The organism is Actinoplanes sp. NPDC023936, from assembly GCF_040639325.1.
GTDB lineage: Bacteria > Actinomycetota > Actinomycetes > Mycobacteriales > Micromonosporaceae > Actinoplanes.
Genome location: NZ_JBEZZR010000008.1, coordinates 1 through 57,671 on the forward strand (window position 1 = coordinate 1; position 57,671 = coordinate 57,671).

The 57,671-nt window shown below is 70.1% G+C and carries 49 protein-coding genes and 2 pseudogenes; 24 read left to right on the forward strand and 27 right to left on the reverse strand.

What is annotated here, in order from left to right:
- Positions 1-229 precede the first annotated feature (229 nt).
- Positions 230-697: a hypothetical protein gene (locus AB0F72_RS13390; protein ID WP_360429946.1), complete on the reverse strand. Its 468-nt coding sequence runs from the start codon at positions 695-697 to the stop codon at positions 230-232.
- Between the two features lie 119 nt (positions 698-816).
- Positions 817-1,083 (reverse strand): hypothetical protein, encoded by a 267-nt coding sequence (locus AB0F72_RS13395; RefSeq protein ID WP_360429948.1) that lies wholly within the window; start codon positions 1,081-1,083, stop codon positions 817-819.
- A gap of 33 nt (positions 1,084-1,116) precedes the next feature.
- Here AB0F72_RS13395 and AB0F72_RS13400 point away from each other — a divergent pair, with 33 nt between their 5' ends.
- Positions 1,117-1,353, forward strand: coding sequence for a hypothetical protein (locus AB0F72_RS13400; protein WP_360429950.1), 237 nt, complete (start codon positions 1,117-1,119; stop codon positions 1,351-1,353).
- Between the two features lie 91 nt (positions 1,354-1,444).
- On the opposite strand, the gene AB0F72_RS13405 is transcribed toward AB0F72_RS13400, so the two are convergent.
- Positions 1,445-4,024 (reverse strand): right-handed parallel beta-helix repeat-containing protein, encoded by a 2,580-nt coding sequence (locus AB0F72_RS13405; RefSeq protein ID WP_360429952.1) that lies wholly within the window; start codon positions 4,022-4,024, stop codon positions 1,445-1,447.
- A 532-nt stretch (positions 4,025-4,556) separates the two neighbouring features.
- Positions 4,557-5,234: a TetR family transcriptional regulator gene (locus tag AB0F72_RS13410; protein ID WP_360429954.1), complete on the reverse strand. Its 678-nt coding sequence runs from the start codon at positions 5,232-5,234 to the stop codon at positions 4,557-4,559.
- Positions 5,235-5,295: 61 nt separating this feature from the next.
- Here AB0F72_RS13410 and AB0F72_RS13415 point away from each other — a divergent pair, with 61 nt between their 5' ends.
- Complete coding sequence (locus tag AB0F72_RS13415; protein ID WP_360429956.1) at positions 5,296-6,252, forward strand: hypothetical protein; 957 nt, start codon at positions 5,296-5,298, stop codon at positions 6,250-6,252.
- A 358-nt stretch (positions 6,253-6,610) separates the two neighbouring features.
- Here the strand turns inward: AB0F72_RS13415 and AB0F72_RS13420 are convergent, their stop codons facing one another.
- On the reverse strand, positions 6,611-7,072 hold the full coding sequence (locus AB0F72_RS13420; RefSeq protein WP_360429958.1) for a hypothetical protein: 462 nt from the start codon (positions 7,070-7,072) through the stop codon (positions 6,611-6,613).
- Between the two features lie 900 nt (positions 7,073-7,972).
- Between AB0F72_RS13420 and AB0F72_RS13425 the strand changes: the two genes are divergently transcribed.
- From AB0F72_RS13425 to AB0F72_RS13435, 3 genes are all read left to right on the forward strand, one after another.
- The gene (locus AB0F72_RS13425) at positions 7,973-8,464 is read left to right on the forward strand and encodes an SRPBCC family protein (protein ID WP_360430339.1); all 492 of its coding nucleotides are present in this window, start codon (positions 7,973-7,975) and stop codon (positions 8,462-8,464) included.
- Between the two features lie 71 nt (positions 8,465-8,535).
- The gene (locus AB0F72_RS13430; RefSeq protein WP_360430341.1) at positions 8,536-9,060 is read left to right on the forward strand and encodes a DUF1877 family protein; all 525 of its coding nucleotides are present in this window, start codon (positions 8,536-8,538) and stop codon (positions 9,058-9,060) included.
- A gap of 249 nt (positions 9,061-9,309) precedes the next feature.
- The gene (locus AB0F72_RS13435; RefSeq protein WP_360429960.1) at positions 9,310-9,591 is read left to right on the forward strand and encodes a hypothetical protein; all 282 of its coding nucleotides are present in this window, start codon (positions 9,310-9,312) and stop codon (positions 9,589-9,591) included.
- 61 nt (positions 9,592-9,652) lie between these two features.
- Here AB0F72_RS13435 and AB0F72_RS13440 read toward each other — a convergent pair whose 3' ends face one another.
- Positions 9,653-10,309 carry a helix-turn-helix domain-containing protein gene (locus AB0F72_RS13440; RefSeq protein WP_360429962.1) on the reverse strand — a complete coding sequence of 219 codons (657 nt, stop codon included), beginning with the start codon at positions 10,307-10,309 and terminating at the stop codon, positions 9,653-9,655.
- A 244-nt stretch (positions 10,310-10,553) separates the two neighbouring features.
- On the opposite strand from AB0F72_RS13440, the gene AB0F72_RS13445 reads away from it, so the two are divergent.
- From AB0F72_RS13445 to AB0F72_RS13465, 5 genes are all read left to right on the forward strand, one after another.
- The gene (locus AB0F72_RS13445; protein WP_360429964.1) at positions 10,554-11,696 is read left to right on the forward strand and encodes an NAD(P)/FAD-dependent oxidoreductase; all 1,143 of its coding nucleotides are present in this window, start codon (positions 10,554-10,556) and stop codon (positions 11,694-11,696) included.
- Positions 11,697-12,285: 589 nt separating this feature from the next.
- On the forward strand, positions 12,286-15,021 hold the full coding sequence (locus AB0F72_RS13450) for a family 78 glycoside hydrolase catalytic domain (RefSeq protein ID WP_360429966.1): 2,736 nt from the start codon (positions 12,286-12,288) through the stop codon (positions 15,019-15,021).
- 272 nt (positions 15,022-15,293) lie between these two features.
- A complete protein-coding gene (locus AB0F72_RS13455) occupies positions 15,294-16,478 on the forward strand; it encodes an MFS transporter (RefSeq protein ID WP_360429968.1) in 1,185 nt (394 codons plus the stop codon).
- 97 nt (positions 16,479-16,575) lie between these two features.
- Positions 16,576-19,131, forward strand: coding sequence for an alpha/beta hydrolase (locus AB0F72_RS13460; protein WP_360429970.1), 2,556 nt, complete (start codon positions 16,576-16,578; stop codon positions 19,129-19,131).
- A 29-nt stretch (positions 19,132-19,160) separates the two neighbouring features.
- Positions 19,161-19,742 (forward strand): TetR/AcrR family transcriptional regulator, encoded by a 582-nt coding sequence (locus tag AB0F72_RS13465; protein ID WP_360429972.1) that lies wholly within the window; start codon positions 19,161-19,163, stop codon positions 19,740-19,742.
- A gap of 173 nt (positions 19,743-19,915) precedes the next feature.
- Here AB0F72_RS13465 and AB0F72_RS13470 read toward each other — a convergent pair whose 3' ends face one another.
- The gene (locus AB0F72_RS13470) at positions 19,916-20,872 is read right to left on the reverse strand and encodes a C45 family peptidase (protein WP_360429974.1); all 957 of its coding nucleotides are present in this window, start codon (positions 20,870-20,872) and stop codon (positions 19,916-19,918) included.
- Between the two features lie 274 nt (positions 20,873-21,146).
- A pseudogene (locus AB0F72_RS13475) lies at positions 21,147-21,385 on the reverse strand (transposase); the annotation flags it as partial.
- Between the two features lie 929 nt (positions 21,386-22,314).
- On the opposite strand from AB0F72_RS13475, the gene AB0F72_RS13480 reads away from it, so the two are divergent.
- Positions 22,315-22,569 (forward strand): hypothetical protein, encoded by a 255-nt coding sequence (locus AB0F72_RS13480; protein ID WP_360430355.1) that lies wholly within the window; start codon positions 22,315-22,317, stop codon positions 22,567-22,569.
- 171 nt (positions 22,570-22,740) lie between these two features.
- Here AB0F72_RS13480 and AB0F72_RS13485 read toward each other — a convergent pair.
- The 4 genes and pseudogenes from AB0F72_RS13485 to AB0F72_RS13500 all read right to left on the reverse strand — a co-directional run.
- Positions 22,741-22,936: pseudogene (locus AB0F72_RS13485) on the reverse strand (transposase); the annotation flags it as partial.
- 175 nt (positions 22,937-23,111) lie between these two features.
- Entirely contained in the window at positions 23,112-23,405 is a 294-nt protein-coding gene (locus tag AB0F72_RS13490) for a hypothetical protein (RefSeq protein ID WP_360429976.1), read from the reverse strand.
- Positions 23,406-23,544: 139 nt separating this feature from the next.
- Positions 23,545-23,739, reverse strand: coding sequence for an SDR family oxidoreductase (locus AB0F72_RS13495; protein WP_360429978.1), 195 nt, complete (start codon positions 23,737-23,739; stop codon positions 23,545-23,547).
- Between the two features lie 113 nt (positions 23,740-23,852).
- Positions 23,853-25,454 carry an FG-GAP-like repeat-containing protein gene (locus AB0F72_RS13500; RefSeq protein WP_360429980.1) on the reverse strand — a complete coding sequence of 534 codons (1,602 nt, stop codon included), beginning with the start codon at positions 25,452-25,454 and terminating at the stop codon, positions 23,853-23,855.
- A gap of 148 nt (positions 25,455-25,602) precedes the next feature.
- Here AB0F72_RS13500 and AB0F72_RS13505 point away from each other — a divergent pair, with 148 nt between their 5' ends.
- The 4 genes from AB0F72_RS13505 to AB0F72_RS13520 all read left to right on the forward strand — a co-directional run bounded on the left by AB0F72_RS13505 (position 25,603) and on the right by AB0F72_RS13520 (position 28,622).
- Positions 25,603-26,703, forward strand: coding sequence for an endonuclease/exonuclease/phosphatase family protein (locus AB0F72_RS13505; RefSeq protein ID WP_360429982.1), 1,101 nt, complete (start codon positions 25,603-25,605; stop codon positions 26,701-26,703).
- A 70-nt stretch (positions 26,704-26,773) separates the two neighbouring features.
- Complete coding sequence (locus AB0F72_RS13510) at positions 26,774-27,496, forward strand: methyltransferase domain-containing protein (protein WP_360429984.1); 723 nt, start codon at positions 26,774-26,776, stop codon at positions 27,494-27,496.
- The gene (locus AB0F72_RS13515) at positions 27,493-27,819 is read left to right on the forward strand and encodes a hypothetical protein (RefSeq protein ID WP_360429986.1); all 327 of its coding nucleotides are present in this window, start codon (positions 27,493-27,495) and stop codon (positions 27,817-27,819) included. Before AB0F72_RS13510 ends, AB0F72_RS13515 begins: the two co-directional genes overlap by 4 nt.
- Complete coding sequence (locus AB0F72_RS13520) at positions 27,819-28,622, forward strand: nitroreductase family protein (protein WP_360429988.1); 804 nt, start codon at positions 27,819-27,821, stop codon at positions 28,620-28,622. Before AB0F72_RS13515 ends, AB0F72_RS13520 begins: the two co-directional genes overlap by 1 nt.
- Positions 28,623-28,626: 4 nt before the next feature.
- Here the strand turns inward: AB0F72_RS13520 and AB0F72_RS13525 are convergent, their stop codons facing one another.
- From AB0F72_RS13525 to AB0F72_RS13540, 4 genes are all read right to left on the reverse strand, one after another.
- On the reverse strand, positions 28,627-29,601 hold the full coding sequence (locus AB0F72_RS13525; RefSeq protein ID WP_360429990.1) for a PrsW family glutamic-type intramembrane protease: 975 nt from the start codon (positions 29,599-29,601) through the stop codon (positions 28,627-28,629).
- 83 nt (positions 29,602-29,684) lie between these two features.
- The gene (locus AB0F72_RS13530) at positions 29,685-30,455 is read right to left on the reverse strand and encodes a hypothetical protein (protein ID WP_360429992.1); all 771 of its coding nucleotides are present in this window, start codon (positions 30,453-30,455) and stop codon (positions 29,685-29,687) included.
- Entirely contained in the window at positions 30,455-30,778 is a 324-nt protein-coding gene (locus AB0F72_RS13535; protein ID WP_360429994.1) for a PadR family transcriptional regulator, read from the reverse strand. Before AB0F72_RS13535 ends, AB0F72_RS13530 begins: the two co-directional genes overlap by 1 nt.
- A gap of 74 nt (positions 30,779-30,852) precedes the next feature.
- Positions 30,853-31,488, reverse strand: a complete 636-nt coding sequence (locus tag AB0F72_RS13540; RefSeq protein WP_360429996.1) for a TetR family transcriptional regulator — start codon at positions 31,486-31,488, stop codon at positions 30,853-30,855.
- A gap of 63 nt (positions 31,489-31,551) precedes the next feature.
- On the opposite strand from AB0F72_RS13540, the gene AB0F72_RS13545 reads away from it, so the two are divergent.
- Positions 31,552-31,845 (forward strand): hypothetical protein, encoded by a 294-nt coding sequence (locus tag AB0F72_RS13545; protein ID WP_360429998.1) that lies wholly within the window; start codon positions 31,552-31,554, stop codon positions 31,843-31,845.
- A complete protein-coding gene (locus AB0F72_RS13550; RefSeq protein WP_360430000.1) occupies positions 31,845-32,747 on the forward strand; it encodes a methyltransferase domain-containing protein in 903 nt (300 codons plus the stop codon). Before AB0F72_RS13545 ends, AB0F72_RS13550 begins: the two co-directional genes overlap by 1 nt.
- Positions 32,748-32,766: 19 nt before the next feature.
- Here the strand turns inward: AB0F72_RS13550 and AB0F72_RS13555 are convergent, their stop codons facing one another.
- Entirely contained in the window at positions 32,767-34,149 is a 1,383-nt protein-coding gene (locus AB0F72_RS13555) for a family 43 glycosylhydrolase (protein ID WP_360430002.1), read from the reverse strand.
- Between the two features lie 101 nt (positions 34,150-34,250).
- Positions 34,251-35,870 carry a methyl-accepting chemotaxis protein gene (locus tag AB0F72_RS13560; protein ID WP_360430004.1) on the reverse strand — a complete coding sequence of 540 codons (1,620 nt, stop codon included), beginning with the start codon at positions 35,868-35,870 and terminating at the stop codon, positions 34,251-34,253.
- 245 nt (positions 35,871-36,115) lie between these two features.
- On the opposite strand from AB0F72_RS13560, the gene AB0F72_RS13565 reads away from it, so the two are divergent.
- Complete coding sequence (locus AB0F72_RS13565) at positions 36,116-36,526, forward strand: TIGR03668 family PPOX class F420-dependent oxidoreductase (RefSeq protein WP_360430006.1); 411 nt, start codon at positions 36,116-36,118, stop codon at positions 36,524-36,526.
- A 115-nt stretch (positions 36,527-36,641) separates the two neighbouring features.
- Positions 36,642-38,159, forward strand: coding sequence for an FAD-dependent oxidoreductase (locus AB0F72_RS13570; RefSeq protein WP_360430008.1), 1,518 nt, complete (start codon positions 36,642-36,644; stop codon positions 38,157-38,159).
- A 145-nt stretch (positions 38,160-38,304) separates the two neighbouring features.
- Here AB0F72_RS13570 and AB0F72_RS13575 read toward each other — a convergent pair whose 3' ends face one another.
- Both AB0F72_RS13575 and AB0F72_RS13580 read right to left on the reverse strand, forming a co-directional pair.
- On the reverse strand, positions 38,305-38,529 hold the full coding sequence (locus AB0F72_RS13575; protein ID WP_360430010.1) for a hypothetical protein: 225 nt from the start codon (positions 38,527-38,529) through the stop codon (positions 38,305-38,307).
- Positions 38,530-38,536: 7 nt separating this feature from the next.
- Positions 38,537-39,280: an NAD(P)-binding oxidoreductase gene (locus AB0F72_RS13580; protein WP_360430012.1), complete on the reverse strand. Its 744-nt coding sequence runs from the start codon at positions 39,278-39,280 to the stop codon at positions 38,537-38,539.
- 306 nt (positions 39,281-39,586) lie between these two features.
- Here AB0F72_RS13580 and AB0F72_RS13585 point away from each other — a divergent pair, with 306 nt between their 5' ends.
- The 4 genes from AB0F72_RS13585 to AB0F72_RS13600 all read left to right on the forward strand — a co-directional run bounded on the left by AB0F72_RS13585 (position 39,587) and on the right by AB0F72_RS13600 (position 46,547).
- Positions 39,587-42,775 carry a BTAD domain-containing putative transcriptional regulator gene (locus AB0F72_RS13585; protein ID WP_360430014.1) on the forward strand — a complete coding sequence of 1,063 codons (3,189 nt, stop codon included), beginning with the start codon at positions 39,587-39,589 and terminating at the stop codon, positions 42,773-42,775.
- A 35-nt stretch (positions 42,776-42,810) separates the two neighbouring features.
- Positions 42,811-44,253, forward strand: a complete 1,443-nt coding sequence (locus AB0F72_RS13590) for an FAD-binding oxidoreductase (RefSeq protein ID WP_360430016.1) — start codon at positions 42,811-42,813, stop codon at positions 44,251-44,253.
- A 26-nt stretch (positions 44,254-44,279) separates the two neighbouring features.
- On the forward strand, positions 44,280-44,792 hold the full coding sequence (locus AB0F72_RS13595; protein WP_360430018.1) for a hypothetical protein: 513 nt from the start codon (positions 44,280-44,282) through the stop codon (positions 44,790-44,792).
- A 915-nt stretch (positions 44,793-45,707) separates the two neighbouring features.
- The gene (locus AB0F72_RS13600) at positions 45,708-46,547 is read left to right on the forward strand and encodes an NAD(P)H-binding protein (RefSeq protein WP_360430020.1); all 840 of its coding nucleotides are present in this window, start codon (positions 45,708-45,710) and stop codon (positions 46,545-46,547) included.
- Positions 46,548-46,730: 183 nt separating this feature from the next.
- Here the strand turns inward: AB0F72_RS13600 and AB0F72_RS13605 are convergent, their stop codons facing one another.
- From AB0F72_RS13605 to AB0F72_RS13615, 3 genes are all read right to left on the reverse strand, one after another.
- Complete coding sequence (locus tag AB0F72_RS13605) at positions 46,731-48,779, reverse strand: hypothetical protein (protein WP_360430022.1); 2,049 nt, start codon at positions 48,777-48,779, stop codon at positions 46,731-46,733.
- Positions 48,776-49,288 (reverse strand): hypothetical protein, encoded by a 513-nt coding sequence (locus AB0F72_RS13610; RefSeq protein WP_360430024.1) that lies wholly within the window; start codon positions 49,286-49,288, stop codon positions 48,776-48,778. Before AB0F72_RS13610 ends, AB0F72_RS13605 begins: the two co-directional genes overlap by 4 nt.
- A gap of 162 nt (positions 49,289-49,450) precedes the next feature.
- Complete coding sequence (locus AB0F72_RS13615; RefSeq protein ID WP_360430026.1) at positions 49,451-50,380, reverse strand: SDR family NAD(P)-dependent oxidoreductase; 930 nt, start codon at positions 50,378-50,380, stop codon at positions 49,451-49,453.
- A 110-nt stretch (positions 50,381-50,490) separates the two neighbouring features.
- On the opposite strand from AB0F72_RS13615, the gene AB0F72_RS13620 reads away from it, so the two are divergent.
- A complete protein-coding gene (locus AB0F72_RS13620) occupies positions 50,491-51,156 on the forward strand; it encodes a TetR family transcriptional regulator (RefSeq protein WP_360430028.1) in 666 nt (221 codons plus the stop codon).
- 13 nt (positions 51,157-51,169) lie between these two features.
- Here AB0F72_RS13620 and AB0F72_RS13625 read toward each other — a convergent pair whose 3' ends face one another.
- Genes AB0F72_RS13625 through AB0F72_RS13640 form a run of 4 tightly spaced genes read right to left on the reverse strand, consistent with a single transcriptional unit; the run spans position 51,170 to position 57,465 of the window.
- Positions 51,170-52,174: a hypothetical protein gene (locus tag AB0F72_RS13625; protein ID WP_360430030.1), complete on the reverse strand. Its 1,005-nt coding sequence runs from the start codon at positions 52,172-52,174 to the stop codon at positions 51,170-51,172.
- A complete protein-coding gene (locus AB0F72_RS13630; RefSeq protein ID WP_360430032.1) occupies positions 52,171-52,776 on the reverse strand; it encodes a hypothetical protein in 606 nt (201 codons plus the stop codon). Before AB0F72_RS13630 ends, AB0F72_RS13625 begins: the two co-directional genes overlap by 4 nt.
- Positions 52,777-52,816: 40 nt before the next feature.
- Complete coding sequence (locus AB0F72_RS13635) at positions 52,817-55,093, reverse strand: family 43 glycosylhydrolase (protein WP_360430034.1); 2,277 nt, start codon at positions 55,091-55,093, stop codon at positions 52,817-52,819.
- Between the two features lie 38 nt (positions 55,094-55,131).
- The gene (locus tag AB0F72_RS13640) at positions 55,132-57,465 is read right to left on the reverse strand and encodes a family 43 glycosylhydrolase (RefSeq protein ID WP_360430036.1); all 2,334 of its coding nucleotides are present in this window, start codon (positions 57,463-57,465) and stop codon (positions 55,132-55,134) included.
- Positions 57,466-57,671 lie beyond the last annotated feature (206 nt).

Sequence of the window (57,671 nt, forward strand, 5' to 3'; positions counted from 1 at the left end):
GCCCTACGGGCCGCCCCAGCGGCAGCCCACCACCCACCCGAACCGAATCACCAGCCACTGCCCACGAGCAGCCAACCCCAAAAACCAACAGGCTCCAGGGCAGCGACGTCGGCACCCGGACAGCTTGCGTGCTCCCTGACCCGCCCCGCGCCAGCAGTACGTGTGCTGTCGCCCGCGCTGTCCGCCCGTGCGTGTGCCGTCACCCGCCCCGCGCCGGCAGTTCGTGTGCTCACGCCCCCGGAACCCAGCCGTTGCGAGGCAGGCCCGCCCTGGCCGCCGTCGTGGCCAGGGCCACCAGCACGACAGCGAAGATCACGACGTATCCCCACGATTGGCCGGTGCCCACGCAGAGAGCGATGAGGCCCCCGAAGAACGGCACGCCGACGCCCAGGCCGATCACCGCGCCGCGCCGGGCGTACTTCCGACGTGCCGCCGCGGTGGGCAGCGAAGGACCACCGGATCCGGTACGTCTGCGGCGAGCCCACCCGAGAGCCAGCCACAGCAGCGCCCAGACGACACCCCGCCCTCCGCTGTCGACGACGATCATGGTCAACCCGTCGTCCCGGTCGAGCAGCAGGCCGACCAGGAACCAGATCACGGCCATCACCACGCACACCACGGCGTACGGACCGGGTGGCCCACCGAATCGGTCCAGCTCCCCGTCGACCCGAAGCCGACCCCCGCGCTCGTCCGCCATCACTGCGGGTTTCCCCCGCGAGCCACACGTATTCATCTCGGTCGGTGGCTTCGCGGGGAACGGGTGTCAGCCGCCGACGTGCAGGGTGGCGCCGTTGGCGTCGTACGCGGTGAGGTCGGTCAAGGTGGCCGGCGGCCGTGGCTTGACGGGCCGCCGGCCGGGTCCGACGGGCCGGCCGCCGGGAGGGAGCCGATCGGGCCGCCCGCGTTGACCAGCTGACTGCCGCCGATCAGCAGAGCCGCCACCGTCAGCGCGGACACGCCGCCGACGGCGAGTCTGCGGCGCCGGCGCATCCGGCCCCCGGCGGTCATCACCTGCTGCATGTCCAAGAGGGCGGGCTGGAAATCGGGTGGCGAGTGCATGGTCTCCGTCGCGTACTCCCGCATCGGGCGGCGCCACTGGTGCGCTACCGTTCCGATGTGGACGTCATGGGGATGATCAGCGATGAGCGCCGCCGGATGGCCGATCTGGTCGAGGCCACGGACATGGATTGGTCCTGGGGCAGTGGCCCGCTGATTCGGGGAACCGCCGAAGCGGTGATGCTCGCGTTGACCGGTCGTCGTGCCGCGCTGGCGGATCTGTCCGGAGATGGGGTCGCGGAACTGCGAAGCCGGACAGAAGCCTCAGCCGACAGGGGCCGGACACGGGCGGAATGACCCGCGACTCGCCAGATCAGGCGTTACCCCGGCCGGCGTCCCTGGACAGAAGGCGCCGGGACCGCCTGGTGGCGGTCCCGGCAGCTGTCGGTCAGGGGTTGATCCGGCCGGCGCCCGCGCCGGCGGTGACGAGGGACTTCACGTCGGCCGCGTTGTCCGGCTGGTAGGCGTACGGGATGGGGGCGACGTCCCCGGCGCTCTCCGGGGCGCCGGAGTTGACGAAGACGTTGTTGCGCTGGACCAGGTCGCCCGGGTCCGACTCGGCGTAGCCGACAGCGGTCGGCCGGGTGACGTTCTCGAAGTAGTTGCCCTCGACCAGCACGCCGGCTCCCATCGTGGAGGCGACGCCGTAGTCACTGCCGTTGTAGTAGTTGTTGTAGACGTGCACCGGGTCACCGAACCGGACCCGCGGGTGGCGTTCGCCGGTGTTGTCGAACCAGTTGTGGTGGTACGTCACGCGCAGGTGCCCGACGTCCTGGCTCGCGTTGCCGTCGTCGTGGCCCAGCAGCATGGTCTTGACGTGGTTGCTGGCCCGGTTCCAGGAAACCGTCACGAAGTCCGATCCACGCTTGATGTCCAGGGCGCCGTCGTAGCCGGGCCCGTCGAACGTGTTGTGGTCGAGCCAGACGTTGCGGGACTGCTGCACGTTGATCGCGTCGTCGTCCCAGCCGCGGAAGGTGAGGTTGCGGATGATGACGTTCGTCGCGCTGCTCACGTTGAGGCCGTTGTCGAGCACGGCCGTCGAGCCGACCCCGAGGACGGTCTTGTTGGACCGGACGTCGTTCATCTTGTCCGGCATGGTGACCGAGCCCTGCACCCGGATGATCAGCGGGCTCGACGACTCCAGGGCGTCGGCGAGCGCCTGCCCGTCGGTCACGGTGACGGTCTGACCGCCGGCGCCGCCGGTGGTGCCGCCGTTCTGGGTGGCCCAGCCGACCAGGCCGGGGTCGCCGACCGGCGGCGTGGTGCTGGTGGACGGGGTCGGGCTGGCGCTGCTCGGGCTCGGGCTGACCGAGGTGCTCGGTGACGGGTTGCCGGTGGGACCGCCGGGCAGACCGACCTTCCCGGTTCCGGCGGCCGCGGTGACCGCGGCCTTCACCTGGGCGCACGGCAGCAAGGTGTACGCGTACGGCACGGCCGGGACGCTCCCGCCGGCCTGACCCGCGCCGGAGTTGACGAAGCAGTTGTCCCGGGCCACGAGCCGGCCCGGCCCCGACGAGGCTTCGCCGAGATGGTACGGGTCGTCGACGTTCTCGAAGCTGTTGCCCTCGACGATCACACCGGCGTCCTCGGCGGAGGCGATGCCGTAGTCGCCGGTGTCGTTGTAGTAGTTGTTGTAGACGTGCACCTGGTCGCCGAAGCGGACTCGCGGGTTGCGCTGGCGGGTGGCGTCGAACCAGTTGTGGTGGTAGCTCACCTTGAGCCGGCCGACGTCCTGGGCGGCGTTGTTGTCGTCGTGGCCGAGCAGCATGTTCTTGTCGGTGCCGTCAGCGTGGTTGTAGGAGACGGTGACGTAGGACGAGCCGCGCTTGATGTCGACACCGCCGTCGGACCCGGTGGTCCAGGTGTTGTGGTCGATCCAGATGTGGTGCGAGAACATCTGCACGTTGATCGCGTCGTCGGCCCAGTTCCGGAAGTTCAGATTCCGTACGATGACGTTGTTGACCGCGTTGGCGGGCGGCGCGGTGATCGCGTTGTCGATCGGCAGGCCGATGTTGAGGCCGCCACCGGTGAACCCGGAGCCGGCACCGATCCCGACGATGGTCTTGTCGGAGGTGACGTCGTGCATCGGCCCTGGCAGCGCGATCAGGCCCTGCACTCCGATGATGCGCGGTCCGGCGGCCGCGGCCTCGGCGATGAACTCGGCAGCCGTGTCGACCGTGACGGTGGGTCCCCCCGCGCCGCCGGTGGTGCCGTTCTGACCCCAGGCGTTGACGCCGGCCCAGCCGTCGGCGACGTTCGAGCCCGGGTCGGTGGGCTCACTGCTGCTGGGCGAGGGTGACGCCGATGACGGGGTCGGTGACGACGGGTTGCCGCCGCCGATCGTGTCGGCCCGGACGTCGTCGAAGTCGGCGCTGGCGTTGAAGGTGGCCACGCCGATGCGGCCGGAGCTGAACTGGCTGTCGGTCGCGTCGACCAGGGCGGCGCCGTTGACGTACCCGCGCAGTGAGGTTCCGCTCACGTCGAGCCGCAGCGTGTACGCCGTGCCCACGCTGACGCCGACGGAGGCGGTGTCGAGGGTGGTCGACGAGCCGCCGACCAGCTTCTTGAGCTCGACCGTGTTGTTGCTGCGCAGCGCCAGGTAGTAGTAGCTGGTGTTGTTCTGCGCCCGGGCCAGCAGCGCCACGAACCGGTTGGTGCCGTTGAACGCGGTCGGTTTGACGACGGCCTGGGCGGAGTAGTTCGTCCAGGCGGCGTTGCCGGCCAGAGACCGGGCGTCGGAGCTGGTGCCGGACTGGCGGTAGACGCGGTCGCCGTCGGTGGCGATCGCCCAGCTGCCGCCGGAAGCGGTCCAGCCGGTGGCGTTGCCGTCCTCGAAGTCGTCGGTGAACAGGGTGTCGGCGTAGGCGATCGAGCCCATCCCGAGGATGAGCACGACGACGCCGAGGACGGCGCCGAGAGCGGCGAGCAGGCCCCGGCGGGGGACGCGCCGAGTGGTTGTGGGATGCACTGATCCTCCTGATCAGTAGGGGCGGGTGCGCGCGGATCGGTTCCCGGCCGCAGGCGCCCGGTGACGGCGCGGCGGACGGGAATGCAGGCGCAGATCATTTCCGGGCACGCCGGATCGCTGGCTCTATGTCCAGGTGCGTGCGGAAATTTTTGGCGTGCGTGCGGCAATCTTTGGCGCGCGTGCGGATATCACAAGAACGCGCGAGGAATCGGGCCGAAAACGGTCGGCCGAAGTGATCCGGTGGAGCAACTTACGAGGTCAGAGGTGCGTGGCCGCCGTGGGCCGGCGGTGGCGCGCGGGCCGGGTTTCCGGTTTGCATACGCGCTCCTCAATCAACCGAGATCCAATTCAGCAAACGTTTGCATCAAACTGAATCTAGATAGGGATCATGAAAAGCGTCAATGCTTTTGGTTTGCAGGTAAGTTGCAGGAATAATTCCGTGAACAGATGATCCGGGTGTCCGGCCGGGGGCTCGCGTACGCCACGTCGGGTCGCGTCATCAGCGTCGCCCGCGAGTGCAGCGCCCAGCGAGCTACCCGTCGGCTGCCTTCGGGCGCGGGTCCGGCCCACCTTCGCCGCCCTCTACGGTTTCGAAGTATGTGTCCATTCCGGCGCGCACCGCCGCGAAAGCGCGTTCAGCCGCGCTGATGATCGCGGTGCGTACGGTGTCCGGGTGTTCGCCGAGTGATATGCGGCGCCGGATCTCCGAATGCAGCGCCCGGTCCACCCCCGCGATCACCGCGGCAGTGGCATGCGGAACCAATGAGCCCGTGGCAGTCCTGCTCATCTCACAGAGCTTCTCGGCCAGCGCGGCCTCGGTCAGCTCGGCGAGCAGGCGCGCCCTTGCCTGGAGCGCCGGGCTCTCGTCGACAACTCGCCAGAAAGCGACCACGTCACTGTCGATCCCCAAGGTGGGGTCATTCCGGCTCACCGCGTCCAGGAAGGCGCGATGCACCGCTTCCACAACCGATTCGCCGGGAGCGCAGCCGGCGGCTGCCCGTGCGAGTCGTTGCACCACGTCGGCCTGGCGGTCGAAGAAGAGGTCTTCCTTCGTGGGGAAGTAGTTGAAGACAGTGTTGACCGAGACCCGTGCGGCTCTCGCAACGTCGGACACCGTGACCCGGTCGAAGCCGCTGCTGAGGAAGAGCGACAAGGCGGTGTCCGCGATCGCGGTTCGTGTCGCCTGCTTCTTCTCGTCCCGTAGTCCCACACCGAGATCCTAGCGTCACTCCAAACTTGGTGTCACACCAAGTTTATCGTACGGTGTGGTCATGGCGCTTCTTTTTGGCATCTACCCCGGCGGCCTCAGCGGCGCGGCAGACGGATCAGTCACCGATGGCCCCGCCGAGCGGCCTGGGCGCATCAACGCTGCTCTCGACGCTCTGCACGGTGAGCACCCGTTTCTCGTCCGCGGCTATCTGCACTACAGCGATGCGGCTCCGGGCGTTGTGCAGGCCCCGCCGAACCCCGCCCAGTACGCAACCGGCAGTCGGCGCCTCGACCTGGTGCTCTGCTTCCGGGAACCCGGGAACGACCTCAGCGGCTGGCTGGAATTCATCAGCGCACAGATGCGCCAGCACGCGGCATGCCTCGCCACACTGCAGATCACCGAGGAAGCCAACCACTCCGGCCCCGGTGGGGACGGTGGCTTCCCGTCCGCGAGACGAGCGCTCGTCGAAGGCGTCATCGCCGCGAAACGCGAAGCGATCCGGCTCGGACTGGACGTTCGGATCGGCTGCAACTCCACGGCTGTCTTCGACCCGGCCCAAGAGTTCTGGACCGACCTCGGCCGTCGAGGCGGTGACGAATTCCGGTCCGCCCTCGACTACGCAGGTCTCGACTTCTTCCCCGATGTCTTCCAGCCGATCCCCGCCGAACGTCTTCCCGAGATGGTTCAAGGGGTCATCGAACTCTTCCGCCACCAGAGCCTCGCCGCGGCGGGCATCGGAAGATCAGTGCCGATCCACATCACCGAGCACGGCTGGGGCACCGGCACCGGGCGGCCGTATTCCCGTCAGGCCGAAGTACTCGAAACCGTCGTACGCACCATTGCCGAACACAGCGAAGAACTCAACATCACCACGTACGAGCACTTCGCACTACGAGACGCGAACACCAGCCACGACCATGCCCTTTTCCAACTCGGCATCCTCGACTCCGACTACCAACCGAAACCGGCGGCCAGCACCTACCGAGATCTGATCAGCGAACTGAGCGTCAGGATGTGAGACGTCAATTCGGCACTTCAGCACGTCGGCCGGCACAGAGTGACGGGCTGCTGCTGGTTTCGGTTTTTGCGTTCCGTCCGCCGACACCTCACTACCGGGCGAGCGGGCCGCCGGCGGCTTGTCCATGCCGTCGGGTGCGGACGTGGCCGCATCACGCTGCCGAACGGCTTCCACGCCGTTCAGCTGAGATTCAGCCGGATGTCTTGCGACCGATGAAAGCGGACCATTGCTGATCGCCGTCAGGCTGAACCGTGATGGCCCCGCATGTGGCATTTCACGGTATGCAGGCACCGGCGCCTCCTGCGATTCCTGACACGCGGACCGTGGCAGATCAGTGCGCCTCTGAAACGGCGTCGCCTCAGGTGTCGTAGCAGCCGTCCCAGGGCGGGTCGAAGCCCAAGTCGTCAGGTACGAACTCCGCGTGATCTTGTCCGTCATAGTCCTCGGACTGGTCAACCAGGCCAAAGGTGTGACCGTCGAACTCGACGTGGAACAGCCTGATGGCGATGTCGCTGAAGACACGCCCAGGCAGGGCGTCCAGCCAGTCGGCGAGACGCGCCCGGGCGCGACCGATCGAGGCGCCCTCGTCTTCGCTGGTGTCGGCGCACCAGATCTGCGAACCGGTATGGGCACCGTCCCGGTCGAACCGGTGCAGCACGGCGTACCACCGCTTGTAGCGAGGCCAGGAGTCGGTTGCCCCGGTGCCGTCTTCGAGGGTGGCCGTGACGGAGCCGAAGAACTGTCCACCCTCATACGTGCCAATTGAGCTGGTGCGGTAGTCCGGCTCGTACGCGATGGGAACGTGTTCAGGGATTGCCATGACCGGATGTTAGAGCGGGGGTATGACAAAGACGATCATGGCTCGTCTCCTCCGGCGGTAGGCCCCGGTTATGGGAATCGCTGGGCCGTCAGCATCTCCAGGCGTCGGCTGACCGGCAGTGCTACCACCGATAATGACGGCTCACTGAGAGCTGGCGCGCCCTCAGCAGCAGAAGAGGACGTTCAGTGGAGGGCCCCGGATGCACTCCGTGAGACCAGATGGGAAGGTCGGGTCCATGAAAGGCAGGACTACGGGCTGGGCGTGGACCAAGGTGAGCCCTGTCCATGCCGATGACGTCTGCGACGGCGCTGTCCGCTCTTACACGTACCGTCACTACGGGCCGTCCGATCGCTTCTATGAACGTTGCATCGGGTTGGCCTGGTGTTCGAATTGCCGTGAGCATACGTTCGGAGAAGGTCACTGACTCTTGTCGTACGCCTGCTGGTTGAGTTCCAGGTACCGCTTCATCCCGATCCCGTCGAGACCCCGCACCAGTCGTCCCCCTCGGTGTCGATGTCCTTCGTGCCGGTGATGAAGGCCAGCTGTCCCTGACTGACGTAATTGTCCAGGTTGGCCTTGAGCGTGGACAGCTCGGAGACGGTGGCGGGGTCCGCCCAGACCTTGAAGCCTCGGGGAACACCTGTGCCTTGGCCACGTGCGGCTCGTACTGCTTCGTCGCCTCGAACAGACGCCGCTCGAGGCCGGCCTCGGAGTAGATGTCATCCGGCACCGCCTCGGCGTTGCGCAGGGCGAGGGTGAAGTTGTGTTGGCCGAGCGACGACCACGCGGAGAACCCCACCCCCGGTGGCCGCTCGGCGACACGACCCGCGGCTCGGCTGGACTACCATGGGTGGCACCGCGAAATGCGCTCGTTCCCGTGAGAATCCGGAGCGCACCACCATGAAGTACACCGTCTCGATCGAGATCGCCCTCCCGAGGGAGAGGGTCGCCCAGCTGCTGGCCGACCCGGCGCATCTGCCGAACTGGTTGCGAGGCCTGGTGGTGCACGAGCCGATCAGTGGCACCCACGGGCAGGTCGGCACGACGTCGCGGGTCGTACTGCGGACGGGCAAGCAGGAGATGGAGTGCACCGAGACCATCACCCGCAGGGACCCGGTGGACCTGCACAAGATCCCGAGGGAAGCCGTCGTTCATTTCGAACGCGAGATCGTCGCCGAGGGCATGTGGAGCGCCGCACGCGAGCGGCTGACCGAGACCGGCCCAGACAGGACGCTCTGGGAGAGCGAAAACGAATACCGGTTCAGCGGCGTGCTGATGCGGCTGGTGGGGCTGGTGATGCCGGGCGCTTTCCGCAAGCAGTCGCTACAGCACATGCGGGACTTCAAGGCATTCGCCGAGCAGGGCCATGACGTCCGCGACGCGGCGGGCTGATCCGCGATCGTTCCCCTTCCCCCTGGTAGTGCGGAACTGTCGTAGCCGGCATTTAGGCTGCGCCCGTGAGCATGAACGGCAACTGGCTGCGCGTGTCCCCGGACGAGCTGGAACACGCCAGGACCGACCTCAAATGGGCCCACGAGTTCGCCATCGCGGCAAAGCGCGGCAACTCCGATCGCTGGACCAGCACGGACAAGGCGTGGAACGGTCTCGATTTCCTACTCGACCGGCTCGGCTTCACCGATTCGCTGGTCCTCGGCGCGGAGGACTTCGTCGAACTGCCGGACGCCGAGCCGGACAGCGATGAGATGTTCTACTTCCTGGAGAGCCTCGAAGACGACTGGGGCTACGGGCCACCCACCTACCTGACGCCGATCCAGGTGGCGGTCGCGGCTTCGCAACTGGCTCCGCTCACCGAAGAGGACCTGATTCGTGGCGTCGACCAGTCCGAGCTGAGCCGGGCCGGGATCTACCCCGACACATGGGACAGTCCCGGCAAGCTGCAGTGGGTTGCCCACTATCTGCCGGACGTCAAAAGCTTTTTCGCGGCAGCCGCCGACGATGGCGACGCGGTGATCTGCTGGCTTGACTGAGCAACAGCTCAACGCGCTTGAGCAGCCGCGGATGTGTACGGCGCCTCACGAGCCGGCAGGAGAGCGGAAACGACACCGAGTTCACCTCGCGTGGCCGGTGTCGAGATCATCGGTGCTCGCGAGCTTCTCAACGCGGCTGTTCCGGCGGCGGCCCATAAAGCTGAGTGCGCGGCCACGCGGTCATTCCGCTCCAGCCGAGAAACTCGCCGTTGGATGATAGGTAGAGCGCCTCCCGGGTAAGTTCCCAGAATGAGTGACACACAGGGCCGCTATCGGCAGAACGATCCCGACCGTGCCCAGGGCTTGATAAGTGACGCGCAGGGCGAATTCGTCCAGCAGCATCCCGGGGGCGCATTCGACCCCCACGCTTTCCATTCCGGCCGCCCCGCCGCGCCGCCAGCGGAAGCCGGCGAAGACCATCCGGCGGGCGAGCCGCCGATGACCGGAGAGCGCATGACCGCGCCAGACGGAGAGCTCGCCAAAACCGAGCAGCCCCCGACCCGATACAATCCCCACACCAGGGTGTCGTAGAGCTTCCATCCGAGCCCGACGGCCCTGCCGTAGTCACACACCTGACCCGACCGCTGAAACCTCAGTCCTCCTTGGGAACCCTGTTCGCGGATGCCGATCTGGCCGGCGCCGGTTCGCTTGCCTCCTTACCGCGTGGGGAGGCTTCCAACGTCTTCCACCCGTAGGTGATCAGATCGAAGATTCGCTCGGTCGCGGCGCGGCGATCCGATCGACCGCGGGCGAGAGCAGGGATCTGAAGAATGAACCGGGCCAGTGCGACACACGCGACGTCATCACGCTCGAAGCCGAGTTCGTCAGCGATGGCAGTGCCGAGGCTGTTGGTGTGCCGCGTCCACATTCGCTCCGCGTAGTCGCGCAGTGCCGGAGTGGACTCCACCAGACTGTTGAACTCCAGTGCTCGCGGATGGAGCGCGATCGGCAGGTGGGCGCGCAGAGCATGCTCTCGCAGGGCGTCCAGGACGGACTGCCCCTCGGCTCGCTGCTGTACCGCGGCGATCAGCTGCGTTTCGTTTTCCTGATCTTGGTCGAAGACCAAGGCCTCTTTGCCCGTGAAGTGCTTGAACAGCGTCGTGGTCGACACGTCGGCGGCATCGGCGATGTCGCGAATGCTGACCTGATCGTAGCCCCGCTCCAGGAAAAGACGCAGGGCCGCGTCGGCGATCGCCTGGCGGGTGGCCGCCTTCTTGCGTTCGCGACGGCCGACGGGAATCTGGGTCATGACCTGAGTGTAACCGATAGTGGCATGAGGCAATAAGTTGACTCATTGCACTTTTCAAGTCAGTCTGGTTTCCTGGGTGGGCAAGGCCATCGAGCATCCGAGACACGGGCGTTTCGTGTGGCCGGCCTCGCACGACCACACGACTGTCGCCTCGGCTAGGCCGAGGCGACCGGCCGGGGAAGTACGCAGCCCGGCCCCCGTCTCGCACCAACCAGCGACGTCGCGTACCCGCGAAAGGACCGTCATGACCTCACCCGCACCCAAGCACGCCAGGATCAGCATCATCGGCGCCGGACCCGGTGGGCTTACCTGCGCCCGCATCCTCCAACGGCATGGCATCACCGTGACCGTCCATGAACGAGACGCTGACCGCGACACCCGCAACCAAGGCGGCACCCTCGACCTGCACGCCGACAACGGCCAGATCGCCCTTCGCGAGGCGGGTCTGCTCAACGAATTCTTTCGGCTATCCCGCCCCGAAGGCCAAGAAACCCGCATCCTGAGCACCGACGGCGAGATGCGGGCACACCTGATGCCCGACGAGGGCGAACTCTTCAAACCCGAGATCGATCGGGGCCAATTACGTGATCTGCTGCTCGATTCTCTCGAACCCGGCACCGTACGGTGGGGCCACGGTCTTACCCGACTGGCCGGGCCGGCCACCGGCCCGCGCATGCTGCACTTCACCGACGGTTCGAACATCGAGACTGACCTGGTCATCGGTTCCGACGGCGCGTTTTCCCGAGTTCGCCCCGCTGTCTCCCCTGCCATTCCCGAGTACACCGGTGTCACGTTCACCGAGGCGTGGTTCCATGACGTGCAGAACCGGCACCCGGAGATCTCGACACTGACCGGCGAGGGCAGCGCGACGGGTGCCGACGGCGAGCGTGCCCTCTGGGCCCAGCGCAACAGCGGCAACCACATCCGCGTCTACATCATGCGGAAGGCTCCGGTCGACTGGATCGCCCGAGCGGGACTGCGACGCGACGACACCGCCGGCATCCGCGCTCACCTACTCACCGAATTCGCCGCCTGGGGTCAGCGGATGAAGCAGTTGATCACCGCCAACGACGGCGCCTTCATCGACCGGCCGATCTTCGCTCTTCCAGCCCCACACACGTGGGAACACACCCCCACCGTGACCCTGCTCGGCGACGCCGCCCACCTCATGCCACCGCTCGGCGTCGGCGTCAACCTCGCCATGCTCGACGCCAGCGAACTGGCGCTCGCACTGGCCACCGCCCCCACCGTCGCCGAGGCCATCCACGCCTACGAAGCCACCATGCTCCCCCGCTCCACCGAGACCGCCAAAATGCTCGAAGGCCGCGCCGAGGACCTGCTTTCCGGCGACCTTCCCCCGGAGTTCGCGGACGATGGCCAGCCCTGACCCAGACCCGAACAGTTCCTCTGTAGCTGTCCTCGGGCGTGGCTCACATGGTTGGCGATGCAGCTGATCCCTGCGCCGACCGATGCAAGCAGAACGGCGGACCTCCGCCCTGGCCGGAATTCCTCGCGTCCACATCATCGGACACCGGCGGCGTGCGCAATCGCCAGCCTCGGCGCCACATCGTACGACGCAATCCGCCTCTGATCCCTGCACAACGTACTCGCTGCACGCCCTCATCTGGGACTGTAAGAGCCGTTTTCTTGACAGACCCCGAAACACCGGCCGAAACGGCCTGCAGTTGAGATCGGGCCGACCGGGGTCGCTGCGCCCGTGAGCAACGCTGCCACCCGGCCTCCCGAGTGCAGTATCGGTACATCGCCGGGAAGCTCCTCGTGCCCGGCATCCATGCTCGCCGGACCTGGTCGAGCCGCTGCCGCACAAGTAACGCGCTGATCACGACGAGCAGCATGACGCAATACAACCGTCATCAACTTCGGGTCCATTCCGGGAGTTGCGTGGTATCGTCCGTCACACCTACCAACTGGTAGGTAGGTGCTTCATCTCGTTCCGGTGCTGAGAGGTTATTGCCGTGATCCCCACCCTTCTGCGCTCCTCCGGACTGAGCCGGCCACTCGCTCTCGACAGTCCGCCTGTCTTCTCCTGGCAGGTGAAGACGGATGAGACCGACGTGGTACTGATCGCGGCCGAGGTCCGCGTTCTCGATGCCCGGGGCGCCGAGGTGTGGCGGTCGGGATGGGTCGGTACGCCCTCGATCCCCTCAATCGCGTATGCCGGGCCCGCCCTCACGGCTCGCGCGGCCTACACCTGGTCGGTTCGGGTCCGTGACGGCCGCGCGGTCGAGTCGGACTGGTCGGCCCCTGCATGGTTCGAGACCGGGGTCCTCGGGGAGGGGTTCGAAGGCGCGGCGTGGATCCGGCTCGACGAGCAGACACCGCACGGTGAGGCCGCCCCGGTGCAGTACCTGCGTCACGAGTTCGATGTCACCGAGCCGGTGATCCGGGCACGTGTGTACTCCACCGCGCTGGGCTGGTACCGGCTGCACATCAACGACGTGGACGTGACCGGTCCCGGGCTCTTCCCCGGTTTCACGGCGTTCGACACCCGCGTCGAGTACCAGGTCCACGACGTCGCGGAGGTCCTCGTGGAGGGCCGCAACGCGATCGGCATCGTGCTGTCCGACGGACGCTTCCGGGGCCGGATCGGCGCCATGGGCAGCCCCGCCATGTACGGCGACCGCACGACCGCGATCGCCTTCCTCGAACTGGAGCACGCCGACGGCAGCCGCTCGGTCATCCGGACCGACGGAAGCTGGGTCGGCGGGCACGGCGAGATCGTCGCCGCCGACAACCGGGGCGGCGAGACCATCGATGCGCGCCTGCGCTCGGCGTGGAGCATCGTCGGCGGGACACTGCCGGAACATGTCCCGGTGACCGAGGTCGACGAGAGCCGCACCCTCGTCGGGGCGAGTGCCGAGCCCACCACCCACGCCACAGCGCTGCCGGCCACGGGAACGCACCGCGCCCCCTCCGGGAAGCTGGTTGTCGACTTCGGGCAGAACCTGCACGGCGTGGCGAGAATCGTCGCCCGCGGGCCGCGCGGGGCGGAGATCGTCGTCTCCCACAGCGAGGTGCTGGGAAAGGACGGTGAGGTCGACTGGAAGTACCTCATCGCCGGCATCCAGGCCGACATCGGGATCGGCCCCGACCGATTCATCCTCTCCGGCGAGGAGGACGTGTTCGTGCCGACGTTCGCCACCCAGGGCTTCCGATACATCTCCGTCGAGGCGCCGGACGACGTCGAGTTCCTCGACTTCTCCAGCATCCCGGTACATGCCGAACTCGACTACCACGGCACCTTCGACTGCTCGAACGAGCTCGTCACCCGTTTCCACGACAACGTGGTCTGGAGCATGCGCGGCAACTTCCTCGACGTGCCGACCGACTGCCCGACACGCGAACGCAGCGGCTGGACGGGAGACGCGCAAGTGTTCGCGCCGACCGCGCTGCTGCTCGCGCAGACCGGCCGCTACTTCACGAACTGGCTCGTCGACATGCGCGCTCAGCAGCACGCTGACGGCACCATCACCGACATCGTCCCGCTCGATTCCCCGAACTGGAGGGAAGGAGCGGAACCCACCGAGAAGGAGAAGGAGTTCGGTTTCACGATGCCGCCGAGCGGCTCGGCCGGCTGGGGCGACGCGATCGTGCTCATCCCCTGGGAGGTCTACCAGGCGACGGGGACGAGGGACGTGCTCGTCGACAACTACCCGACCATGGTCCGCTGGATCGAGCGGTACGCGCTCATGGCCGAGAGCACCGGGGACAGCGGGCTGCCCCACGGCCGCTACCTCGTCGACTCCGGCTACCACTGGGGCGAATGGCTCGAGCCGGAAGGAGAGGGCGACGGCGTCAAACCGATGATGGAACTGATGGCCGACCTCTTCGCCCGGCCGCGCTCCTGGGTGGCGACCGCCTACTTCGAGCACTCGAGCCGCATCCTGTCGCAGATCGCCGCACTCCTCGGCGAAAACGACGACTCCCGTCGATTCTCCCAGTACGCGGAGGGCGCGCGAGCCGCGTGGCAGGAGGCATACATGACCAACCCGGCGTTGCTTGAGCCCGACGCTCAGGCGACGTACGTGCGCGCCCTCGAGTTCGGACTCGTGCCCGAGGAACGACGTCAGGCGACCGTCGACCGGCTCGTCGAGCGCATCCGCGACCGTGACACGCACCTCGGCACCGGATTCCTCAGCACCGCCTTCTTGCTGCGACAGCTCTCCCGCAACGGCAGAACCGATGTCGCGCTCGACCTGCTGCTGCAGCAGACCCCGCCGTCATGGCTCGGACAGGTGGTACGCGGAGCGACGACCACGTGGGAGACGTGGACCGGTCACGATGCCGACGGCAACCCGCTGATGTCGCACAACCATTACTCGCTGGGTGGTTCCGTACGCTGGCTCTACGAGGATCTCGCCGGCTTGCGCCCGGCCGCGCCGGGATGGCGCCGGATCCTTGTCGATCCGCTGCTCACCCCACGGATCCCGGCAGTCGCGGCCAGCACCGGCACACCCTTCGGCGACGCAGCCGTGAAGTGGACGCTCGACAGCGACCAGGCCGTCGTCGTCGTCACGGTGCCTGCCGGCACCGAGGCGACGGTAGTGCTACGTGGCGCGGACGCGGCGACGACCGCCATAGGCGACGCCACCGTCGCCGAGAGCGGCCGCGCCCATCGCCACGAATCCGGTGCGTTGCTCGTCGAGGTGGGATCCGGTCGGCACCAGTTCACCTGGAGCACTGCCGCCTGACCGCCGAACGCCGCTGCTGCGCCGGGCCCACCACAGCCGGCCCGGCGCAGGCGGCCTGGCGCAGCAACGAAACCTCAGCAGCATGCCTGACGAGCGACGGCATGGCCGCTCGCAACCGAAAAAGCTGACGTAGTGCTTCTCCGTGCAATGGTGTGCGCGAAAGGGTATCGATGACGTCCATTCCTCCTCCTACGGAATCCGCCCACCTCGCGACCCCTGTTCGGACGGAGACGCAGGAACCGCTTCGGATTCGTGGGCCTCTGCGCAAGCTCATGCTCTGGCTCGTACCAGGGAATCTGCCGGTATTCCTCACGTTCGGCATCGCCGGGTCGGTACTGATGCCGGTGCAGGTGTCCGCCCTCGACCCCGACAACAAGGTCGCCAGCCTGGCGCTGGTCACCGCGGTCGCCGGGTTCTTCTCGATGGTCACGCAACCGCTCGTCGGCATGCTCAGCGACCGGACGCGGACCCGCTTCGGCGCACGCGCTCCCTGGATCGTCGCCGGAGCACTCATGAGCGGCCTCTCGCTGATCGGCATGGCGATGACGAACGGCATCACCCAGATCCTGATCGCCTGGAGCTGCGTGGGGATCGCTCAGAGCGTCATCGCTGCCCCCGTGAACGCGATCCTTCCCGACCGGGTACCGGCGGCAGCTCGTGGCCGCTTCGCCGCGGTCGTCGGATTGACGTCCGTGTTCGGTGCCATCGGCGGACAGGCGGCGGGCTCCGCACTCGCCGCGGACGTCGGCCGCGGCTACTTGCTCCTCGCCGGCATCGTGATCGTCTTTGCCGTGCTCTTCGTGGTGTTCAACCCGGACCACAGCAACGCGACGGAGCCGCGACCACCTCTGCGTCTTGGCACGGTATTGCGAAGCTTCTGGGTCAACCCGAGGCGGTATCCGGATTTCGCCTGGGCGTTCGCCGGACGGCTCTGCTTCTTCACCGGCTACGGCGCGGTTCTCGGCTTCAATCTCTTCCTCCTGCAGGACTACATCGGCCTCGGCGACCGGGCAGTCGGCTACGTCGCCGTGCTCGGTAGCGCCATGCTGCTCGGCCTACTGCCGGCCACCGCCGTCGCCGGTCCCCTCTCCGACAGGATCGGCCGGCGCAAGCCCTTCATCTTCGTGGCCTCACTGCTTGTCGCCGCCGGCTTCGCGATCCCCTGGACCTTCCCCACACTCGCGGGAATGATCACCGCGCAGGTGATCATCGGTATCGGCGTCGGCGCCTGGCACTCCGTTGATCAGGCCCTCGTCACCGAGGTGCTGCCGAGCCAGGCCACCTACGGCAGCGACCTCGGCATCATCAACATCGCCACGGCCCTGCCCGGCACCATCGCTCCCGCCCTCGGCGGTGCCATCGTGACCCTTGCCGGCTACGCGGGCCTGTTCCCATTCGCCATCGGGACCGTGCTGCTCAGCTCGGTGGCCATCTTCTTCATCAAGTCCGTCCGGTGACGAACACGAAACGCACACCGACGAGACCGTACGAACCGACCATCCACGCAAGCGGCACGGTCCGAGACGCCGCCCAAGAAAACTCGAGGAACGCACCATGAGGACTCAGCCAGAGGTCGAAACCGCAACAGGCGCCATTCGAGGCAACTGGCGCGACGTCGGGGACACCGCCTTCGCCGAGTTCCTGGGCGTTCCCTACGCCGAGCCTCCCGTGGGTCCCCTCCGCTTCGCCGCCCCCGTACCCACTCGCCCTTGGAAGGGCACGCGAAACGCCACCACCTACGGGCCGACCGCCATGCAGCACCAGGAGAAGACGACCGGAGGCGTTCCGCAACCGACCGTGCCCGGCGACGCGACACTTTCACTCAACGTGTTCACCCCGGACACCAATGCCGACACAGCATTACCGGTGGTCGTCTTCATCCACGGAAACGACTTCGTCACGGGCACGCCACTGAGCCCGTGGAACGACGGACGAGGACTCGCCCGCAGCGGAATTGTCCTCGTCACGGTCAGCTACCGGCTCGGGTTCGAAGGCTTCGGCCTGGTACCCGGCGCGCCACTCAACCGCGGCGCACTCGACTGGCTGCTCGCGCTGGAATGGGTGCAGGAAAACATCCGCCTCTTCGGCGGTGACCCGCACCGGGTGACCGTCACCGGGCACTCGGCGGGAGCCACCGCGGTCCTCGAACTCCTCGCCATGCCCCGCGCGCAGGCACTGTTCCACCGTGCGTTCGCAGCGTCACCACGGCGCCTTCACGTCTCGCTCGAATCGGCCGAGAAAACCGCGATCAAGGTCGCACGTCTCGCGCACGTTCCGTTCACCCGAGAAGGACTCACCTGCATCTCGCGGGCAACCATGTCGACGCTCGAGACGAAGATCCTCGGCGGCACCATCGGCACCGTCCGGTCGATGCTGGCGGGCGGGCATTTCGGGCCTGTCGTCGATGGGGAACTCATCACGAGGCCCGCCATCCAGGCGATCGCTGCAGGCGTCGGAGCAGACAAGCCCCTGATCATCGGGTCACTGGATGATGAGTTCACCTCGATGCTCGCCGACATACCCCGAGCGCTGTCCGCGGTGCCCGCCGATGTCCTCCTGCGCCTGGCCGGCGTTCCCTCAGAGATCCGGAGCGCGTACCTGGCGGCACGCCCGGACCCGCGGGAACGGTCGACGGAGACCCTCGAACGCTTGGCCACCGACCGCATCGTCCGATCGACGGTCCTCGCAACAGCCGAAGCACGCGGGTCGGCACCGACCTGGCTCTACCGGTTCGCCTGGGGCTCCCGCGTGCACACCGTCGACGGCAGGCCGGCAGCACTGCACAACCTCGACATACCCTTCCTCTTCGATGTCCTCGACGATCCGACGGTCGCCACCTTCGCGGGACCATCGGCGCCGCAGTCGGTCGCCGACGAATTCCACGGCACTCTTGTCGACCTCGCCACGAGCGGCGCCGCCAACTGGCCGTGCTGGAGCGGCGCCCGGATCGCCCACGTCTTCGACGACCATCCGCACGACGAAGCCGACTCCTACCACGAGGTCGACGCCCTCCTGCCGACGTACCGCATCGAGTGGACACGTGAGCCGGCAGCCGCCCGCCCCACTGGCGCCGCGGTACGCGCAGCAGCCGCACCAGTGCGCCGCCGGACGCGCCCGAGCCTGGCTTCGACCATCTTCACACCACTGATCGCTGCACTAGCCCGGAAGGCCGGCGACACCTCCGGTGACCTGCCTCGCGCACGGAGAGTCGGCGACAAGGCCGCAGCGATCGTGGACCCGCCCACCCGACGAGTCCACATGACGCAGACCGAATTGGGCGGCGTGCCCGTCTACCGGTTCTCCTCCGGGCCCACCACACGGGGCGTGGTGCTGTTCCTGCACGGCGGTGCCTACGTCGTCGGCTCCGCCCTAGCCGCCCGAGGCCGGACAGCGCGCATCTGCCTCGACGGAGGACCGGATGTGGTCAGCGTCCAGTACCGGCTCGCTCCCGAACACCCCTACCCAGCAGCACTGGAGGACGCGCTCGCGGTGTACCGAGAGCTGATCGCCCTGCACGGCCCGCAACGGGTGCTCGTGTCGGGTGAATCGGCCGGCGGAGGCCTGGCGATCGCCCTGCTGCAACGGGTTCAGCACGAGGGCCTGCCCCAGCCGGCGGCACTGCTCACCCAGTTCCCGTGGACCGATCTCACAGTGAGCGGCGCCAGCGCTACGGAGAACAGGGAACGCGACGTACTCAACCACGCCGACATCGTTACGTTCGCCTCCCTCTACGCCGGCGATCATGAGCTGCGCGAACCAGGCATCTCGCCCCTCTACGGGTCGTTCGAGGGATTCCCGACGACCTACATCCTTGTCGGCACACGCGACCTCGTGCGTGACGACTCACGTCGGGTCGCGGAAAAGATGCGAGCCGAAGGGGTGGACGTACAACTCGACGAGTGGGAGGGAGGCTCGCACGGGTTCACCGGCATGCCGTTCCCGGAAGGCCGGGAAGCGCAGGCAAGGATGAACGCGTTCATCCTTGCCAACCTCCCGGACCGATCCGAGACGGTGCCAGAGCACCTCGAGGATTCACCGAGCGTTCCAGCACATGGCCACCGAGGCGACCAACGGCACGGGACTCCGACCACCCAGCACCCTCCGCGGTGAACTGACGAGACGAGCTCTAGGCTTAGAAAGTGCCCACCGATCGCTCACCGACCCAAGACCGCATCCTCGATGCGGCGGAAGCCGTCTTCGCTTCGAAGGGGTATCGCGGAGGTGCACTCAACGATGTAGCGCTCGCCGCGGGCTACACACGTGCGGGACTCCTCCACCACTTTCCCAGCAAGGAAGCACTCCTCCTCGCCATCCTGGAACGACGAGACGAACGGCTACATGCCCTCGAGTCCATCGCCCCGGACGAGTCCATCGGCGACGTTCTATCAGCCGTCCCCCGTGCGTTCGAGCGGTACCCGGAACTGCGGATGTTCATCCAACTCGGCCACATTGTGTCTGCCGAGGCGTCCTCGCCCGACCACCCCGCCCACGACTGGAGCGTCGCCCGCGAACGGCAGCTGCGAGAAGACCTCGCCAAGGCCGTGGACAGAGCCAAGGAGCGAGGGGAATTGGCGGCGGACATCGACTCCCAAGCACTCGCAGCACTCGTCCTCGGAGCCTTCGAAGGCCTGGAAGCACAATGGCTCCTGGACGACCAGGTGGACATCGCCAGCGGGATGCAGATCCTGCAGCGGCTACTCGGCTCTGCGGCCCGCGTCTAGCGGCAACCGCGCCCAGAGTGCAAGGACGGTCGTGTGGCCACTACCTGGACCCGATTGGTGGCTATGTAGCGAGAGACGCCGTGGCGGGGCGGGCCGAGAGGGCCTGTCTGCGGTGGGTGACATCACGATCTTGGAGGATCTTCATGCAGGGTCAGCAGGGTCTGGAAAGCCTCTCAGCTGTTCCGGCCCAAGGTCACGGTGCGGGATCCGGGTGTGAAGTCGCCGAAGGACTGTTGCCAGGACTCACCGGGCCAGTAGTACGTCACACGGCCGTCGACGGGCCGGTAGTGGGCTGTGTAGAGCGTTCTTGACCCCTGCTCGTCGACGGATTGGTATAGCGGCGGCTTCAGCATCGCCGCCACGTCGTCCGCACCCGCAGCGCGAATGGCGCGCAGCCGCTCCTGCGTCCGCAGGGCACGCTCCTGCTCGTCGGTCACCGGCAGGTGCTGGTGGTTGGCGGCGCAGGCATCCGGCGCCACCGTCGGTGACATATCCGGGCCCACGAACATCGTCACCGCCTTGGCGGGATCGACAAGGGTGAGGTTCTGGGGGACGGCGACAGGAAGGGACCGCAGCCTGCCGACCGCCTCATCGACGGTGTCGCACGTCTCCAGCAGGTAGCGCACCACGACGAGAATGGCGAAGCCGCGTCCGTAGGCGGAACGTCCGCCCCAGGTGAGCGAGACCGCGAGACCGGCGTCGTTCATCCCGTCCAGCAAGCCCCACAGCATGTCCTGCATTCCGATCACGGGGCGCAGGAAGCAGGAGGAGACGATGGTCCCCTCGCACTGATCGGGCCGTAGGTCATAGTTGCGCAGCAGAGTGCCGTTCTGGCCGATCTGGGTGCAGGCCTGGGTGAACGGCCGCAGTGCTGCGTGGGTGAGGAAGGCTTCCGCCCCGGGCCTGTCTAGTTGGCCGGCCAGGCGGTCCAGAACCGGGATCAGTTCCGGCATGTGCGTACGGAACAGCGCCCGAACACGGTCCGCGCCCTGCGGAGTCCGGCCCTCCTCGGTCAGCAGGCCCTCCATCTCCTGCCACAGGGTCCGCACGTAGGCGGCCCACCGCCCGTCGCCGCCGTCGCCGACCTCGATCGACTGGAAGGTCTTGTGCTCTTGCCGCACGGCTGCCACTCCCTCTGTGAGAATCGCCGAGGTGAGGCAACCTAGCTAATTGCGGGGTGAATCACCAGGTGGCCGCCATCGGCGACGGCCAGGCGCTGGATCTGGTTGAAGCCGCTGAATGCGAGCGTGGCCGATACCAAGCCGGTGACAATGTCCCGCGTTGGAGGAGCCGGGAGTCAAGTAGGCGAGCGGCGGGCCCAATTGTCAATCGGTGTCGCTCGGTGACATGTGATCTGGCTGCGACGGTCTCGTCGCGCTCGGCCAAGAAGCCGTTCTCGAGTTTGGCCCCGGAGCGGACCAGGGCGACGAGGTGGGGGCCGTTGACCGCGCGCCAGCGGGACTGGGCGGCCTCGATGAGTTTGAACGCCATGGCCAGGCCTGCGACCTTGGAGCCAGGGCCTTTGGTGACCTTGGTCCGGTGCCGGACGGTGGCGAAGGTCGATTCGATCGGGTTGGTGGTGCGCAGGTGCACCAGTGTTCGGCGGGGAAGTCGTAGAACGTGAGCAGCTCGTCGAGGTCGTCGGTGCGCCGGACGAGGTCAGCACCTGCCGCGGCACGGCATGACCGTTACGCACGACCAGACGCCGGCCGTCGACGTCGAGCTCGCCGGTATGCGCCGCGATGTACGCGGCGACCTCGTTCCTCCAACGCCGCGGCGAGCATCCGCCGGGCGCCGTCACGCATGATCTCGCCGATCAACGACCCGCCAGTCATCGTGGCCGCTGGCGTCGGCTCCTCGGGGGTGACCACGGTGAGCACAGGCGTACCTTCCCGACCCGCGTTGGCGCGCCGGCCTTGCTTGATCCCTTGATCGGATTCCTTGGGAAGGTATGCCTCCCAAGGCCCCTCCACAGGTTTCAAGCATTGCTCCTCCCACTGCGGCAGAACAATGAACGCCGTATGGGTTCCAAGATTGCTCATCCTGTTTCGAGATTCTCGCAGACCACGGATGAGTCGCGATCATGACCGGAGCTCATGTGAGGTATTAGTGATTTCTGTTGGCCGGTTTCCGGTGGGGCGGCGACAATGGGTTCATGGCGCAGCTCTCTTTATTCCCCGTGAGGCATCTGCGGGATCCTGCTGCGCGTCGCAATTATTCTCCGGAGGGGGAAAGGTTCCGGCGTGAGCACAAGCGGCATCGCGCGTGGGGCCTTGTGCAGCGGCACGCTCGGCGGCTGCGTCAGTTGCGTGATCAGATGGAGGCTGCGGCTGCCGCTGAGCCGCCACCACGAGCCCCGGCGTTGCCGCCCACCCCGGTGTCGTGCGAACCGCCGCCGCCGTCCACAGCCGGTGCTTCGTCCCGTGCTCCGGCTTTGTCCCGTGCTCCGGCTTCGTCCCGTACTTCGGCTTCGTCCCTTGCTCCGGCTTCGTCCGTGGCCTGCGCATCGTCGGCAGGTGGGGCTTCGGCCGTGGCTGGCGCTCTCTCCAGAGGTCAGGTGCAGTCTCCGACCGTGCCAGCGACCGCGCATCAAACGTCGGCTGCCGAGGCGCCGGCTGCCGAGGCGGAAACGCTGACCACGGATCAGGCAACGGCGCTCAAGCGCTCACGCCGGGTGCCGGCACCAACGGTTCAAGATCTCCGGCACAAAATGATCGGCCGGTTTCCCGAAATCATGGAGGGGATGCTGTTAACGCGCGATAAGCGCCAGAAATGGAATGATCCGAAGAATGGCAGAGGCCCGCCGTGCAGCGGACCCGACAAATGACACCGGAGCCAGCCACGATCTCCGAAACACCGACGGCGTAAGCCTTCGCGGGAATAACGCACTCTCATCAAGCAGTTGAGCGCGTTCGTAGGATGGCGCGTCGGCGACCGATGCAACTCTCGGTTGCTCAGAGCTCGACCGCCCCCTCTCCTTGGGGCCGCGAACTGGGCCGGAGAGCACCGAGCAGTCGAAGCCGCGGTCGGCCAGCTCCCGGCCGAGGGCGTACTTCCCGTCGATGCGGGCTCGTACGGTGTCTGCGGCCTGCCTGTCCGCCGAGCCTTCGGCGAACTGCAACACCGACACCAAGGCCAACCGGGCGGGTGGGAGACAGCGCCGGTTTGCCGCGCGAGGGGAAAGCGTCGCGGAACATGTCGTCGGTGAGGATCGGCTCCCGAACATGATCAGGAGGGATCATGCCGGGGCGAGGGTCTACTCCGGAGTTCGCCAACAGGGTCCCGGTGAGGCCAGGGGCTGTCTGACGTCGCGCTGCGGGCGCGGCCCAGCCTGACGACTCGGCCGCGCCCGCGATTGCCGCCGCTGGGTCAGTGCGTGCGCGGGTCGGTGTCGCTGCTGCGGCTGCCGGCCTTGGCCAGGCCCCGGCTGATCATGTAACCGATGGTCAGCAGGGTGACGTACCACCACGCCTTGTCGGCGGCGAAGTAGTCAGCGCCGTTGTTGGCGGACCCGTCACCGACGGTGTACGAGGCGATCAGTACACCGATGACCGCGAGCACGTAGACGATCAGCTCAGTGGTCTTGAACGAGGGCTTGGTTTCCTCACCACGGAAACGGGCGCCTTTGACGGTGACGGTCTCGTTGTGGGTACTCGTAGCCATGATTGTCTCCTGGGGGGTCATCCTCAAGGCCGTCCGATGACGACGAAGAGTGACTACCCGGCCGTAAAAGCGACAATCGGCACTCATACAGCTTGTATCCAGACTGTTATCAGGAAGAGGCACACGTGGTAACGACGGCTCAGGCGCGCGCGGGCAGCCGCAGGCAGGCCATCCCACCGTCCACAGCGAGTGACATGCCCGTGGTGGCGCCCGACGTCGGCGACGCCAGATAGGCGATCACGCCCGCCACCTCGGCGGCGGTCACCAAGCGGCCGGTGGGCTGCCGCGGCGACGCGGCGATGCGGCCGCACCGGAACCAAGCCGCGACCGGCACCTCAGCGCCTTCGCGGACTGACCGGCGGCTTTCACGGAGTGGCCGGCGGCTTTCACGGACTGACCAGCGGCTTTCACGGACTGACCAGCGGCTTTCACGGACTGACCGGCGGCTCAGCGCAGCGGCGGCAGGCGGTCGAGCCACGGTGACGGTTCGACGCCGTTCTCGGTGAGCACTGTCGCGCCGCCGGCCAGGCCCGGTCCCCCCGGGCCGAAGGACGAGGGCGCGGACGCCGCCGTGGTGTGCGACGAGGTGACAGCGGGCGGACCGCTGGGCGGGACGGCCACGCCCAGCTCGTACAGAAGGGAACCGGTTGTCGTGGCCCGGGCGACCGGGGCGGAGGAACGGTCCTCCCAGGGCGCGCCGACCAGTAGCTCGGGGACGCCGTCACCGGTCCGGTCCAGGAACGCGAGGGCGTAGCCGAAACCCTCGCCCGGCTTGGCCGTTCCGCCCACGGCCGGCGTGTCCTCGGTGACGGTCACGGTGGGACGGGCGGTGAGCCCGGACGGGTCGCCGGTGTAGAGCGTGACGCTGCCCTTGCCGTTGGCGCCGCGCAGGGCGCCGACCGCCAGTTCGTCGCGGCCGTCCCGGTTGACGTCGCCGGCGGCGAGGGCTCCTCCCCAGTACGCGTCGGTGTACGGGAAGTCGCTGCCGAGAACGGTGAGAGGACGCCTGCCCACGCCCGCGGAGCCGCCCGGCGCGATCACGACGGCACCCGACCGGGGCGCCGCCCCACGCTGCTGGTCGGCGAAGAGGGCGAGGTCGGCGTAGGCCGAGCCGTGGAACCGTCCGGCGACCACGATGCGCAGGTGGCCGGTGGTGCCGGTGGCGCCGACATCGACGATCGACGGTGCGGCGGCGTCGACACCGGTGACCGAACCGGCGAGGACGACGGCCGCGCCCCAGGCGCCCGCGGTGTCCGGCCGGTATTCCCCCGAGGCGAGGACGGCGAGGTCGTCGTGGGCGTCACCGCGGAGGTTCGCCACGGCGAGCGAGGCGCCGAAGTGGTCGAAGGGCTCGGCGGCGCCGGCCACCGTGCCGTCGAACGTCCGGGCCTGGGCTGCCGTGAGCCCGGTGGGACCGCCGTACAGGACGGTCACCCGGCCCGCCTCGAACGCGCCGCCGATGGCCTCACCGGGCGCGCCGACAGCGAGGTCGGCGTAACCGTCGCCGTTGAGGTAACCGGTGGCGAGGGCGGCGCCGAAGAGATCGCCGATCGCGTTCTCGCCGGGCACGCCTGCGGTGGTCTGACCGATCCAGGTCAGCCCACCCCGGCCGGCGCCGACATAGGGCGCCGCGCTCTGACCGTACTGGACGGTGACCGCCCCGGTGTCGGGGATGCCGCCCAGCTCCTCGTGCGGGTTGCCCACGGCGACGTCGGCCTTGCCGTCGCCGTCGAAGTCACCGGTGGCCACCGACTGCCCGAAGGTGTCGTCCTTCTTCGCCGTCCCGCCGATCGTCGGCACGGCGTCCTGATTGAGCAGGGCAGGCGCGAGCCGGGACCCGATCGGCCCGCCCGGCAGGAGGTAGACCGAACCGCCGAGGTCCGCGGCGCCCCGGGCCCTGTCGCCCCAGGCGGTCAGCCGGCCGGACGAGGCGGCGACCAGATCCGGTACGCCGTCGCCGTTCACGTCCGTGGCGCGCAGCCGCTCCACGGCGGCCGCCTCGACCTGAGCCGGGGTCACCAGAGTGGCGGCGGCCAGCGACACCAGCATGGCGACGACGCGCCGTCTCCGGTGCCCTGACGTCCCCCGGCCCCACCCCGCCACGATGCCCCCTTCGCTCAGTTCGCCGCGCAGCATATGCTCCGGACGGCTCGACCAGCGGGACGGCTCGACCAGCGGGACAAGGTTAGGGAGCACGATGCGTCATCAGGTCGGGGCCGCCGTAGCCGTGGCGGTCGTGGCGTCCCTGGTGTACGCGGGCACCACCGCCGCGCGTCCGGCCGGCCGGGACGATTCGCCGGACCGCACGCCGGCCGGTACGGCGACCACCGACGTACGCGTGATGACCTGGAACGTCTGCGGGGAGAGCGGCACCTGCCGCGCCAAGAGCGACCCCGGCCGGCAGGCGACGCAGATCGCGGAGCTGGCGCGGGGCGCGAACACGGACGCGGTCCTCCTCCAGGAGGTCTGCGGCGACGAAGCCAAGAACGACAGTCGCTACGACAGCGGCAAGACCGCGAGCAAGAGCCTGGTCACGCTGGTCCAAGAGCGGCTGGGCGGGGACTGGCGGATCGCCTTCACACCCTATCTGCGGCCGGCCGAGGACCGCTTCGGCACGACCGCGCCGAGCGGGCCGGGCGCCACCGCGGAGTACCCACCCCGGTACGTCAACCCGCGCGCCACCTCGGAATTCCGCTGCCGCGGCGCCGGCCTGGCCGGTGTGCAGGGCCTCGCCGTCGCGGTCCGGGGCACGATCGGCGAGCGTGCGGAATACGAACTCCCCTCCCCCGATACCGGCCTGTGGCTGAAGGTGCTGTGCGCGCGACGCGCCACGGGCACCCCGGTCCGCTTCTGCACCAGCCACTTCACCCCGCAGAGCCAGGACGTCGACCGGCGGGCCGGCTTCTCGTACCGGGCGGAGCAGGTGCAGCGCCTGCGCGAGTTGATCGGTGGGGGCGCCGACACGGTGTTCGGCGGCGACTTCAACAGCCGGCCGCCGGACGACCCGTCCAACACGGCCGACAAGGCCATCCTCGCCCCGCTGTACGCCGGTTACCGGGAGTGCGAGCAGGGCCACGGCGGCGCGCGCCGGGGCACCGGCACGATGTGGGCGAACGACCAGCCGACCAAGCGGACGGACCGCAAGTACGACTACCTGTTCGGCGCAGCGTCCTTCACCTCCTGCGAGGTGCTGAGCGCGACCGCCCTCGCCACCTGGTCGGACCACCTGCCGCTGGTGGGGACGGTGCCGGTCACGACGCCGAAGATCATTGCCGGGCCGGATCCGTTAGCGCGCTGATCATCGCGGGTATGCCGTCCGGAGATCGATCTGTTGACCGTCCAATCCTGGAAGCCGGGGGGCCAACGACATGAGCAGCACCGGCACGGCGCGCGGCCGTGCGAGCCTCACCTGGCGTGACACCGAGTCCCACGAGTTCATGGACGCCCCCGACTGTGACCCCGACCGGCTGGAGCGCACGTACCGGCAGTTCCGTACCGTCAACCGGCTCGTCTCGGGCTGGCGGCGCGTCTACCGGCAATGGATCCGGCCGCGGCTGGACGCGCACCGGCCCACGACGCTGCTGGACATCGGCTTCGGCGGCGGGGACATCTCCCGTGCCCTCACCGGGTGGGCGGCTCGCGACCGGCTGGTGCTGCGGATCACCGCCATCGACCCGGACGAGCGCGCCCTCCGGCATGTGCGCTCGCTGCCGGCGGCCGGTGTGCGTTTCGAGCAGGCGTCGAGCGCGGACCTGGTGGCCCGGGGCGAGCGGTACGACCTGGTGATCTCCAACCACCTTCTCCACCACCTGGACGCGGGCGCGCTGGCCGCCCTGCTGGCGGACAGCCGGGCGCTGTCCCGCCGGCTGGTCATCCACAACGACCTGTCGCGCGGGCGGGCCGGCTACGGCCTCTACGCCGCCGCCACGCTGCCGTTCGCCCGCGGGTCCTTCATCCATCAGGACGGGCTGCTCTCCATCCGCCGCAGTTACCGCCGTCCGGAGCTGCAAGCGGCCGTTCCGCCGGGGTGGCAGGTCAGGCCGATGTTCCCGCAGCGTCTCCTGCTCATCGACGAAGGCGCCCACCGATGACCCGTACCCTGATCACCGCCGCCGCCGTGAGTTACCTGAGCAACGCCGCCTTCGGCGCCGCCGTTGCCGCAGGCGCGATCGACAACCGGCGCTTGCGCTGGGTTCACCATGCCCTGTACGTGGTGACCGCCTCGCTGACCACTGCCGCGCTCGCGGCCGCCACGGTCGAGCGCCGAACCGCCGGCCTCGCGCTGCTGCCGGCGGCCGGCCCGCTCATCGCCTTGCCCTACGCCGGCGGTCAGCTCCGCCGGCACGCCGCCGTCGCCGGTTCGGCCGCACCGGCGTACGCCATCGCCCTTGTTCTGGCTTGGAGGAGTCGCTGATGGAGTTCCTTGACGTGGTGCGCCGGCGCCGGACCACGAATGGCGCGTTCCTGCCCGATCCGGTCTCCGAGGAGCACCAGCGGCTGCTGATGGAGGTCGCGGGACGCGCCCCGTCCCAGCTGAACAGCCAGCCGTGGCGGTTCGTCATCGTGGAGGAACGCGAGACGATCGAGGCCATCGCGCGGATCAGCGGCGAGAGCATGACCGAGGCGATGTCCAACGGCACCTTCTTCGAGCGCTACAAGCCGTACTTCCGCTTCAGCAAGGAGGAGATGGAACGCCGCCGGGACGGCATGCTCTTCGACCGCCTGCCCGCACCGCTGCGCCCGTTCACCAGCCAGGTGTTCACCGCCCGGGGCCAGAAACTCATGAACGCCATGCGGGTGCCCCAGAGCCTCGGCGAGGAGAACCGCAAACTCGTGGCCGGCTCCCCGCTGCTGCTCGGCGTGATGCTCGACCGATCCGAGTACCGGCCGGGCGAGCTGTCCTCCTTCTACTCCGTGTTCAGCATGGGCGCGGCGATGGAGAACGTCTGGCTCACCACGGTCGAGCTCGGCATGGGCATCCAGTTCGTCTCCTTCCCGATGGAGGTCCCCGGACGCTGGGACGAGATCGTCCGCCTGCTGCGGGTGCCGGACGACCTCGAACTGATGGCCGTCTACCGCCTGGGTTATCTGCCCCCGCAGCAGCGGCGGCCACCCATCGACTGGACCAGCGAGCAGCGCAGGCTGCCCTCGCAGTATGTCTTCCGCGGCACCTGCGCCACTCCCCAGGAAGGCTGGGACCACCCGGCCACCGGATGAGATGTCAGCGCCGGCCGGGTGGGGTGGTCGTCGTCTCCGCCTCGTCATCGTCGGTGGCCGATCGCCGGCCCCCGTGTCGCCAGCTGAGGACGACCCAGACCAGTCCGATGATGGAAAGAATGATCTGGGTGGTGCTGTAGAAGGCCTGGAAGATCCACAACTCGTTCCGGGTCGGGGTGCTCTCCCAGTAGTAGCCGTCCGGCCAGTCGGCGACCCATCCGTTGCCGACGAGGCCCTGGGTCAGCCAGATGGCCCAGCCGTAGCAGGCGTCCCAGATGCCGTGGATCGTCACGATCCCCAGCAGCGTCCACCCCACCCGCATGGTGAGCCGGAATCCGCCGTTGCGGGGCGCGGCAGCGGCGAACAGCGCGCCACCGAGCAGTGCGGTCCAGGTCAGGTGGCCGAACGGAGCGAGCATCGCCCGTGACACCTCGACCTGCAGGATGTTGAGCTCGGGGTGGTCGTCGGCGTGCTGCACATAGGTCCAGAAGGCGTACCCCGCGCTCTCGAAGGCGGCGAAGCCGGCGCCGACGACCGCTCCCAGCACCATGCCGCCGCGCACGGTGCGTTCGCGGAGCGGCCAGGCGACCGCCACCAGCACGGCGCCTTTGGAGAGCTCCTCGATCACGCCGACGCCGAAGAACCCGACGGCGTTACCGAGCGGCCCGGAACCGGTCGGCAGCAGATAGATCTCGGTCACGGCGGAGACGAGGACGCCGACGGTGCCGGCGATCAGGAATCCCTTGAGGACCACGTCGAGGCCGATCCGGCAGTCGTCCAGACGGCCCAGGGCGAACGTCACCACCGTCACCGGGATCAGGAAGCTGCCGACCAGGAACAGGGTCGGCGTCAGGATCGCGTCGTCGACGACCGCCGTGACGCCGGCCGCCAGCAGCCAGATGAACATGCCGGCTACCAGAACGGTGAACCACGTGCGCTTGCCGATGGCGACCGAGTGATGAACGGGCGGGGCAACCATGCGGAGAACCTTGGCAGGCGGGCGGCTCGGCAACATCCTCCGCGACGGATGATCGGCTGCCGGGAGGCACTCGCCGGATCCGGTCAGATCAGCCGCTGCGTGGCACGGGCCCGGATCAGCCGGCCACCGGTCCACAACGACCACACCATCCACGCCGGAACCAGCACGAACACCGAGACGGCGGTCAGCGCGGAAGCCGGCTGCCGGATGGCCGGCACGTGGGTCACCAGTTGCAGGCCGACCAGGACGCCGAGCAGCCCGGCGCCGGCGAGCAGCCCGGACACGGCGAGCCCGGCAGGGCTGGTCCGCCGCCGCAGCGCACCGGCGCTGACCCCGATCAGCCACGCGCCGGGCACGACCGCGCCGAGCACCGCGACCGCCGCCGTGCCGGTGACGACCGACAGCAGACCTGCGGCGACCGGACCGGTGCCGGCGAAGACGATGGTCAGGGCGGCCATCAGGTACGGGAGGAGGCCGCCACCGTACGCCCGCGCCGTGGCGATGGAACGGGCCGCGACGACGCCCGCCAGCCCGCAGGGCGCGAGCAGGAACAGGAACTCGGCCGCGTCCTCCGGAACGGCCGGCGGCAACAGCACCGCCAGCACGACCGCCAGCGAACCGCCGATCAGCGCGGCGCCGGTGAGGACCGACACCCACCGCCCGGGCGGCGCGACGGGCACCCGGAACTGGCCGGCCAGCACGGGCGCCTTGACCACCGTGTCGAGTGCGAACCACCAGCGCCGGACGCCGTGGACCTCGGCCAGGAGCGCGAGGGACTCCTCGCGCCACCGCGCGCGGCGGCCGGCCGGAAGCATCAGCGCGGCCACCGCGAGCACCGCCGACAGGAACCTCATCAGCTCACACCCCCGGGCAGAACCCGGCCAAGCGACGCCCGCAGGCCGGCCCGGCGTCGCGGGGACACGGCGGCCTGCGCGGCCGCGGCGGCGCTCACGCCGTCGGCGGTCAGCCGGTAGTAGCGCCGGCGAGGGCGGCCGGCCGCGCTCTGATCGACGACCTCCCACTCGCTGCTCACCCAGCCCGCCTCCTCCAGCCGCCCGAGGATCGGATAGATGGTCCCGGGCATCAGGCCGGTGGCCTCGACGATCTCCAAGCCGTATCGCTGCTGCTCCGGCTCCTCGGCCAGGGTCTGCAGCACCAGCCGCACCTGCAACGTCATCCTCAGCACACTCGTACTCTATATAGGGTGTCAAGCGCGCTACGCGGTTTCTGGAGAGCGGGACCGAGCGGCGCTCAGTCCGGCGCGCCGAGCACGGCGGCGACGCTGTCCACGAACCAGCGCTCGAACCGCTCCACCGGCCACCCGCGCTCCCGGACCAGCCAGTCGTAGTTCCGGACGTCCTGGGCGAGCCACAGCACGTCGGCGGCTCGTTCCGCGCTCACCCGGACCTCGCCGGTGGCCGCGAGGTCGGCGGCGAACATCACCATGCCGCGGCGCCGCTCCTCGATGTTCTTGCGCCAGATCGCCGCGGCGTCGGCGTCAGCGGTCGCCGCACCGGCCAGCGCCAGCATCACCTGTGCCTGCCGGGCATGGATCGCGGCGAGGTGCCGGGCGAACCGGGAGAGTTTCGCCCGCAGGCCGGTCAGCGCGCGGATGTCGGCGACGAACGACCGGTCCGCCATCGCCACCTGCTCGTCGTCGCCGGCCAGGGTGACGTCGACGAGGTCGGAGAGCAACTGGCGCTTGCTGCCGAACACCGCGTACACGGTCTGCACGGCGACACCGGCCTCGGCGGCGACAGCGGTCAGCGGCGTCGCCGCGTAACCCGGGTCAACAAAGAGTTTGGCGGCCGCGCCGAGGATCAGCCGCCGGGTCACCCGGGCCTGTTCCTGACGCCGGGGCGACACGTAAGGACGGTTGACAGCCACCCGTGCATGGTAGTCCACTATTCAATAGAGTTTAACTCTATCGATCGACATCGGGAGACAGCTATGCCGTACGGCGTCGTGCAGGACATGCCCGGAGTCAGCGAGCAGGAATACCGCCAGGTGGAGAAGCACCTCGGCCCGGACCGGCCGCCGGGCCTGCTGGCCCACGTGGCCGGCCCGTCCGACGAGGGCTGGCGGATCATCAACGTCTGGACCGACGAGGCCGCGTTCCGCCGATTCCAGTCGGAACGCCTGATCCGCGCTGCCGGGCTGGCCGCCCGGGAGGAGGGTTTCGATCCGGCGAAGGCCGCCGGCTTCCGGTCGGCCAGTGTCGACGGCGCCGAGATGCCGTTCTGATGACCGACACCGCGGCGCTGCGCTCCCGCAACGCGGGCTTCTGGGCCCGGGCGGCGCCGGGGTGGGCCCGGCACGCCGACCGGCATGACGAGATCGGCCGGCCGCTGGGCGCCGTGGCGCTCGACTGGCTGCGCCCCCGGCCCGGTGAACGGGTGCTGGACGTCGGCTGCGGGTGCGGTGGCACGACCGCCGAGATCGCCCGGGCCGTCGCCCCGCTGGGCAGCGCGGTCGGCCTCGACCTCGCCGAGGGGATGGTGGCGGCGGCGCGGGACCGATGGGGCCGGCCGGACGGCGCGGGGCCATCGTTCGTCACCGGTGACGTCGAGACGCTCGACGCCGTACCCGGGGCGCCCTTCGACGCCGTCTACTCCCGGATGACGCTGATGTTGTTCGCCGATCCGGTCGCCGGTCTCAGCACGATCCGGCGGTCGATGCGCGCCGGCGCCCGGCTGGCCGCCACGGTGTTCCGCGACGGCCTGGTGAATCCCTGGCCGGCGGCGGCGATGCTCGGCGCGGCGCCACATCTGGGACCGCTGCCGCCCCTGCCCGTCGGCGGCGAGCCGGGGCCGTTCGCGTTCGCCGACGCCGCGCGGACGACCCGCCTGCTCACCGCCGCCGGCTTCGCCGACATCACCATCCATCCGTACGACGTCACGCTCGACGCGCCGGACGATCCGGAGGCGGTCGCCGAGTGGCTCATCGAGATCGGTCCCGCCGGCGCGGCCTACCGGGACGCCGATCCCGCCGCCCGGATGCGCGCCCGGGCCGGGGCGGCACGCCTGCTCGAACGATTCCGCACGGCCGGCGCCGGTTACCGGCTGCCGGCCGGGCTGTGGTTGATCACCGCTCACCGGGCCGGGATCAGCGGCACCGTGATCCCGGCCGGGATCAGCGCACCGTGATCCCGGCCCGGTGCGGCCACTAGGCGACGTCGATCGCGTCGATCTCGGCGAAGTTCGCGCCCTTGCCGTACGCGATGGTGTTGGTTCCGGCCTTGAGGGTCACGGCGCGTTCGCTGACCTGCCAGTTGTCCCAGCCGGTGACCGGATAGTCCACGGTGCCGGCGGCGGCGCCGTTGACGAGCAGGGTGTGGCTGGCCGCACCGGCGTCCGAGCCGTTGGCGTAACGGGTGGAGAGCCGGTAGCTGCCGGCCCGGGGCACGTAGACGGTGAAGGTGACCCGGCTGTCGGCGAAGTCGATCCCGCCGACGACCACGCCGTTGCTGGCGCCGCCGGCCGCGTACCGGGCGTTGGCCCGGGTGAAGGCGGCGTCCTCGGCCTCGTACCGGATCTTGGCGCCTTCGACGATGGGCCGGCTGCCCTGCCAGTCCAGGCGCTGCGAGTACATCGCACGGTAGGTGAAGCCGGTGTTCCAGCCGTGGAAGACGATCCGGTCCCGGCCGTCCGGCCCGGTCACGATGTCCTGGCCGCCGGGCCCGCGGACCGTGCCCCCGAACGCGTCGGTGGTCATCAGCGGCGAGGCCGCCTTGGTGTACGGCCCGCGCAGCCGGTCCGAGGTGGCATAGCTGCTCACGTAGCTGCCGTCGCCGAAGAAGTTGGCGGAGTAGAAGAGCACGTAGGTGCCGCCGTGCTTCCACAGTGTCGGCGCCTCGACGAGGATGCCCTCGAACGGCTTGCTCTGCTTGATCAGCTCGGTCTCGGCGCCGGTCCGGCGAAGCCCGTCGGCGCTGACCTGCTGCAGGCGCAGCCAGGTGTCCTGCGCGCAGCAGTTGCCGTCGTTCTTCCACAGGATGTACCGGCGCCCGTTCTCGGCGAACGAGGACGCGTCGATCGCGCCACCGATCTCCGGGGTGCAGACCAGGGCGGTGTCGCGGGGGACGAACGGCCCGCCCGGCGCGGTCGCGGTGGCGGCGCCGATGCACTGCTTCCCGGAGGCACGGTCGTGCGCGGTGTACCACATGACGTAGCTGCGCGGCCCGGTGGCGAACACCTCCGGCGCCCAGACGCCGTGGTCGCCGGGCCCGCCGGGCGGGAACGACCAGTCCGGGTCGGCCCAGGCGCCCAGCGCCGGCAGCGCGTCACTCTCCTGCACCGTCCAGGTGACCAGGTCCGTGGAGGTGGCCCACTTGATGTTCCGGCCGTCGCTGTTGGTGGCGTAGGCGTAGTAGGTGCGGCCGACCTTCATGACGTCCGGGTCGGCGAAGTTCTGGTCGATGACGGGCCCGGAGACGACTGCCGCGGACGACGTGGCAGTGACGGTGAGCAGGCCGGCGGCCAGGACGAGGGTCGCTGCGGCGGCAGCCGCCAGGCGCCGGACGCCGCGCGGTGCACGAGACTGGATCATGAGTTCTCCACGGGGGTCGGTGGAGTTTCATCATGGTCATTTCCGATGGATTTCTGTCAAGTGAACGCCGTCGATCACCCAGCCCGCGCGGGCGGATCGCTTCAGTGCCGGAAGCCGCCGACGATGGTGGTCAGGTTGCCGGCCAGGCGGGTCAGGTCCGAGGCTGCCTGCTGGGTGCTCCGGGCGCCCTCGGCGGTTGCCAGCGCGATGTCGGCGACCCCGGACACGGTGGTGGCGACGTCGCCGCTGTTGTCCGCCGCTTCGGTGACCGATCGGCTCATCTCCGCGGTGGTGGCCGTCTGCTGCTCGACAGCGGAAGCGATCGTCGTCGTGTAGTCGCCGATCTGCCCGATGACCTGCGTGATCTCTTCGATGGCCGCGGCGGCGGCCACGCTCGAGGCCTGGATGGCGCTGACCCGGGCGGTGATCTGGTCGGTGGCGGTGGCGGTCTGCTGGGCGAGCTCCTTGACCTCACCGGCGACCACCGCGAAGCCCTTGCCCAGCTCACCGGCGCGAGCGGCCTCGATGGTGGCGTTCAGCGCGAGCAGGTTGGTCTGCTCGGCGATGCTGGTGATCAGCGCCACCACGGCGCCGATCTCCGTGCTGGCCGCCCCGAGCTCGGTGACCTGCGCGGTGGTCCGGGCCGCCGCCGTCATCGCGTCCTGCGCCACCTGCGCCGCCTGGCTGGCGTTGGAGGCGATCTCCGCGATCGACATGCGCATCTGCTCGGCGCCGGCCGCGATCGACTGCACACCGGTGTTGACCTCCTCGGAGGCACGGGTGGCGGTGGACGCCTGCTCGGCGGCGTTGCCGGCTCCGGCCTGCAGCTGGCTGCTCACCGAGGACAGCTCCTCCGCGGCGGCGGCGACCTGCGCGGCGGTCAGGGCCAGGTCGTTGCCGATCGTGTCGCGCAAGCGGCTCGTGGTGGCGTTGAGGGCGGTGCCGAGCTGCCCGACCTCGTCGCGGGACCGCACCTCGGCGAGCGCGGTGAGATCGCCGTGCTCCACCCTGCGGAGCACGGCGACGACCCGGCCGAGGGGCACGCTCACCGAGCGCGCCGCATAGACGCCGATGCCACCGGAGAGCACGAGCCCGGCGACCAGAATGGCGATCAGCCAGGCGCGGGCGTTCTGGTACGTCGACTCGGCCTGTTCCGCGCTGGCGGCGGCCTGCGCCGCCTCGATGTCACTCAGTGTCGTCAACGCCTCGCTGACCTGGTCGAACGCGGGGTCGAACTGTGCGGCCTCGGCAAGCGCCACCTTCGCCGTCTGCTGCGCCCGGCTCAGCGGCACCATCTGCTCGTCGATCACCGTGTTGAAGGCGCTGAACGCGGTGCTGAACTCCTCTCGTGCCGTCTGCTCCTCAGCGGTGCCCGCCGCGGACGTGTACTGGCTCCACTCGTCGGCCACCCGCTCGCGGAAGTCGGCGATCTCCCCTTCCCGCTCCTGCATCTCGGTCTGCGAGGTGGTGATGACATGGCGCAGCGCCGTCGCACGGAGCTCGTTGACGTCGCCGTCGAGCATGGCCAGGACCGCGATCGGCCGCAGATTGCGCTCGTAGATGCCACCGCCCTGCTCGTCGACCGCACCGAGCTGGACGATGCCGACCACGCCGGCGAGCGCGGTGGCCAGACCCGCGACGAACACGGTGCACAGCACCTTGCCCACCACCGGAAGATCAGCCCACCAGCGGCGGCGGGCCGACCCGAGCTCGACCGACATCCTGCGCTCCTCCCGCACGACCACGTCCTGCTACCAGCAAATAGCAATCAGCGCCGCAAGGTGCACGAAATCACGCTGAAGCTCCCCGCTGTGTGGATATCCAGCGGCTGGCGAGGACGCGGGACTCGCCGTCGCGGCGGCGGAGGGCGCAGGCACTACCGTGGAACCGATCGCACTGCCGGCGGCGGCGGCCGCGCGCCATGGGGGCGATGTCCGCGCTCCACCGACCTGGAGGTTCGTCACCGATGCGGCTCTCCGCGGAGGAAGCCCGGCGCCGGTTCGCCGCTGCGCGGGTGGCCCGCCTGGCCACCGTCTCGGCCGACGGGGCGCCACACCTGGTGCCGGTCACCTTCGCCGTCCTGGGCGAGCGGATCGTGTTCGTCGTCGACCACAAGCCGAAGAGCACCACCCGGCTGCGGCGGCTCGACAACATCGCCGTACGGCCGCGGGTGTGTCTGCTCGTCGACGCCTACGACGACGACTGGTCGCGGCTCTGGTGGGCCCGGGCCGACGGCGCCGCGCGCGTCCTGGACACCGACGACGCGGCGGTGGACGCGCTCGCGGCACGCTACCCGGCCTACGCCGAGCGCCGGCCACCCGGCCCGGTCGTGTCGATCGAGGTGAGCGGCTGGACGGGCTGGACCGCGCTCGGGTGACGATGGACGTTCACCGGCGGCCGCGCCGGCCTGGTGGTGGCAACGGTCTGACGGGCCGGGCCGTCGTCCTGGCGTTCGAGGGGTTGGATCTCAGGTGGCCGGGAATGAGCGGAGCATGACGCCTCCCCGCGGATCCAGCTCCGTGAGCCGCCATGCCGACCGCCTGGTACGCATCGACCGGTCACTGCCACCCACCGTGGGGGATCCGGTGCGCGCCGTGGTGATCGGCGGTGGCATCGCGGGAATGACATCGGCCCTGCTCCTCGCGGAGCGCGGTGTCGCGGTGACCCTGCTGGAACGCGACGAGCGGCTCGGCGGCCGGCTCGCGGCGTGGCCGAAACAGTTGGCGGACGGGTCCACGCAGATGGTCGGCCACGGGTTCCACGCCTTCTTCCGGCAGTACTACAACTGGCGCAACATCCTGCGCCGGATCGACGGGTCGCTGTCGTTTCTCCGCCCGGCCGAGCGTTATCCGGTGGTGTCCCGGGCCTGGCCGGAGGAGGACTTCGGCGGGCTGCCGAGGACTCCACCGTGGAGTCTGCTGGCGCTGATCGCCCGCTCACCCAGCCTGCGGTTGCGCGAGATGCGTGACGTCGACGGACCGGCGGCGATGGCGCTGCTGCGATATTCACGAGCGCGGACCTACCGGGAGTTCGACACCATGTCGGCGGCCGACTACCTGGACCGGCTCGCCATGCCGGACCAGGCCCGCGCGCTGCTGTTCGACGTGTTCGCGCACTCGTTCTTCAACCACGCGGCGGAGATGTCGGCCGCCGAAATGATCATGCAGTTCCACTTCTATTTCCTGCGCAACGCCGAAGGGCTCGCGTTCGACGCGCCGGACGACGACTACCAGACCTCGATCTGGACGCCGCTCGGCGAGCGGTTGCAGGCTCTGGGCGCGGACATCCGCACCGGCGCCGCCGTCGACCGGATCGAGCCGGGCTGGACCGTCACCCTCACCGGCGGCGCCCGGATACCCGCCGACCACGTCGTCCTGGCGACCGATCCCGCGTCCGCGCGCGACATCGTGGCCGCCTCCCCCACCCTCACCGAGCGGGCGCCCGGCCTGGTGAAGAGCATCGACACGGTACGGACCACCGCCCCGTACGCGGTCAGCCGGCTCTGGACCGACCGGGACGTCGCCGCGGACCGCGCGGTGTTCAGCAGCGTCGCCCGGGAGCCGCTGCTGGACTCGGTGAGCCTGTTCCACCGCGTCGAGCGAGGGCCGGCCCGATGGTCGCGGCGCACCGGCGGCGCGGTCGTGGAGCTGCACGCCTACGCCGCCAACGCCGGCGTGGGCGCGACGGACGCGGCTCGTGACATGTGGTCGCAGCTCGCCGGGATCTGGCCGGAGGCGAGCGGGCTGCGGGTGGTCGACAGCGACACCCGGATCGGATACGACGCCCCGGCCTTCGACGTCGGCAGTGACGCCACCCGCCCGGGCGTGTCCACCGACGCCGAGGGACTGTTCCTGGCCGGCGACTGGGTCCGCATGCCGTTCCCCTGCGCGCTGATGGAACGCTCCGCCGCCTCAGCCGCGATGGCCACCAACGCGATCCTGCGCCGCCACGGCGTACGCCCGGTGCAGGTGTACTCGGTGCCGCCGCGCGGCCTGCTGGCCGGGCGCTGACCGCTGCCGGGCCGGGCGCTCACCGCTGCCGGGCCAGGCCAGGCGCTGACCGCTGCCGGGCCGGGCCGGGCCGGGCCGGGCCGGGCCGGGCCGGGCCGGGCCGGGCCGGGCCGGGCCGGGCCGGGCCGAGGAGTTCAGTGGCTCGTCACAACACCGGGCCACGGGGAGCGACCTCGATCGCGGCGACTCCCCGGCCGTAGAGCACGACCAGCCGTTCACCGTGTCTGCCGTGCAGCGCGCCGGCGTCCTCGGACAAGGTCGCGACCACATGTGCGATCAACTCGTCCTGGTCGGACACGTCCGGTCGCTCGTAGGTGATGTCCATCCGGTCGCCGCCGATGAGCCGGACCCGGAGCACTGTGGTGGCCACGTCACCCTCAGGGCCGTGCGGTCGACGCGGCGGCGTGGGCGCGGGCGGACGGGGTGCCGCGGCCGACGATGGCGGGCGCCTCCCGGATCAGCTCGTCGTTGGTCAGCGCCTCGACCATGAACCGGGCGAAGTCGATCCGCCGGGTGCTGTTGCTCTTGAGGACGGGGTCGCCGACGTGCCGGCTCCACACGGGCAGCCCTTCGCTGTCGCCTTCCTCCAGGTCGCTGCCGCGCACGACGGTCCACCGGGTGTCGCTGGCGAAGACCCGCCGGCAGGCTTCCACCTGGTCGTCGAGGTCGGCGAAGCGGACCAGTTTCGCCACCGGGCCGGCGATCCGCACCATCGCTTTGAGCTTCCATGAGTACGTGTCCAGGCCGTCGCGGGTGATGTGCCATCCGCACGAGAAGACCAGTCGCGCGCCGGGCCGGGCGCTGTCGAGCACCGCCTGGGCGGTTCGGGTGGAGTACCGCTCGACGCCGCGCGGGACCAGCACGGTCAGCACACTGTCGCAGCCGTCGACAGCACGTCTGATGACCGAGCGATCGTCAGTCTGCCCCGGAACGACGGTGATGTGGTCCTCGAACACGTCGAGCTTGCCGACGCTGGCTTCCCGGCAGACGGCCACGACGTCGTAGCCGCGATCCAGGGCGTGCCGCACCATGTACCGCCCGAGTTTTCCGGAGGCGCCGACGATGCAGACCTTGGGCTTCACGGACGAGGGTCCGTCGTTGTGTTCGCGGGCTGTTTCCATGACTCGCTCCTCGGCCGCGGCCGGTTTTCGTGCGGGAGTAATGCCTGCGTGCGGAACGCACTCGATCGCTGCGGCGGCGAAGAAGACGTCGGAGAACCCACCACGGCCGAATACCGGTCACCGAGGTCCTGGGCGACACCTTCACCCTACGCCTGTTCGGCCCGGACCGGCCGGTGTGCGAGTCCGCGACCGCTGCCGGCGACCCTGCCGGGCGTCCGGCCGCCCGGACCACAACGGTCGGCTTTGCGGCGCACGGCCGCCGGGCGGTCGCCGGGAGCATAGGGTCGGAGGCGAGGCCGGGGGTGGATGATGCGCATCCGACTGTTCGGGAGATTCGCGATCGATGTGGACGGCCGGGACGCCGGCGCTCGGCCGTGGCGGTTACGCAAGGCGCAGACCATGGTGAAGATGCTGGCGCTGGCTCCGGAGCAGCGGATGCACCGCGACCAGCTGCTCGATCTCCTGTGGCCGGACCGCACCGCGGCCGCCGCGGCGAACAACCTGCACCAGGCGCTGCGCGTGGGCCGCCGCGAACTGACCGGGACCAGTTCGCCGGGCCAGGTGCTGGCCTTCCACGACGGGCTGGTGCTGCTGCACGCCGACGGCCCGGTCGAGACGGACGTGCTGTCGTTCCGGCGGCTCGCCGCGCAGGCGTGGGCGACCCGCACGCTGGGTGATCTGGCGGCCGCTGCCGACGCGTACACGGGTGAGCTGTTGCCCGAGGACCGGTTCGCGGACTGGGCCGGCCCGGAGCGTGGCGACCTCCGGCAGACGTACTGCGACCTGCTGATCGCGCACGCGGCCGAAGCCACCCGCCACGGTGAGACGGACGCGGCGGCGAGGTCGCTGCGCCGGGCGATCGAGGCCGACCCCGTGCACGAGCCCGCGGCCCGGGCGTACATGCGGCTGCTGGCCGGGCAGGGCCGGCGGTCGGAGGCGCTGGCGCTCTACGAACGGCTGCGCACCGAGCTGGGCGAGGACTTCGGCACCGATCCCGACCCGGCCTCCCGCCTGCTCTATCGCGACCTGCTGGCGGACAGCGTGGACGTCGCGCCGTCGCCCCGGCCGTCGGCCGGCAGCAACCTGCAGCCGGGCCTGACCAGCTTCATCGGGCGTGAGCGCCAAGTGGCCGAGGTACGGCGGGAGCTGTCCCGGGCACGGCTCGTCACCCTGACCGGCCCCGGCGGCGTGGGCAAGACCCGGCTGGCCGAGGAGGCCGTCCGGGGCCTGGTCGACGGGTACGCCGACGGCGTGTGGCTGGTTGATCTCGCGCCGGTCACGACTCCGGAGCGCCTGTCCGACGCGGTGGCCGAGGCGATGGGGCTGGACCCGGCCGCCGGCGCCGATCCGGTGCGGGCGCTGGTGGCCCGGCTCGCCACCCGGCACGTCCTGCTGCTGTTCGACAACTGCGAGCAGGTGGTGGACGCCTGCGCGGACCTGCTGCGACGGTTACTGGTGGCATGCCCCGGACTGCGGGCGCTGGCGACCAGCCGGGAGGCGCTGCACGTACCCGGGGAAGTGATCCTGCGGGTTCCCTCCCTGACCGTGCCGATGCCGGCGGAGCCGGTCGCCGAGGCGCTCACCCGTGAGGCCGTGCGGCTGTTCGTGGACCGAGCTCGTCTCGTGCGCGGCGACTTCCGGCTCGACGAGTCCACCGCGGCCCCGGTGGTGCGGATCTGCCAGCGGCTGGACGGCGTGCCACTGGCGATCGAACTGGCCGCCGCGCGTCTGGCGCACCTGACCTCCGTGGAGATCGCCGAACGCCTCGGTAGCGCGCTGAGCGTGCTCAGCGGCACCGGGCGGATGACCCGGCACGCGACGCTGCGCGCCACCCTGGAGTGGAGTCACAGCCTGCTCACCGTCGCCGAGCAGGTGTTGCTGCGCCGGCTGTCGGTCTTCGCGGGTGGCTTCACCGTGCACGCCGCCGAGGGAGTCTGCGCCGCTCCCCCGCTGACGCCGGCGATGATCCTGGACTGCCTGGCCCGGCTCGTGGACAAGTCGATGGTGCAGGTGGAGCCGGCCGCGGACCGGACGCGCTACCGGCTGCTCGAGACGATCCGGCAGTTCGGGCACGAACAGCTGCGCGGCGCGGGTGAGGAGGCGGCGGTCCGGGCGGCGCACCTCGGGTACTTCCGGCGGATGGCCGCCGACCACGACCCGGATCGCCGCCGTGACGTCGTCGAGGCCCGGCCGCAGCTGCTCGACCCGGATCACGACAACCTGCGGGCCGCCCTCGACTGGTCGCTGTGGGCGGAACCGGACGAGGCGCTGCTGCTCGCGGTCAGCCTGTGGCGTTTCTGGCTGGCGCGGGGACACTTCGTCGAGGGATCGCGGTGGCTGGAGCGCACCCTGGCGGCCGCGCCGAGGACGTCCGGGGCGGAGCGCTCCCGGGCCCTTCTCGGGCTGGCGGTCCTGAACGCCCGCCGGGGCCAGTCGTCGCGGCTCGCCGAGCTGGGCGCCGCCGCCGTGGCGGAGATGGAACGGGTCGGATCACCGGCCGAGGCCGCCTTCACCCGTGTGCTGGCCGGCTTCCTGCAACCGGTGGGGGGCAACGTGGTGGCGGCCGCCGCGATCGCCGATCGCGGACTGGACGAGGCCCGGTCGCTCGACGCGCCGCAGGTGGCCGCCGCCGCGCACTGGCTGCGAAGCCTCGTCGCGCTGTTCCGTGAGGAGGCCCCGGCCGCGTTGACCGGCCTGCGGCACACCCTGGCCGCCGTCGATCGGGTGGCACCGGACGCCGGCCCCGTCCTCCCCGCGGCCACCTCGGCGGTGGTACTGATTCCCTGCGGTGACACGTGGGTCCCCGCGTTCGAGGAGAGCGCGCTGATCGGCCGTCAGGTCGGGCACGCGCAGGCGCCCGGCCACATCTGGTCGGCGATCGCGTCCGCGCACCGGCTCGACCGGGATCTCGCGTCCGCCGTCGTCGCCGTCCGGCGGGCCGTCGCGGTCTTCGCGGGGCTGGGCGACGATGCCGGTCGCGCGCTCTCGCTGCACCAGCTCGGCTGTATCGAGCGCGACCTGGGCCGGTTCGGGGACGCCCGGGAGCACCTGGGTGACGCGCTGCGGTTGCGCCGCCGGCTCGGTGACTGCCGCGGCGAGAACCTGACGCTGGCCAACCTGGGCATGGCCGACGCCGCGGCCGGTGACATCGCGGCCGGCCGCCGGCACGGCGGCATCGCCCTGCGCCACGGGCTCGAGATGGAGGACGCGCCCGGTACCGCCGGCAGCCTGCTGGACCTCGCCGTCGTGGAGCTGTTCGCCGGCGACAGGGCCCGCAGTCGTGACCTGGCCGGGCAGGCAGTGGCAGCGATGCGGCCGCAGGGGTACCCACGGCTGACCGGCTGGGCGCTCCAGTTCGCGGCCGAGCTCGCGTGGGCCGCGGGCGACCGTGCCGACGCCGGCCGGCTCGGTGCCGAAGCCGCGACCCTCTTCACCGCCGCGGGCTGCCGGCTGGGCCGGGCGCGGGCCGGCGGGCTCACCGCTAAGTCGCGCTAAGACAGTGCTCAGGGGATGGCTGATTGGCTGTCCTCATGCGAACCGACAGCAACAACGACAATGCCAGGAACGCACCCCACGATCGGCCGCCGCCTCTCGGCGCGGCCACCCTGGCCGAGCTGACCCAGGGCGTACGCGGACAGTTGCTCGACGCCGGGAGCGACGGCTACGACGAGGCCCGGTCGATCTGGAACGGCGCACACGACCGCAAGCCGGCGCTGATCCTGCGCTGCGCCGGCGTGGCCGACGTGATCAGAGGTGTGCAGTTCGCCCGCAGCCAGAACCTGTCCCTCGCCGTCCGCGGCGGTGGGCACAGCCTCGCCGGGTTCTCCACCAACGACGACGGGCTGGTCCTCGACTGCTCGCCGATGAAGGGCATCCGGGTCGACCCGTACACCCGGCGGGTGGTCGCCCAGGCCGGCGCCCTCTGGCAGGACCTGGACCACGAAACCCAGGCCTTCGGCCTGGCGGTCACCGGTGGGCTGGTCTCCACGACCGGCATCGCCGGCTTCACCCTGGGCGGCGGGATCGGCTGGCTGGTCCGCCGGTGCGGTCTCACCAGCGACAACCTCGTCGGGGCGGACGTCGTGACGGCGGACGGCCAGCTGCTGCACGCCGGCGCCGGTGAGAACCCCGACCTGTGGTGGGCCCTGCGGGGCGGCGGCGGCAACTTCGGGGTGGTCACCTCATTCGAGTACGCCCTGCACGACGTCGGGCCGACCGTCTTCGCCGGCGCCGTGTTCTATCCGGGTGAGCATGCCGAGACGATCCTGGCGGGTTACCGCAAGGCCTGCGCGGGCGCGCCCGACCGGCTGACGACCGTCCTCAACCTCACCACCGCGCCGCCGGTGCCGTTCCTGCCCGAGTCGGTCCACGGCAAGCCGGTCGTGGCGGTTCTCGGCATGTGGTCGGGCCCGGTGACCGACGGCGACCAGCACACCCGGGCCTTCCGGGAAATCGGGCCGCCGATCACCGACCTCTTCGGCCCGATGCCGTACGTGGCGATGCAGTCGCTGATCGATCCGCTGTACCCGAGCGGCCTGCACAACTACTTCCGCTCCGCCTTCCTCCACGATCTCGACGAGCCGGCGATCAGCGCACTGCTGCGCGCGTACGCGACAGTGCCGAACCCGCTGACCGAGTTGCACGTGCACCATCTCGGCGGCGCCATGTCCCGGGTCCCGGCCGGCAGCACCGCCTTCGCCACCCGCGACCGGGAGTTCATCCTCAACGTGGTGGCGCGGACGCCCGCCGCGGAGGGGTTCCCCGGCGTCGTCGACTGGGCCCGCGCGACCACCGGGAGCGTCGCCGCCGACGCCGCGACGTACGTCAACTTCACCGGTGAGGCGAGCGGCGACCAGGTCCGGGCGTCGTACCCGGGCGACACCTACGACCGGCTGGTCGCCGTCAAGCAGCGCTACGACCCGGCCAACCTGTTCCGGCTCAACCAGAACATCCCGCCGAGCGCCGAACGGTGAGCGTTCCCCGATCAAGGAGAAAACCGATGATTCTTCGCCGGATACTGATCGGCGCCGCCGCGACCGCGACCGCGCTGGTCGTGACAGCGGCGCCGGCCCTGGCGGCGCCGGCCTCGGCATCGTCGCTGCCCCGCCAGGTGTGCCGGGGTGACGGCTTCGGCAGCGGCTGGTGCCTGTTCATCGAACGCGCCGGCGAGCAGTACCGCGTCCACCTGGGCATCGACATCTTCATGAGCCGCAGCGACGCGCAAGCGATCATCGACGCTCCGGGGGATCCGCTGTCGGCCCGGGTCCTCGGCGGCGACACCTGGCCGGACGGCGACGACAACCTGTTCAACGTCCCGATCACCACCCTCGGTGCCTCCGACGGGTTCGGCCTCAGCTGTGACTTCGACACGGTCGTCGGCGCGCAGTTCCTCGACGAGGACAACGTCCCCGGGAACCGGGGTGACGAGGTGTTCGGCAGGATCACGTTCCGCAATCCGCTGACCAAGAAGAACACCACGTTCGACACGCCGGAGATCGCCGAGACCTTCTGAGGATGCAGACGGCGGCCCACGCCGGCTTTTCAGCCGAACCCACTCGGCAGGGGCACCTGGTCAGGATCCAGGCGCCCCTGCCGAGGCCGGTGACACGCCGCGATCGGCGGGTCTCGCGGTTGTCGATCGTGGAGCCGGGCGGGCGGGCCGGCGCTGAGTGCGGAAACGCGAAGATCCCTGAGCCCGCGCGCCCCGGCTGTCCGGGCACCGCGCCGCCTGGCCCCGCGCCGCCTGGCCCCGCGTGTCCGCGCCCCGCTCCCCCGCGCCCCGCGTGTCCCGTGTCCCGCGCCCCGCGCCCCGCGTGTCCCGCGCCCCGCGCTGGCGTCCTGCGGCTGGCATCTCGCACCAGCCACCACCCGTCTCGCCGATCTTGGAACCCGCCGTCCCGGCCGTAGCCCAGGCATGTGATCAAGCCCGGATAACCGCACTGGCCTACGGCTCGCCTCACCGAGCCGTAGCCCACACATGTGATCAAGCCCGGGAAACCGCACTGGCCTACGGCTCGCGTCACCGAGCCGTAGCCCAGGCATGTGATCAAGCTCGAGGTAGCGGAAACGGACCTCACCGAAGACCTAATGGCCCCGGAAGACGGCGCGGCGACCGGTCAGCCGCGGCCCCACCCACGTTTCCGCCGGTAGACGGCGACGGCTACAGCACTCACGACCGGCTGGTCCGGCTGGTCGTCAGCGCGAACCGTTGTCACCAACCGTTGTCACCCTGCGTGCCGGCATCCGCGGTCACCGCCGCGCTTCACGGAAACACGCGGACGCCCCAGGCCCTGCGAAATGACGCAGAGCCACAGCGCTCCACGGTCACCGGCAACCGGCCGTGACGAGCGGCCGCATCGGCGCACTACCAGGCGGCGGGTTCAATTGCGGACGCGTCATGACCGCATCAGGCCCTAGCTTCGCCGCCATGACGACGACATCGATCACCGGAGCAACATTGGTCACCGGAGCAACCGGGAACGTCGGCCGCCACACCGTGGCGGCCCTGGCACAGGACGGGCATCGGGTCCGGGCCATGACCCGCAAGCTCGGCGGAGTGGACCTGCCGGGTGCCGACATGGTCCAGGGCGACCTCACCGACCCGGCCTCCCTGGCGCCGGCCCTGGCGGGTGTGGAGACGGTTCAGCTCATCACCTTCGCCGGCGAGGAGCCACTGAGCGAGCGGACAAGTGCCGCCGTCGTGCGGCAACTGCTGACCGCGGGGGTACGGCGAGTCACCGTACCCAATGGCGGTGGTGACAGCCCGTTGCAGACCGCCGTGCAGCACAGTGCTCTGGAATGGACAGTTCTGCTGCCGGTGGAGTTCATGTCCGGCGCGCTGGACTGGGCGGCTTCGATCCGCGATGACGGGGTGGTGCGCGCCGGTTTCGTCGAGCGGCGCAGCGCGATGGTGCACGACGCGGACATCGGCGCGGTCGGCGCCGCGGTTCTGGCCCGGGGCGGATATCCCGGGCAGGAACTGCCGATCACCGGGCCGGAGGTGCTGACACCGCCCGACATGGTGCGGATCATCGGCGAGGCGATCGGCCGGGAGGTGCGGCTCGTCCCGCTCACCGAGGAGCAGGCCCGGGAGCAGTGGCGCGCCGAGGGCTTCCCGGACGAGGTCATCGAGTTCTTCGTGTGGGCGCAGGGCAACACCCCGGAGATCGGCTACACGGTGGCGCCGACAGTCGAGAAGGTGACCGGACGCCCGGCACGGACGTTCGCGCAGTGGGCCCGGGAGAACGCTGACGAGTTCCGCGCCTGAGCAGATCGGGCCGGGCCACCGCGTACGGTGGCCCGGCCCGCCGTCACTTCAGGCCGGAGGCTGGCCTGCCGGTGTGGGGCCGCGCGGGCACCCGGCTGCTGGGCGAGGCCGTCTAGCGACGCGCCCGGTCGATCCCGGCGGCCCGCTGCCGGATGCTGCCGGACCGGTGCCGGCGACGAACCCTCACACCTTCCCGGCGTCGTCCCGCCGGTGCGGCGTGTCCACCACCCCTTCCCAGGTGACGGTTCCGACGATGACGCGCAGCAGCTGCGCGGGAATCCTCCGGAGGTGCTTCACCATCGTCGGACCGAACGATTTGAGATCCTGATAGGAGCTGTTGCGGAAGCTCAGGTATGTCAGGCTCGCCACCAGCCACGGCGCGGCGCCGAGGAGGGCCGGGACGAGGCCGGTGGAGAGGCTGAGGGCGACCAGCGGGACAGCCCCCGCGGCGATCGTCAATCCGTTCACCCAGCCGTTCCTGAGCTGCTGCAGGAGCACGGCGAAGAGGAGGCAGGAGGCCACCGCGGCCGCATGGACCCCGGGCCCCCGGCCGGTCGAGCCGGCCAGCTCGATGCCCAGCACGGCGGCCGACACGGCTGCGGCCAGGTGCGCGAGGTTCCACGGAGCGAGTGGTCGCGGGCGTCGCCGATTGTCGCGCAGGAGCCGGCGAGCGCCGCCGTAGCCGTCGTCCTGCTCGGTGTCGTCGGGGTCCGGCGGCTCTTCGTATCGGGAGATCTTCACCGGTACGAAGCGGAGCAGCTCCGCCAGGTGCGGCTTCCGTCGCAGCGCCGACCGGAACGACCATGATCCGTCGGCTTCGACCCGCCCGTACGAGCTGGCGTCGAGAACCCATGTGAGCAGGACGAACATCATGCCGAACGTGAGGAGGAATCCCATCCCGGCCAGCGCCGGCCGGGACAGCAGTGACACGCCGGCGCCCCCGATGCCCACGGCACCCCGGATCGCGTAGCCGGCACCGACGAGAAGCCAGATCGCGACAGTGCTGACGGTGAGCCCGCCCCGCGTCCGGGACCGCAGGAACTCGTAGAGAACCGCCACGCCGAAGACGGCGGCGATCATCGCCGCGACCTGCCCGGTGAGTCCGGCTATCCCGGCGATGAGCATCGCCAGTATCAGCCGCAGGCCGGCCACCAGCAGGCTGACCATTATGTTGCGCCGCGACTCGGCCCGGTCGGTGGTGGCCGGGAGCCGGCCCCGGGCGCGGGCCTCACGATGACCCCAGTCGTCGACGACGCCCCGGACGTCGTTCCACTGGTACCGCGCCATGTAGGTCAGGTACTCCAGGATGATCCAGGCGAGGACGAATCGGCGCCAATCCGCCCAGTCGCCGACCGTCCAGGCGAACGCGGCATAGGTCAGCGGCGCGATCGTCCACTTGATCAGGTCCTCCGGGCGGGGCAGGACGAGGTACGAGGTCAGGCTCCGGGCGCGCGGCACCCGCGGCTGCTCCACGCCATCGGCGGCAGCGTCGGCGTGGGCCCGGGGCAGTCCGGCGTAGCCGGGTCCGCGGACGAACCGTTGCGCCACCGACCGGAACAGACGCGGGCCGTGGAAGACCGCCTCGACGGTCTGGGTCACCAGGATCCCGACCACCGTTCCGTACACGAGCGCCATGGCAGCCTGGTACGGGGGTGCGATCGCCATGCCGATGTAGATCGTCATGCCACCGAAGACCACCAGGATGGCCGCCAGAATGACGTTGAAGAGCAGCCGGTTCGCCACGCCTCCCCGGCGCAGGCTGACGAACTCCGTCGTCAGACCGATGTAGCTGACCGGCCTCAGGTCGCCCAGGGCCGTCATGGGCTTGTCCGCGAAGCGGCCGATCTCGACCTCAAGCCCGCGCAGGTAATAGCTGCGGATCGTCGACACCGAGCCGATGCTCTGGATGAAGGCGATCAGCCCCAGCGGCAGTATCGGGACGGCGGCGAGGATCGCGTCGGGCACGTTGGTGCAGTCCGGCGGTTGCTTCATCCCGAAACCGCACTCCTGGGTCAGAGCACCCGCCATCAGCGCGATCAGCGCGATGGCCACTCCGTACAGCCCGGCCTGGATGTTGGTGACGGTCCGCTCGTCGTCCCGCGCCATCTCGTAGTCGAGGAGAAGCGCCTCCAGGCTCAGCGTGTCCCGCGTCGCGGTCGCCAGCTGATCGGCGCTCTCCAGGACCTGGGCCCGGCCCGCGCGGCGCATCAGGTTCCGGGGACCCTGTCTCATCGCTCCGCCGACCCGCCGGGACGGTGCGGCCGGAAGATGATGGGCGCGAACGCCGAACCGAGGCGCATCTGCGTCCGGGGCCACCACGGCTGGGTCCCCCGGTGCACCCACTGATGGAATCCGCCACCCAGCCGCCACGCCAGCACACCGTCGGTCCCGGGCTGATCTCCGATCACGGTGACCGGCCGGGGAAGGCCCGCGACGAGATCGAGCCGCCACGGTTTGCCGGCCTGCGAGACGACGGTGACCCGGCCGGTGTGCCCGTCCGCGACCCGGGGCAGGACACGACGGGAATTCGACGCGAAGACGATGCGGTGAATCGACGGTGATTCCGCGCCGACCAGTTCGACGAAGGCCGCCGCCCGGGAACGGAACCGGGAATCCGGCTCCGACCAGTGAAGAATGAGTGGTTCGACGTCCACCACCAGAGTCCGGCTTCCCGTTTCCGCGACCATGGTGAAGAGGTCAGCCAGGCTGCTGGACCGGATCCGTGTGGCGCGCACCATCATGAACTCTCGACTCCTGACGCCCCCGGGCGAGGACACCGATGATAGAACAGCGACGCATCTGGAACGATTGGCCGACATCGGAGGATCGGGTGAATTCCGGGCCGCGCGGGATGCCTCCGCGATTTCGGGGGTCCGTTCGACGCCGTTCCCCGGCCGGGGTGGTCACCGGGGCAGAAGACCGTGGCCGGACGCGCCGACGGGGAACGTCACACCGGTGAGGTCCTCGGAGAGGGTCCACAGCCGCTGCTGGACGGCCACCTCGTACGACTGCGGGCTGGAGGTGACCAGGCGGGGGTGGCCCTTGACCTCGTTGCGTCCGCCGGGACCGTAGTACTGGCCGCCGAGCACGGCGGGGTCGGTGGCGGCGCGCAGGGTCGGCAGCGCCCCCATCGCCGGCGTCTGGGTGATCAGCGGGGCGAGCCAGGTGATCGGGAGGCGGAGGGCGGCCGGGGTGTTGCGGGTGAGTTCGGTGCTGGACATGCCGGGGTGCGCGGCCACCGCGACGGTGGTCCCGTGCGGGGCGAGCCGGCGCTGCAGTTCGTACGTGAACATCAGGTTGGCCAGCTTGGACTGGCCGTAGGCGGCGACCCGGCTGTACGAGCGTTCCCGCTGCGGGTCGTCGAAGTCGATCGCGGCCCGGATCCGGTGGCCGGTGCTGCTGACGGTCACCACGCGTGAGCCGGGCACCGGCAGCATCAGGTCCAGCAGCAGCCCGGTGAGCGCGAAGTGGCCGAGGTGGTTGGTGCCGAACTGCATCTCGAAGCCGTCCCGGGTGGTCTGCTTCGGGGTGTACATCACGCCGGCGTTGTTGATCAGCAGGTCGAGCCGGTCAAACCGGGACCGCAGCGCCGCCGCCCCGGTCCGGACGGAGTCGAGCGAGGTCAGGTCCAGCGCCTGCACCGTCACGTCGCCGGTCATCCGGGCCGCGGCCCGCTCGCCCTTCTCGGCGTCGCGCACGGCGAGCACCACTGACGCCCCGTGCTCGGCGAGGGCCCTGGCCGTCTCGAATCCCAGTCCGGTGTTGGCGCCGGTCACCACTGCCACCCGGCCACGCTGGTCCGGAATGTTCGCCGTCGTCCACTTCGCACTCATGTCAGGCTCCCCGCTGTATAACGTACCGGAAGTATCTTGTCCCGGACCACGCTAAAGTACTCCCGGTACGTTGTCAACGTACCGGAGGTACGTAAGTTAAGCTGTTGATCGTGACTTTCCAGCGGGCGCGAACCGAAGAGCAGCGCGAACTCCGCCGACAGGCGATCCTCGACGTGGCGTCGGCCATGCTCGACGAGATGCCCGTGGCCGCTGTCACTCTCAACGAGCTCAGCCGCCGCGTCGGCCTGGCGAAGCCGAACGTGCTGCGCTACTTCGAGTCCCGCGAGGCGGTGCTGCTGGAACTGCTGGACCGCTTCCTGCAGGAGTGGCTGACGGCCCTGGCGGGCGAGCTGGCCGCCGGCGTCGGCACGGATCAGCCCATGGCCGGGCGCGCGGAAGCGGTGGCCGAGGTCCTCAGCCGCTCGCTCTCCGGCCGGATGGTGATGTGCGACCTCTTCGGCGCGCAGGGCAGCGTCCTGGAGCACAACGTCTCCGTCGAGGTCGTGACGCGCTACAAGCGCGCCTCCCTGGAGCGCCTGGCGACCATGACGGCGCTGATCCAGAAGTACCTGCCGGAGCTCGGCGAGAAAGGGACACTGTTCAGCCTGCAGACCATGGTCATGGCCGGCGCGCTGTCGGCGTACAGCACTCCCCCACCCAGTCTGCAGGCGGCCTACCTGGCCGAGCCCGATCTGGCCCGCTTCCACTCGGAACTGAGGGACTCCTTGAAGCAGGCCCTGACCGCGACGCTCCTGGGCGTGCTGCCCCGCCACTGACGCCGCGGCTCAGTCAGCTCTCGGCACGGCCCTGTTCCCGGGCAGCCGCCAGCAATCGGGCCAGCCGGCGCCGGCTGCGGCGGCGCGCCGTCAGCCAGCCGCCACCCACCAGCCCCGCCGCCAGCGCCAGCAGCAGCTGCGGCCACGGCACGATCCAGACGGTGGCCGTCCGCGCTGCCGCCCGGATCTGCGCGCCGGCGTGCTCGCCGCGCGGCTCGGGCGTCACCGCCACCTCGGCGCGCATCGGCCCGAGCGGCCACACCCCGCCGATCACCGTCGTGGTGGCCGTGCCGCCGCCGGGCAGCAGCTCCCCGATCTCGGCCGTGGCCTCGCGGCGACCGGCTCCCAACGGCCCGGCGACGCTGCTCCGCGCCACCCCGGACGACCACACGTTTCCGGTGTTGGCCACGGTGTGCCGGATGCGGATCGCCGCGCCCGCGAACGGGTTCCACGACGGCAACCGTTCGACTGTCACGTCGCCGACGTCCAGGACCGCACGGGCGGTACCGGTCGCCCGCAGCATCACCCGGAAGCCGACGCGGCTCTCCACCGTCACGGCGGCGCCGGCGCTGGCGACGACGGCCGCGATACCGGCCGGATGATCGCCGGGCGCCGCGTCCTCGGGCACGCGGATCGTGAACGGCACGACGGCGGTGGCGTTCGCACCGACCCGGACGGTGTCCCGCACGTCGATCCAGGTCCCGCCGCCGGTCGAGGCGCGGTCCGAGGAGAGCATGGTGAACCTGCCCTTCTCCGTCAGGTACCCGTCGGCGGCTTTCAGCGCGAACGTCACCGGCCGGTCGCCGAGGTTGCGGACGGCGAGGTGCTCGGTCACCTGCTGCCCGGGGTCGAGGGTGCGTTCGATCCACCGACGACCGTCCGGCCCCTGCGCGGTGGCCGGCTGGACGGTCCAGGTCAGTGTGGTGCCGCCGGGCGCCGCCGCCGCTCCGGCCGGGAGGGCCGGAGCGGCGAGGGTCACCGCGGCGAGCACTGTCAGTGCCCGGCGCGGCATGCTCACTCGAACAGCGACAGGGTGAGCGTCGAGGCGTACTGGCCGGCCGCCACGTCGGCCGGGGTGCGCAGGAACAGGTCGGCGTCGACGGAGTACGCGCCACCGGCCACGGCCTGCGAGTCGAACGTCGAGACCAGCAGTTCCTGGTCGACCAGGCCGACGTCGTTGCCCGGCTGGGTCTGCTCGTCCAGCACTGTCACCACCTCCTCGCCCTCGCTGACCAGGCCGGTGTCGCCGCCGTCGAGCAGCCGCGGTTTCCAGCCCAGGTGGTCGGCGCTGATCGGCTGCTGCCCGGCGGCGCCGGTGAACGCCGACGCGCTACCGAGCACGGCCCAGGCCGCCCCGGCGGGAACATCGGTGCGGGTGTCGGTGACGGTCACCGCCGGCAGGCTTCCGGTGAACTGGCGGACCAGCGCGGTGGAGCCGTCCTCGGTGAGCGTCACCGCGTCGCCGGCGATGGACAGGGCCAGCACACCCGGCTCGCGGATCTCCTCGATGTCGACGGTCACCCGCACCTGGTCGCTGCCGCCCGGGTCGGCGGCGGCGGGCAGCGGTATCAGGATCGCCCCGGACAGCAGGGCGCAGGCCACGACGGCATTGCGTTTCATGATCTTCTCCAGGTGATCTTCTCAGGAGCAGGGGTGGTCGTCAGGAGCAGGTGACGGCGAGGTAGGCGGCGGTGACCTCGGTGGCGCCGGCGCGGACGGTGGCCGAGCCGGCCGGGACGCTCGCGGCCCGTGCGGTGAAGGACTGGTACGCGGAGGCGCCGGCCGCCACGTCCGGGAACTGCTTGCTTCCGTACGGGGTCTGCAGCGTCACGCCCACCGCGGCGGTCCCGTCGTTGCGGGCCCGGACCGCGACGTACGCCCTGCCCGCGACGCACCGTGACTCGGCGGTCGCGGTGACCGCGGCCGACGGGCGGAACGCCCAGCTGTCGACCTCGAACAGGTCGGCGCCGGCCGGTCCGGTGTAGGTGAAGTAGACGTCGTGCACACCGGTGACCCCGCCGAGGACGGCGCGCAGTGTGGTCCACTCCCCCGTCGTGCCGGTGACGGGGATGGTCGCCACCACCGGGCCGGTGCGCGCGTCGAGGCGTACCGCAATCGTGCCGCCCGCCGCGAGCGGGCGCACCCGGGTCTCGACCGACGCGGCGCCCGATCCGAAGTCCACCGACGACAGCGACGTGAAGTCCCCGTTGTCGACGTCGGTGAGCGCCAGGTCCGGCGCGTTGCTGATCCTGCGGGTGGCGATCCCCTGCTGCCAGGCGATCGTCTCCGCCTGCACGGTCCGGTACGGGTCGAGGCGCTTGATCTGCGGCACCCCGTCGAACGTGCCGGTGACCTCCTGGATCGTGCCGTCGGGGCGGAAGGCCAGCTTGGCGATGTGCGGGCTGCGGAAGCCCTGGGTGGCGCCGCCGGTGATCCGCCGGTTGAGCGTCTGCGCGTGATAGGTGAAGTAGTAGTCGTCGCCGAGCTTGAACACCGACTGGTGGTTGTTGCCCCCGGCGCCGAAGTACGTCCCCGGGTTCTTGAAGATCACGCCGGCGTAGGTGTCGGCGGTCCACGGCCCCATCGGGCTGTCCGCCATCAGGTAGGCGATCGCGCCGGTCGGCGGCCCGGCCGGGTCGACCGGCCCGGAGTGCCCGAAGTTGGACGAGTACGAGTAGTAGTACTTCGTGCCACGCTTGAACACGTGCCCGGCCTCGAAGACCAGCGGCGCGTCGATCGTCTGCGCCGAGCCCTGCGTGCTGACCATGTCGTCGCCGAGCTTGATCACCCGGGTGGATCTCGGGTGGTTGGTGTTCTCGTAACTGCCGGAGCCGTCGTCGCCACCCCCGCCGAAATACAGGTAGCCCTGGCCGTCGTCGTCGCGGAACACGCCCGGATCGAACAGCCAGTTGCGGCCGTTCGAGGCGCCCGGCGTGGCGCTGGTGATCAGCAGGCTGCCGCGCTCGTCGCGCCACGGGCCGATCGGCGAGTCACCCACGATGACGCCCGTGGCCGCGCCGTTGTTGGCGAAGTAGAGGAAGAACTTCTCCGTGCCGCCGACGACCTTGCTCTCCACGGCCGGCGCCCAGGACTGGCTCGCGTAGGTGGCGATCCCGCTCGCCCCGGCCACGTTGATCTCGCCGTGGTCGGTCCAGTTCACCAGGTCGTCGGAGGAGATCACGGTGATCGTGTTGATGCCGCCGTAGGTGTTTGTCGGCGAGATCCCGTCCGGCCCGGGCGCGTACACCTGGGTGTCGTTGGTCATGTAGAGGTAGACCCGGCCGTCGTGGACGAACGCGTTGCCGTCGGCGCCGAACTTGTGCGAGATCAGCGGGTTGCCCTCGCCGGGGTTCTTGCCGAGCGCCTCGATCGTGGTCGACGGCAGGAACTCGGACAGCGTCACGTCGTCGACGGTGAAGTCCATCAGGTGGGTGTCCGGGGCGGTCTGCGGCGACGACGTCCACGGCGTCTCCACGAAGATCCGCGCGGTGGTGACGTTCTGTGCGGCCGGGATCGTGAAGGTGCCCTGGATCAGCCCCCACTGCCCGCGGGTGGCGGTCACCGTGCCGAGGTTCGTGTACGTCGAGCCGCCGTAGTGCATGGTGACGAAGAACTGCTTGGTGGGCGGGCTGTTCGGGTTGTCGTACTTAACCCGGGCGGCGACCGCGTACGTCGTGCCGGCCCGCACCTTGCCGGACAGATCCTGCATCGGCCCGGACCCGGTGGTGGCCCGGCCGGAGACACGTGCGGCGGCACTGCCGGAGTAAGGGTCGCCGACCGGCGTCAGGACCGCGGTGTCGGAGGCGTTGCCGTTGTTGACGAACCAGCCGGTCAGCCCGTCCTCGAAGCCACCGTTGACGATCAGGTCAGGCTCGGCGGCCCGGGCCGGCGCGGCCACGCCGACCAGCCCGGCGGCGATCAGCAGCGCGGCGCTCAAGATCCGTTTTATCTGCACAGGTGAGTCCCTCCGGGGTTTCAGTCGCAGGTGACAGCGGGATAGGCGGCAGTGCGGGTGGTCGTGGTGGCGTCGGCGCCGGTGATCCGGACCTCGGCGGTTCCGGCCGGGACACCCGGGGCGCGGACGGCGAACGACTGGTAGGCGGCGGCGCCGGGCGCGATCCCGGTGACCGTGCGGGTGCCGTACCCGGTGCGCAGTTCGGCGGTGACCGGGCCGTCGCCCTCGTTGCGGGCCTGTACCGCGACGTACGCCCTGCCGGCCACGCATCGCGCCTGAGCGCTGAGGGTGACCGGTAGCCCGGCGAGGGTGCCGAGCTCGGCGAGCCGGTAGCTCAGCGCCCGCTCCGGCGCGTCGATCTGGTTCTGGGTGCCGAAGCCCTCGGTGCGGGCGTCGCGGGCCGCGGCGAGCGCGGTCTGCATGGCGGCCCACGCGCCGGCCGGGTAGCGGGCCGGCTGCAACGTCGCCGCGTGGGCGACAGCGGCGTCGAGCGCGGTGGTGTCCAGCGCCGCGCCCGGGGCGGTGAGGACGTCGCTGAGCAGGAACTCGTCGAAGTCGGCGTGCCCGCCGGCGCGCTGGGTGGCGTAACTGAACAACCCGACCCGGTGCCCCATGAAGTGCGCCAGGCTGCCGTCCAGCGTCTGCGGCCCGACCCGGTCGCCGAGCTGCTGCCACCGCCGGCCGTCCAGGCTGTAGTGGAAGGTGGTCCAGAGCTGGCCGCCGGTGGTGAAGTCCAGGTCGGCCTTGAGGTGCACCCGCGTGGCGTCGCCGAGCGCCACCGTGCTGCCGGGCCGGAACGCCTCCAGGGCGGCCTGGTCGACGTCGGCGGGGAACGGGCCGCTGCGGTTGACGACGCCGAGCGTGCTCACCCCGCCGGTCCGTCTCACCGCGACGTAGGAGAAACCGCGGTTGTAGACCGCCAGCCCGGCGGTGTCGCCGTCGGTCAGGCCGGAGAAGTCCAGCGTGGTCTCGGCGGACTGCCGGGGCCCGAAGGTGCGCTGCGACAGGGTGTTGCGGGCCTCCTCGAGCCAGGCCATCTCCGGCTGCCCGCCGACCCGGTGCCGGTACGTGCCGGTGACGACCGAGCCGTTGGTCAGCCGCAGCCAGCCGTCGCGGTCGGTCAGCGACCAGTACCGGTTGTCCGGCGCGTGGTTCCACTGCCAGGCCAGGTCGAGGCGGGAGCCGTTCGGCGCGTTGTCGCCGGTGACCGGCCACTGCTCGTTCTGGTACCCGTGCGCGGGCGCGTCGTTGGCGAAGTCGTCCGAGGCGACGATGCTCTTCTGCCGCTCGAACGTCTCCTGCTCCGGGCTGAGCCGGATCGGCTTGGGAAGCGCGCCGCCGACCGGGACGGCGCCGCCGGCGCCGAACGTCGGCCAGCCGTCCGACCAGGTGGCCGGGATCAGCGCGGGGATCCGGCCGATCGGGAAGGTGTCGCGGAAGAACATGCCGTGCCAGGCGGTGGACCCGTCGGGCCGGCTGATCGGGACCAGGCTGCCCTGGGCGAAACCGTTGGAGTTGAGCACGCCGCGCGCCTCGTAGGTGCCCTTGCCGAGCAATTGCCGCGAGCGCAGCATGACGACCTGGCGGCCCTGCCCGGACGGCCACGTGATGATCACGGCGTAGTACCAGCCGTCGATGCGGTAGAACTGGGCGCCCTCGAACAGGCCGCCGATGAACGGCTGCCCGGCGAAGTCGGCAGCGGTGAAGATGTTCGGGTAGTCCTGCACGATCGTGGTCAGCCCGGCGTCCAGGCGCACCGCGCTGGTGCCGCCGGAGCCGTGGAAGATGTACGCCGTGCCGTCGGCGTCGAAGAACAGCGACGGGTCGTGCAGGCCGCGGCCCAGCGCGGTGCGCTGCCAGGCGCCGTTCTCGATGTCGTCGGTGCGGTAGAGGTACGCGCCGCCCAGGTTGTTGGTGTTGAAGACGGCGTAGAACATGCCGTCGTGGTAGCGCAGCGACGAGGCCCACTGCCCCTGACCGTACGAGTTCTGCCCGTTGCGCAGCGAGAACGCGTCGCCGACGCTGGCCCGGTCGAAGACGTAGCTGACGATCTGCCAGTTGACCAGGTCGTAGGACTTCATGATCGGCGCACCGGGGCTCAGGTGCATGGTCGTGCTGATCATGTAGTAGATGTCGCGGCCCTCGGCGTTCTCGGCGGCGGGCACGCGTTCGACGCTGATGTCCGGCACGTCGGAGCGCAGCAGCGGCACGGTGTAGGAGCCGGCTGCGGTGTCGGTCGAGGTGTACGACGATCGCGGCGTCCACGGTCCGGCGGCGGAGGCAGCGCCGGCACCGCCGAGGACGACGGTGGCGGCGAGCAGCAGCGCGGCCGCCGCGGCAAGGAGTCGGTGCACAGAACCCCCATTGTTAGCGCTAACAAGCCCCGCCACGGTGCAGGCGGCGAGGGAAAGCGGGTTAGCACTGCACACTAAGGGCGGCGTCGTTAATCTCCGCGAAATGATCGCGTCATTGATCATCAGTCGAACACAACGGGAAAACGTGTTACCCGTACGCGGCCCGCCTGGTCGTCCCGCGCGATGACGAATCCCGGCGCGACCAG

Coding starts and splice junctions, on each gene's coding strand:
- AB0F72_RS13390 (WP_360429946.1), bottom strand. CDS start 697: ATGGCGGACGAGCGCGGGGGTCGGCTTCGGGTCGACGGGGAGCTGGAC.
- AB0F72_RS13395 (WP_360429948.1), bottom strand. CDS start 1,083: ATGCGGGAGTACGCGACGGAGACCATGCACTCGCCACCCGATTTCCAG.
- AB0F72_RS13415 (WP_360429956.1), top strand. CDS start 5,296: ATGGCGCTTCTTTTTGGCATCTACCCCGGCGGCCTCAGCGGCGCGGCA.
- AB0F72_RS13420 (WP_360429958.1), bottom strand. CDS start 7,072: ATGGCAATCCCTGAACACGTTCCCATCGCGTACGAGCCGGACTACCGC.
- AB0F72_RS13425 (WP_360430339.1), top strand. CDS start 7,973: ATGAAGTACACCGTCTCGATCGAGATCGCCCTCCCGAGGGAGAGGGTC.
- AB0F72_RS13430 (WP_360430341.1), top strand. CDS start 8,536: ATGAACGGCAACTGGCTGCGCGTGTCCCCGGACGAGCTGGAACACGCC.
- AB0F72_RS13435 (WP_360429960.1), top strand. CDS start 9,310: ATGAGTGACACACAGGGCCGCTATCGGCAGAACGATCCCGACCGTGCC.
- AB0F72_RS13440 (WP_360429962.1), bottom strand. CDS start 10,309: ATGACCCAGATTCCCGTCGGCCGTCGCGAACGCAAGAAGGCGGCCACC.
- AB0F72_RS13445 (WP_360429964.1), top strand. CDS start 10,554: ATGACCTCACCCGCACCCAAGCACGCCAGGATCAGCATCATCGGCGCC.
- AB0F72_RS13455 (WP_360429968.1), top strand. CDS start 15,294: ATGCTCTGGCTCGTACCAGGGAATCTGCCGGTATTCCTCACGTTCGGC.
- AB0F72_RS13460 (WP_360429970.1), top strand. CDS start 16,576: ATGAGGACTCAGCCAGAGGTCGAAACCGCAACAGGCGCCATTCGAGGC.
- AB0F72_RS13490 (WP_360429976.1), bottom strand. CDS start 23,405: ATGGCTACGAGTACCCACAACGAGACCGTCACCGTCAAAGGCGCCCGT.
- AB0F72_RS13500 (WP_360429980.1), bottom strand. CDS start 25,454: ATGCTGGTGTCGCTGGCCGCCGCCACTCTGGTGACCCCGGCTCAGGTC.
- AB0F72_RS13505 (WP_360429982.1), top strand. CDS start 25,603: ATGCGTCATCAGGTCGGGGCCGCCGTAGCCGTGGCGGTCGTGGCGTCC.
- AB0F72_RS13510 (WP_360429984.1), top strand. CDS start 26,774: ATGAGCAGCACCGGCACGGCGCGCGGCCGTGCGAGCCTCACCTGGCGT.
- AB0F72_RS13515 (WP_360429986.1), top strand. CDS start 27,493: ATGACCCGTACCCTGATCACCGCCGCCGCCGTGAGTTACCTGAGCAAC.
- AB0F72_RS13520 (WP_360429988.1), top strand. CDS start 27,819: ATGGAGTTCCTTGACGTGGTGCGCCGGCGCCGGACCACGAATGGCGCG.
- AB0F72_RS13525 (WP_360429990.1), bottom strand. CDS start 29,601: ATGGTTGCCCCGCCCGTTCATCACTCGGTCGCCATCGGCAAGCGCACG.
- AB0F72_RS13530 (WP_360429992.1), bottom strand. CDS start 30,455: ATGAGGTTCCTGTCGGCGGTGCTCGCGGTGGCCGCGCTGATGCTTCCG.
- AB0F72_RS13535 (WP_360429994.1), bottom strand. CDS start 30,778: ATGACGTTGCAGGTGCGGCTGGTGCTGCAGACCCTGGCCGAGGAGCCG.
- AB0F72_RS13545 (WP_360429998.1), top strand. CDS start 31,552: ATGCCGTACGGCGTCGTGCAGGACATGCCCGGAGTCAGCGAGCAGGAA.
- AB0F72_RS13550 (WP_360430000.1), top strand. CDS start 31,845: ATGACCGACACCGCGGCGCTGCGCTCCCGCAACGCGGGCTTCTGGGCC.
- AB0F72_RS13555 (WP_360430002.1), bottom strand. CDS start 34,149: ATGATCCAGTCTCGTGCACCGCGCGGCGTCCGGCGCCTGGCGGCTGCC.
- AB0F72_RS13560 (WP_360430004.1), bottom strand. CDS start 35,870: ATGTCGGTCGAGCTCGGGTCGGCCCGCCGCCGCTGGTGGGCTGATCTT.
- AB0F72_RS13565 (WP_360430006.1), top strand. CDS start 36,116: ATGCGGCTCTCCGCGGAGGAAGCCCGGCGCCGGTTCGCCGCTGCGCGG.
- AB0F72_RS13570 (WP_360430008.1), top strand. CDS start 36,642: ATGACGCCTCCCCGCGGATCCAGCTCCGTGAGCCGCCATGCCGACCGC.
- AB0F72_RS13580 (WP_360430012.1), bottom strand. CDS start 39,280: ATGGAAACAGCCCGCGAACACAACGACGGACCCTCGTCCGTGAAGCCC.
- AB0F72_RS13585 (WP_360430014.1), top strand. CDS start 39,587: ATGATGCGCATCCGACTGTTCGGGAGATTCGCGATCGATGTGGACGGC.
- AB0F72_RS13590 (WP_360430016.1), top strand. CDS start 42,811: ATGCGAACCGACAGCAACAACGACAATGCCAGGAACGCACCCCACGAT.
- AB0F72_RS13595 (WP_360430018.1), top strand. CDS start 44,280: ATGATTCTTCGCCGGATACTGATCGGCGCCGCCGCGACCGCGACCGCG.
- AB0F72_RS13600 (WP_360430020.1), top strand. CDS start 45,708: ATGACGACGACATCGATCACCGGAGCAACATTGGTCACCGGAGCAACC.
- AB0F72_RS13605 (WP_360430022.1), bottom strand. CDS start 48,779: ATGAGACAGGGTCCCCGGAACCTGATGCGCCGCGCGGGCCGGGCCCAG.
- AB0F72_RS13610 (WP_360430024.1), bottom strand. CDS start 49,288: ATGATGGTGCGCGCCACACGGATCCGGTCCAGCAGCCTGGCTGACCTC.
- AB0F72_RS13615 (WP_360430026.1), bottom strand. CDS start 50,380: ATGAGTGCGAAGTGGACGACGGCGAACATTCCGGACCAGCGTGGCCGG.
- AB0F72_RS13630 (WP_360430032.1), bottom strand. CDS start 52,776: ATGAAACGCAATGCCGTCGTGGCCTGCGCCCTGCTGTCCGGGGCGATC.